The organism is Diaphorobacter limosus, from assembly GCF_033100095.1.
Classification (GTDB): Bacteria; Pseudomonadota; Gammaproteobacteria; order Burkholderiales; family Burkholderiaceae_C; genus Alicycliphilus; species Alicycliphilus limosus.
This window is the reverse complement of record NZ_CP136921.1, coordinates 3,901,765-3,958,019: the sequence shown is the minus strand read 5'-3', so window position 1 is coordinate 3,958,019 and position 56,255 is coordinate 3,901,765. Positions and strand designations below refer to the sequence as shown.

At 67.5% G+C, this 56,255-nt stretch carries 52 protein-coding genes (2 of these 52 only partly in view); 17 read left to right on the top strand and 35 right to left on the bottom strand.

Going from position 1 to position 56,255, the window contains the following annotated elements; genetic code table 11:
• From P4826_RS19050 to P4826_RS18960, 19 genes are all read right to left on the bottom strand, one after another.
• Positions 1 to 273: the 5' portion of a pyridoxine 5'-phosphate synthase gene (locus tag P4826_RS19050; RefSeq protein ID WP_317701909.1), read on the bottom strand. The gene continues 507 nt to the left of window position 1, outside the view; 273 of the gene's 780 nt are visible here — the first part of the coding sequence; the start codon lies at positions 271 to 273; the stop codon falls past the left edge of the window.
• Positions 270 to 1,055 (bottom strand): DNA repair protein RecO, encoded by a 786-nt coding sequence (gene recO / locus P4826_RS19045; RefSeq protein ID WP_317701908.1) that lies wholly within the window; start codon positions 1,053 to 1,055, stop codon positions 270 to 272. Before recO ends, P4826_RS19050 begins: the two co-directional genes overlap by 4 nt.
• A 103-nt stretch (positions 1,056 to 1,158) precedes the next feature.
• Complete coding sequence (gene era, locus P4826_RS19040; protein WP_317701907.1) at positions 1,159 to 2,190, bottom strand: GTPase Era; 1,032 nt, start codon at positions 2,188 to 2,190, stop codon at positions 1,159 to 1,161.
• The gene (rnc, locus tag P4826_RS19035) at positions 2,187 to 2,873 is read right to left on the bottom strand and encodes a ribonuclease III (protein ID WP_317701906.1); all 687 of its coding nucleotides are present in this window, start codon (positions 2,871 to 2,873) and stop codon (positions 2,187 to 2,189) included. The genes era and rnc overlap by 4 nt, the downstream gene beginning before the upstream one ends.
• Positions 2,873 to 3,238, bottom strand: a complete 366-nt coding sequence (locus P4826_RS19030) for a DUF4845 domain-containing protein (protein ID WP_317701905.1) — start codon at positions 3,236 to 3,238, stop codon at positions 2,873 to 2,875. Before P4826_RS19030 ends, rnc begins: the two co-directional genes overlap by 1 nt.
• A 27-nt stretch (positions 3,239 to 3,265) precedes the next feature.
• Positions 3,266 to 4,240, bottom strand: a complete 975-nt coding sequence (gene lepB, locus P4826_RS19025) for a signal peptidase I (protein WP_317701904.1) — start codon at positions 4,238 to 4,240, stop codon at positions 3,266 to 3,268.
• A 4-nt stretch (positions 4,241 to 4,244) separates the two neighbouring features.
• Entirely contained in the window at positions 4,245 to 6,053 is a 1,809-nt protein-coding gene (lepA, locus tag P4826_RS19020; protein WP_317701903.1) for a translation elongation factor 4, read from the bottom strand.
• 442 nt (positions 6,054 to 6,495) lie between these two features.
• On the bottom strand, positions 6,496 to 7,920 hold the full coding sequence (locus tag P4826_RS19015) for a DegQ family serine endoprotease (protein WP_425605273.1): 1,425 nt from the start codon (positions 7,918 to 7,920) through the stop codon (positions 6,496 to 6,498).
• Between the two features lie 128 nt (positions 7,921 to 8,048).
• Positions 8,049 to 8,684, bottom strand: a complete 636-nt coding sequence (locus P4826_RS19010; RefSeq protein WP_317701901.1) for a sigma-E factor negative regulatory protein — start codon at positions 8,682 to 8,684, stop codon at positions 8,049 to 8,051.
• A 39-nt stretch (positions 8,685 to 8,723) separates the two neighbouring features.
• A complete protein-coding gene (rpoE, locus tag P4826_RS19005; protein WP_317701900.1) occupies positions 8,724 to 9,359 on the bottom strand; it encodes an RNA polymerase sigma factor RpoE in 636 nt (211 codons plus the stop codon).
• Positions 9,356 to 9,880 carry a hypothetical protein gene (locus P4826_RS19000; protein ID WP_317701899.1) on the bottom strand — a complete coding sequence of 175 codons (525 nt, stop codon included), beginning with the start codon at positions 9,878 to 9,880 and terminating at the stop codon, positions 9,356 to 9,358. Before P4826_RS19000 ends, rpoE begins: the two co-directional genes overlap by 4 nt.
• A gap of 58 nt (positions 9,881 to 9,938) precedes the next feature.
• Positions 9,939 to 11,183, bottom strand: coding sequence for a beta-ketoacyl-ACP synthase II (fabF, locus tag P4826_RS18995; RefSeq protein ID WP_317701898.1), 1,245 nt, complete (start codon positions 11,181 to 11,183; stop codon positions 9,939 to 9,941).
• A gap of 58 nt (positions 11,184 to 11,241) precedes the next feature.
• Positions 11,242 to 11,481 (bottom strand): acyl carrier protein, encoded by a 240-nt coding sequence (acpP, locus tag P4826_RS18990; protein ID WP_003058049.1) that lies wholly within the window; start codon positions 11,479 to 11,481, stop codon positions 11,242 to 11,244.
• A gap of 104 nt (positions 11,482 to 11,585) precedes the next feature.
• Positions 11,586 to 12,326 carry a 3-oxoacyl-ACP reductase FabG gene (gene fabG / locus P4826_RS18985; RefSeq protein ID WP_317701897.1) on the bottom strand — a complete coding sequence of 247 codons (741 nt, stop codon included), beginning with the start codon at positions 12,324 to 12,326 and terminating at the stop codon, positions 11,586 to 11,588.
• Positions 12,323 to 13,276, bottom strand: coding sequence for an ACP S-malonyltransferase (gene fabD / locus P4826_RS18980; protein WP_317701896.1), 954 nt, complete (start codon positions 13,274 to 13,276; stop codon positions 12,323 to 12,325). The genes fabG and fabD overlap by 4 nt, the downstream gene beginning before the upstream one ends.
• A gap of 51 nt (positions 13,277 to 13,327) precedes the next feature.
• Positions 13,328 to 14,308 carry a beta-ketoacyl-ACP synthase III gene (locus tag P4826_RS18975; protein ID WP_317701895.1) on the bottom strand — a complete coding sequence of 327 codons (981 nt, stop codon included), beginning with the start codon at positions 14,306 to 14,308 and terminating at the stop codon, positions 13,328 to 13,330.
• 20 nt (positions 14,309 to 14,328) lie between these two features.
• On the bottom strand, positions 14,329 to 15,360 hold the full coding sequence (plsX, locus tag P4826_RS18970; protein ID WP_317701894.1) for a phosphate acyltransferase PlsX: 1,032 nt from the start codon (positions 15,358 to 15,360) through the stop codon (positions 14,329 to 14,331).
• A 111-nt stretch (positions 15,361 to 15,471) separates the two neighbouring features.
• Complete coding sequence (gene rpmF, locus P4826_RS18965; RefSeq protein WP_011794326.1) at positions 15,472 to 15,654, bottom strand: 50S ribosomal protein L32; 183 nt, start codon at positions 15,652 to 15,654, stop codon at positions 15,472 to 15,474.
• 131 nt (positions 15,655 to 15,785) lie between these two features.
• Positions 15,786 to 16,340: a YceD family protein gene (locus P4826_RS18960; protein ID WP_317701893.1), complete on the bottom strand. Its 555-nt coding sequence runs from the start codon at positions 16,338 to 16,340 to the stop codon at positions 15,786 to 15,788.
• A 26-nt stretch (positions 16,341 to 16,366) separates the two neighbouring features.
• Between P4826_RS18960 and P4826_RS18955 the strand changes: the two genes are divergently transcribed.
• Positions 16,367 to 16,966: a Maf family nucleotide pyrophosphatase gene (locus P4826_RS18955; RefSeq protein ID WP_317701892.1), complete on the top strand. Its 600-nt coding sequence runs from the start codon at positions 16,367 to 16,369 to the stop codon at positions 16,964 to 16,966.
• A complete protein-coding gene (locus P4826_RS18950; protein WP_317701891.1) occupies positions 16,963 to 17,745 on the top strand; it encodes an SAM-dependent methyltransferase in 783 nt (260 codons plus the stop codon). The genes P4826_RS18955 and P4826_RS18950 overlap by 4 nt, the downstream gene beginning before the upstream one ends.
• Positions 17,746 to 17,784: 39 nt before the next feature.
• Here the strand turns inward: P4826_RS18950 and P4826_RS18945 are convergent, their stop codons facing one another.
• The 6 genes from P4826_RS18945 to P4826_RS18920 all read right to left on the bottom strand — a co-directional run bounded on the left by P4826_RS18945 (position 17,785) and on the right by P4826_RS18920 (position 24,664).
• On the bottom strand, positions 17,785 to 18,720 hold the full coding sequence (locus tag P4826_RS18945) for an SWIM zinc finger family protein (protein ID WP_317701890.1): 936 nt from the start codon (positions 18,718 to 18,720) through the stop codon (positions 17,785 to 17,787).
• Between the two features lie 5 nt (positions 18,721 to 18,725).
• Positions 18,726 to 21,413, bottom strand: a complete 2,688-nt coding sequence (locus tag P4826_RS18940) for a DEAD/DEAH box helicase (protein WP_317701889.1) — start codon at positions 21,411 to 21,413, stop codon at positions 18,726 to 18,728.
• A gap of 175 nt (positions 21,414 to 21,588) precedes the next feature.
• Positions 21,589 to 22,629, bottom strand: coding sequence for a S49 family peptidase (locus P4826_RS18935; protein WP_317701888.1), 1,041 nt, complete (start codon positions 22,627 to 22,629; stop codon positions 21,589 to 21,591).
• 4 nt (positions 22,630 to 22,633) lie between these two features.
• On the bottom strand, positions 22,634 to 23,002 hold the full coding sequence (locus P4826_RS18930) for a Rieske (2Fe-2S) protein (RefSeq protein ID WP_317701887.1): 369 nt from the start codon (positions 23,000 to 23,002) through the stop codon (positions 22,634 to 22,636).
• Positions 23,002 to 23,670 carry an HAD family hydrolase gene (locus P4826_RS18925; protein WP_317701886.1) on the bottom strand — a complete coding sequence of 223 codons (669 nt, stop codon included), beginning with the start codon at positions 23,668 to 23,670 and terminating at the stop codon, positions 23,002 to 23,004. The genes P4826_RS18930 and P4826_RS18925 overlap by 1 nt, the downstream gene beginning before the upstream one ends.
• Positions 23,663 to 24,664: an RluA family pseudouridine synthase gene (locus P4826_RS18920; protein WP_317701885.1), complete on the bottom strand. Its 1,002-nt coding sequence runs from the start codon at positions 24,662 to 24,664 to the stop codon at positions 23,663 to 23,665. Before P4826_RS18920 ends, P4826_RS18925 begins: the two co-directional genes overlap by 8 nt.
• A 566-nt stretch (positions 24,665 to 25,230) precedes the next feature.
• On the opposite strand from P4826_RS18920, the gene P4826_RS18915 reads away from it, so the two are divergent.
• The 7 genes from P4826_RS18915 (at position 25,231) to P4826_RS18885 (ending at position 32,784) form a co-directional block, all read left to right on the top strand.
• Positions 25,231 to 28,284 (top strand): Rne/Rng family ribonuclease, encoded by a 3,054-nt coding sequence (locus P4826_RS18915; RefSeq protein ID WP_317701884.1) that lies wholly within the window; start codon positions 25,231 to 25,233, stop codon positions 28,282 to 28,284.
• Between the two features lie 146 nt (positions 28,285 to 28,430).
• Positions 28,431 to 29,207 (top strand): peroxide stress protein YaaA, encoded by a 777-nt coding sequence (gene yaaA, locus P4826_RS18910; protein WP_317701883.1) that lies wholly within the window; start codon positions 28,431 to 28,433, stop codon positions 29,205 to 29,207.
• Between the two features lie 15 nt (positions 29,208 to 29,222).
• Positions 29,223 to 30,077, top strand: a complete 855-nt coding sequence (locus tag P4826_RS18905; protein WP_317701882.1) for a 2OG-Fe(II) oxygenase — start codon at positions 29,223 to 29,225, stop codon at positions 30,075 to 30,077.
• A gap of 59 nt (positions 30,078 to 30,136) precedes the next feature.
• A complete protein-coding gene (gene queF, locus P4826_RS18900) occupies positions 30,137 to 30,982 on the top strand; it encodes an NADPH-dependent 7-cyano-7-deazaguanine reductase QueF (protein ID WP_317701881.1) in 846 nt (281 codons plus the stop codon).
• A gap of 55 nt (positions 30,983 to 31,037) precedes the next feature.
• On the top strand, positions 31,038 to 31,853 hold the full coding sequence (locus P4826_RS18895; RefSeq protein ID WP_317701880.1) for a DODA-type extradiol aromatic ring-opening family dioxygenase: 816 nt from the start codon (positions 31,038 to 31,040) through the stop codon (positions 31,851 to 31,853).
• Between the two features lie 212 nt (positions 31,854 to 32,065).
• Positions 32,066 to 32,281, top strand: a complete 216-nt coding sequence (locus P4826_RS18890; RefSeq protein ID WP_317701879.1) for an aldo/keto reductase — start codon at positions 32,066 to 32,068, stop codon at positions 32,279 to 32,281.
• Between the two features lie 5 nt (positions 32,282 to 32,286).
• Positions 32,287 to 32,784: a hypothetical protein gene (locus tag P4826_RS18885; protein ID WP_317701878.1), complete on the top strand. Its 498-nt coding sequence runs from the start codon at positions 32,287 to 32,289 to the stop codon at positions 32,782 to 32,784.
• 23 nt (positions 32,785 to 32,807) lie between these two features.
• On the opposite strand, the gene dinB is transcribed toward P4826_RS18885, so the two are convergent.
• The 3 genes from dinB to P4826_RS18870 form a co-directional block, all read right to left on the bottom strand.
• Positions 32,808 to 33,959, bottom strand: coding sequence for a DNA polymerase IV (gene dinB, locus P4826_RS18880; protein ID WP_317703802.1), 1,152 nt, complete (start codon positions 33,957 to 33,959; stop codon positions 32,808 to 32,810).
• A gap of 68 nt (positions 33,960 to 34,027) precedes the next feature.
• Positions 34,028 to 34,960, bottom strand: a complete 933-nt coding sequence (locus P4826_RS18875; protein ID WP_317701877.1) for a DMT family transporter — start codon at positions 34,958 to 34,960, stop codon at positions 34,028 to 34,030.
• A 132-nt stretch (positions 34,961 to 35,092) separates the two neighbouring features.
• Complete coding sequence (locus P4826_RS18870; RefSeq protein ID WP_317701876.1) at positions 35,093 to 35,833, bottom strand: GntR family transcriptional regulator; 741 nt, start codon at positions 35,831 to 35,833, stop codon at positions 35,093 to 35,095.
• 124 nt (positions 35,834 to 35,957) lie between these two features.
• Between P4826_RS18870 and pcaB the strand changes: the two genes are divergently transcribed.
• From pcaB to P4826_RS18855, 3 genes are all read left to right on the top strand, one after another.
• Positions 35,958 to 37,325 (top strand): 3-carboxy-cis,cis-muconate cycloisomerase, encoded by a 1,368-nt coding sequence (gene pcaB / locus P4826_RS18865; RefSeq protein ID WP_317701875.1) that lies wholly within the window; start codon positions 35,958 to 35,960, stop codon positions 37,323 to 37,325.
• Positions 37,326 to 37,351: 26 nt separating this feature from the next.
• Positions 37,352 to 38,329 (top strand): Bug family tripartite tricarboxylate transporter substrate binding protein, encoded by a 978-nt coding sequence (locus P4826_RS18860; RefSeq protein WP_317701874.1) that lies wholly within the window; start codon positions 37,352 to 37,354, stop codon positions 38,327 to 38,329.
• A 173-nt stretch (positions 38,330 to 38,502) separates the two neighbouring features.
• On the top strand, positions 38,503 to 40,026 hold the full coding sequence (locus tag P4826_RS18855) for a fumarate hydratase (protein WP_317701873.1): 1,524 nt from the start codon (positions 38,503 to 38,505) through the stop codon (positions 40,024 to 40,026).
• Between the two features lies 1 nt (position 40,027).
• Here the strand turns inward: P4826_RS18855 and P4826_RS18850 are convergent, their stop codons facing one another.
• Complete coding sequence (locus P4826_RS18850; RefSeq protein ID WP_317701872.1) at positions 40,028 to 41,191, bottom strand: alpha-hydroxy acid oxidase; 1,164 nt, start codon at positions 41,189 to 41,191, stop codon at positions 40,028 to 40,030.
• A gap of 113 nt (positions 41,192 to 41,304) precedes the next feature.
• Between P4826_RS18850 and P4826_RS18845 the strand changes: the two genes are divergently transcribed.
• Positions 41,305 to 42,009, top strand: a complete 705-nt coding sequence (locus P4826_RS18845) for a glutathione S-transferase family protein (protein ID WP_317701871.1) — start codon at positions 41,305 to 41,307, stop codon at positions 42,007 to 42,009.
• Positions 42,006 to 42,629 carry a glutathione S-transferase family protein gene (locus tag P4826_RS18840; RefSeq protein WP_317701870.1) on the top strand — a complete coding sequence of 208 codons (624 nt, stop codon included), beginning with the start codon at positions 42,006 to 42,008 and terminating at the stop codon, positions 42,627 to 42,629. The genes P4826_RS18845 and P4826_RS18840 overlap by 4 nt, the downstream gene beginning before the upstream one ends.
• Before the next feature lie 162 nt (positions 42,630 to 42,791).
• Here P4826_RS18840 and P4826_RS18835 read toward each other — a convergent pair whose 3' ends face one another.
• From P4826_RS18835 to P4826_RS18825, 3 genes are all read right to left on the bottom strand, one after another.
• Positions 42,792 to 43,253: a nucleoside deaminase gene (locus P4826_RS18835; protein WP_317701869.1), complete on the bottom strand. Its 462-nt coding sequence runs from the start codon at positions 43,251 to 43,253 to the stop codon at positions 42,792 to 42,794.
• A 47-nt stretch (positions 43,254 to 43,300) separates the two neighbouring features.
• Entirely contained in the window at positions 43,301 to 45,502 is a 2,202-nt protein-coding gene (gene pbpC, locus P4826_RS18830) for a penicillin-binding protein 1C (protein WP_317701868.1), read from the bottom strand.
• A gap of 100 nt (positions 45,503 to 45,602) precedes the next feature.
• Positions 45,603 to 45,950 carry a DUF3088 domain-containing protein gene (locus P4826_RS18825; protein ID WP_317701867.1) on the bottom strand — a complete coding sequence of 116 codons (348 nt, stop codon included), beginning with the start codon at positions 45,948 to 45,950 and terminating at the stop codon, positions 45,603 to 45,605.
• Between the two features lie 134 nt (positions 45,951 to 46,084).
• Between P4826_RS18825 and ftrA the strand changes: the two genes are divergently transcribed.
• Positions 46,085 to 47,050 (top strand): transcriptional regulator FtrA, encoded by a 966-nt coding sequence (ftrA, locus tag P4826_RS18820; protein ID WP_317701866.1) that lies wholly within the window; start codon positions 46,085 to 46,087, stop codon positions 47,048 to 47,050.
• 157 nt (positions 47,051 to 47,207) lie between these two features.
• On the opposite strand, the gene P4826_RS18815 is transcribed toward ftrA, so the two are convergent.
• Positions 47,208 to 48,305, bottom strand: a complete 1,098-nt coding sequence (locus P4826_RS18815) for a metallophosphoesterase (protein WP_317701865.1) — start codon at positions 48,303 to 48,305, stop codon at positions 47,208 to 47,210.
• 56 nt (positions 48,306 to 48,361) lie between these two features.
• Between P4826_RS18815 and P4826_RS18810 the strand changes: the two genes are divergently transcribed.
• Together P4826_RS18810 and P4826_RS18805 are read left to right on the top strand one after the other, a co-directional pair.
• Positions 48,362 to 49,072 (top strand): transcriptional regulator, encoded by a 711-nt coding sequence (locus tag P4826_RS18810; RefSeq protein ID WP_317701864.1) that lies wholly within the window; start codon positions 48,362 to 48,364, stop codon positions 49,070 to 49,072.
• Positions 49,056 to 49,466 carry a hypothetical protein gene (locus tag P4826_RS18805; RefSeq protein ID WP_317701863.1) on the top strand — a complete coding sequence of 137 codons (411 nt, stop codon included), beginning with the start codon at positions 49,056 to 49,058 and terminating at the stop codon, positions 49,464 to 49,466. The genes P4826_RS18810 and P4826_RS18805 overlap by 17 nt, the downstream gene beginning before the upstream one ends.
• A gap of 7 nt (positions 49,467 to 49,473) precedes the next feature.
• Here the strand turns inward: P4826_RS18805 and P4826_RS18800 are convergent, their stop codons facing one another.
• Together P4826_RS18800 and P4826_RS18795 are read right to left on the bottom strand one after the other, a co-directional pair.
• Positions 49,474 to 55,404 (bottom strand): alpha-2-macroglobulin family protein, encoded by a 5,931-nt coding sequence (locus P4826_RS18800; RefSeq protein ID WP_317701862.1) that lies wholly within the window; start codon positions 55,402 to 55,404, stop codon positions 49,474 to 49,476.
• Positions 55,405 to 55,423: 19 nt separating this feature from the next.
• On the bottom strand, positions 55,424 to 56,255 hold the 3' portion of the coding sequence (locus P4826_RS18795; RefSeq protein WP_317701861.1) for a Bug family tripartite tricarboxylate transporter substrate binding protein. 134 nt of this gene lie beyond the right edge of the window; the window shows 832 of its 966 coding nt (coding positions 135-966); the start codon falls outside the window, past its right edge; the stop codon is at positions 55,424 to 55,426.

The following is a 56,255-nucleotide window of genomic DNA, read 5'->3' as shown; positions in this document are numbered from 1 at the left end:
CCGGATGAATTCCATCAGGTTGTGCGTGGGGTTGCCCTCGATGTTGAACTCCGCCTCGGGCCACTGGCCGAGCAGCTCGGCCAGCTCGTACACGTCTTGCGCGCGGATATGACGCTCATCGGGCCGGGGGTGCACGGTGATGCCGTCGGCCCCCGCCTCCAGGCACAGCTGGGCGGCGCGCAGGACGCTGGGTATGCCCAGGTGGCGCGTGTTGCGCACCAGGGCGACCTTGTTGACATTGACCGAGAGGGCGGTGCGAGGGTGTGTGGTCATAGCGATTGCAAGTCCATCATGAGCTGGCGCGTGCGCAGCAAAGGGCTGCCGCAATGGTATTGCAGCAGCGCCCGCAATTGGGCCTTGAGCTCGGCCGCAGCGGCAAATCCACGGCCGGCAACAACGCGCAGCACGGCGCCATAGCTGGCCGCCCCATCCTCGTCCAGCGACCGCTGCAGCGCCTGCCACTGCGCGCCGGAGAGCGCCGCGCGGTCGTCCGGCGTGGCGGCGCGCAGGCCACCCTCGGCCAGCAGGGTGTAGCGCGATGCGTCGGCCAGCGGCGCCAGCGTGGCGGTCTCGGTGTCGAGCGCGGGCAGCAAGCCGATTTCGCGCAGCAGCAACAGCTCGAAGGCGCGCAGCACCGGCTCCAGCGCCTCGCCATGCTCGCCACTGCCCAGCACGCGCACCACGCCGGCGTACAGATCGAACAGCGGGGCATGGGTGTCCTCGCGCGCCAGCAGGCGCATCAGCAGCTCGTTCAGGTACAGGCCCGACAGCAGCGCATCGCCCACCGGCATGACATGGCCACCCACCCATTCCGCGCCCTTGAGCGCATGGATCTCGCCCTGCCCTACCTCGCCGCCCCAGGTCCAGCCCAGGCGCAGCGGCTGCAGCGGCAGCAGCACCGGGCGGAAGTTGGAGGTCGGCTTCTTCGCCCCCTTGGCGACCAGCGCCACGCGCCCATGGTGGCGCGTGAAGCATTCCAGGATCAGGCTGGACTCGCTCCAGTCATAGCTGTGCAGAATGAAGGCGGGCTCGTCGGCAATGCGGCGCGTGGCCATTTTTAGGGGGGGGTAAGTGGTGAGTGGTAAGTCGTGAGTGGTGAATGGGCGCGAGGCGAATCTGCCACTCACCACTCACCATTCACCACTTACTTCTCGCCAATCACTCATAGCCAAACGAGCGCACGCGGGCCTCGTCGTCGGCCCAGCCCGAGCGCACCTTGACCCAGACCTCCAGGAACACCTTGGCGTCCATGAGCTTTTCCAGCTCCTGGCGCGCCTCGGTGCTGATGCGCTTCAGGCGCTCGCCCTTCTCACCGATGATCATGGCCTTGTGGCTGTCGCGCTCGACCACGATGGTGGCCGCGATGCGCAGAAAGCGTTTGTGCTGCTTGCTCGCCTCTTCGTCGAACTTGTCGATGACCACGGTGGAGGTGTAGGGCAGCTCGTCGCCGGTGAAGCGAAACAGCTTTTCGCGCACCGTCTCGCTGGCCAGAAACTTCTCGCTGCGGTCGGTCAACTCGTCCTCGGCGTACCACCAGGCCTGCTCGGGCAGGTATTTTTCGCAGATGCCGTAGAGGCGCTCGATGTCGTCACGCTTCTTGGCCGACATGGGCACGAACTCGGCGAACGGGTGGCGCTCCTGCATGCTCTTGAGCCAGGGCGCGATGTCGGCGCGGCGGTGCACGGTGTCGAGCTTGTTGGCAATGAGCAGCGTGGGGATGCCGGGCTTGAACAGGCTCAAGACCTTGGCGTCGGCCAGGGTGAAGCTGCCGGCCTCGACGACGAACAGGATCAGATCCACGTCGCCGATCGCGCCGATCACGGTCTTGTTCAGCGATTTGTTCAGCGCCGTGCTGTGCCGGGTCTGAAAGCCGGGGGTATCGACAAACACGAACTGCGTGGCACCGCGCGTGCGTATGCCGGTGATGCGGTGGCGCGTGGTCTGCGCCTTGCGGCTGGTGATGCTGATCTTCTGGCCGACCAGGGCGTTCATCAGCGTCGACTTGCCCACGTTGGGCTTGCCGACGATGGCGATCAGGCCGCAGCGCTGACCGGCCGCGTCGGCTGGCGCGCCGGTGCCGGGGCGCGCGGCGGCCAGCATGGCCTCCAGGTCGTTCTGTTGGTTTTGGTCTATTTGGCCGCTGGCGCCCGACTCATGGGCGTCACCAGCTTCAGTATTCATAGCATTCATGCCTGTTTCACTTTCAGTTGGGCCAGCATGGCGCTGGCGGCGGCCTGCTCTGCCGCGCGGCGCGATGCGCCGCTGCCGCGCGCTGTCAGTTGCAGCTCGGCCACCAGGCACTCGACATGGAACACCTGGTTGTGCGCCGCGCCCGTGGTGTCTATCACCTGGTACTGCGGCAGCTTCATTTTGCGACCCTGCAGCCACTCCTGCAATGCGGTCTTGGCGTCCTTGGCGGCCTCCTGCAGGCGCGGGCTCAGCTCCACGCCCTCTAACAGGCGGTGCACCAGGGCCTCGGCCTGGTCGTAGCCCGCGTCCAGATAGACAGCGCCGATGATGGCCTCCAGCGCGTCGGCCAGGATGGACGGACGCAGCTTGCCGCCGGACTTGGACTCGCCCTCGCCCAGGCGCAGCACCTGGGGCAGCTGCAGGCGCATGGCAATGCGGTGGAGCGAGTCCTGCTTGACCAGCAGGGCACGCACGCGCGAGAGCTCACCCTCGGGCAGGCCCTGCATGCGCCTGAACAGCAGGCTGGAGACGGCCAGGTTCAGCACCGAGTCGCCAAGGAATTCCAGGCGTTCGTTGTGCTCTGAGGAGTAGCTGCGATGCGTGACGGCACGCTGCAGCAGCGAGGGGTCTGAGAACCGGTGCTGCAACCGATGCTGCAGCGCAGAGAGACTGTCGGCTGGCACTAATTCGTCGATTCTTGGAAGCGGTAGACCAGGTAGGCCGGCCCCGCCAGCGGGATCTCGCGCGAGTAGTTGAACGACACCACCACCTTGTCGTTGCGCTTGGTGATCTCCAGGTCCTTGCCGGAAATGGAATGGATGTCGTCAATCTGCGCCGCGCGGTCGAATGCGGCGCGGATCTCGGGCACCGTGTTGCCGTCGCGCGCGGCCTTGGCGGCCGCCTTCTTGATGTTGGCGTATTCGAGGAACACCGGCACCGACTGCCCGCCAATGGCAAATGCCGCCACGGCGATCAGGCCGACAAAGATCACGCCAATGAACGACAGCCCCCGTTGGCGCGCACGCGTTGCGCTGCGGTGCAAACCCATACCTGAATCTCCCTCTGTGTAGCTGGACTAGTTGAACGACCCGATGCGCTTGAGGTTGCCAAAATTCATCCACACGAAGAAGGCCTTGCCAACGATGTTCTCGTCGGGCACGAAGCCCCAGTAGCGCGAATCGAGCGAATTATCACGGTTGTCACCCATCAGGAAATAGTGGCCCTCGGGCACCTTGCAGGTGACGCCCTCCACGCTATATCGGCACTGATCGCGGAACTTGAAATTGCTCGCCCCCTGCACGAAGGCCGGGGCCTCGGGGCTGTTCAACAAACGGTGTTTGTGCGTGCCCAGTTGCTCCTCGAACTGGCGGAAGTAGCGCATGCTGTCCTGCTCGAAAAAGTCCGGCAGCGCCGTGGTCGGAACGGGTTGGCCGTTGACCGTGAGGCGCTTGTCCAGATACGCCACCTCGTCGCCGGGCAGGCCGACGACGCGCTTGATGTAGTCCATGCTCGGCTGGGGCGGGTAGCGGAACACCATCACATCGCCGCGCTGCACCGGATTGCCCTGCGTGATCTTGGTGTTGATCACCGGCAGGCGCAGGCCGTAGGTGAACTTGTTCACCAAAATCAGGTCGCCCACCAGCAGCGTGGGAATCATCGAGCCCGAGGGGATCTTGAAGGGCTCGAACAGGAAGGAGCGCAGCAGGAACACCACGGCAATCACCGGGAACAGGCCTGCCGTCCAATCCAGCCACCAGGGCTGCATGAGGATGCGGCCCTTGGCCTCGGCCACGTCGCCATCGACCTTCTTGATGCCCATGCGGTCAAGCTCGGCACGGCGCTGCGCCGCGGCATCCTCGATCGCCTGCGCCGCCTGGCGCCGCTGCGGCAGAAACACAATGCGTTCGGCCAGCCAGTAGGCGCCCGTGACCACGGTGGCCAGCAGCAGCAGCAGCGCGAAATTGCCCTCGATGGCGCCCATATACCAGGCGCCGATATAGCTCACAAACGCCGCGAGCACCGCGGCCGTGATGTATTGCATGGCTTGCACGCTGTCATTCCTCCACTTGCAGGATGGCCAGGAAGGCCTCCTGGGGCACTTCCACCGAGCCGATCTGCTTCATGCGCTTCTTGCCCGCCTTTTGCTTTTCCAGCAGCTTCCTCTTGCGCGTGATGTCGCCGCCATAGCACTTGGCGAGCACGTTCTTGCGCAGCGCCTTGATGGTCTCGCGCGCGATGATGTTGGCGCCGATCGCCGCCTGTATGGCCACATCGAACATCTGGCGGCTGATGATCTCGCGCATCTTCGCCGCCACGGCACGGCCGCGGTAGGCCGCCTGCGTGCGGTGCACGATGATGGACAGGGCATCGACCTTCTCGCCATTGAGCAGGATGTCCACCTTGACCACGTCCGAGGCGCGGTACTCCTTGAACTCGTAGTCCATCGACGCATAGCCACGCGACACCGACTTGAGCTTGTCGAAGAAGTCCAGCACGATCTCGCCCAGTGGCATCTCATAGGTCAGCATGACCTGGCGGCCGTGGTAGGCCATGTTCATCTGCACGCCGCGCTTCTGGTTGGCCAGCGTCATCACCGGCCCCACATAGTCCTGCGGCATGTACAGGTGCACCGTGACGATGGGCTCGCGCACCTCCTGGATACGGCCCTGCTCGGGCATCTTGGAGGGGTTTTCCACCTGGATCAGCTCGCCGTCGCCCTTGACCACTTCATACACCACGCTGGGTGCGGTGGTGATCAGGTCCTGGTCGAACTCGCGCTCCAGGCGCTCCTGCACGATCTCCATGTGCAACAGGCCCAGAAAGCCGCAGCGAAAACCAAAGCCCAGTGCCTGCGACACCTCAGGCTCGAAACGCAGCGAGGCATCGTTGAGCTGCAGCTTTTCCAGCGCATCGCGCAACTGGTCGTACTGGTTGGCCTCGGTGGGGTAGAGCCCGGCGAACACCTGGGGCTGGATCTCCTTGAAGCCGGGAAGTGCCTCGGTGGCGGGTCCGAGGTTGTTGGGCAGCTTTTTCTCCAGCGTGATGGTGTCACCCACCTTGGCAGCCTTCAGCTCCTTGATGCCGGCGATGATGAACCCGACCTCGCCCGCCTTGAGCGCATCGCGCTGCACGTTAGCGGGGGTGAAGACGCCAAGCTGGTTGGCCTCATAGGCGGCGCCGGTGGCCATCATCTTGAAGCGCTCGCCCTTCTTCAGTTCGCCATCGACGATACGCACCAGCATCACCACGCCCACGTAGCTGTCGAACCAGCTGTCGATGATCATGGCGCGCAGTGGCGCTTCGGGCTTGCCGCGCGGCGCCGGCACCTTGGCGACGATCTGCTCGAGCACATCGTCTATGCCCATGCCGGTCTTGGCCGAAATGGCTATTGCCTCACCCGCATCGATACCGATCACGTCCTCGATCTCGGCCTTGGCGTTGTCCGGGTCGGCCTGCGGCAGATCCATCTTGTTGAGCACGGGCAGGACTTCCACGCCCAGATCCAGCGCCGTGTAACAGTTGGCCACGGTCTGCGCCTCCACGCCCTGGGAGGCATCGACCACCAGCAGCGCCCCCTCGCAGGCCGACAGCGATCGGCTCACTTCGTAGGAAAAGTCCACATGGCCGGGCGTGTCGATCAGGTTCAGGTTGTAGACCTGTCCGTCGCGCGCCTTGTATGAGAGGGCAGCGGTCTGCGCCTTGATGGTGATGCCGCGCTCCTTCTCGATGTCCATCGAGTCGAGCACCTGGGCCTCCATCTCGCGCTCGGCAAGCCCGCCGCAGCGCTGGATGATGCGATCAGCAAGCGTGGACTTGCCGTGATCAATGTGCGCAATGATCGAAAAATTTCTGATGTGGTTCATCAACGGGATACGACAAATGATGGAATGGCAAGACCGTGGGCAAGAAAAAAGGGCGCGTCAGATAAGCGACGCGCCCTGAACCAACAATCTTTGGCAACTGCGATAGTTGGAGCCTCATTGTAGGCAAAAAGGCCCTTGGGGAAAGGCCGGCCAGCTAGCGGACAGGGTCGTTGCCATGCTGCAACGGAAACTTATCAACAGTTAATCCACAGATTGAGAGCGCCAGTTTTGGACAACATGTGCGCAAACTGTGGAGCACCTGTGATTGGCATCATGTGTTTTCACATGGTGACGCGGAGACCGCGAATATATATCGAACACCTCCGATTCAGGGCCGCCATTCTATCGAAATTCATGAATAGCACCTTCAGCCCCAGGGCACTGCCGGCGGCAAAAGCCCTACTGCAGGCTTCGGGATAGCGGCCGGGAAGCGCTCAATGGCTCAACGCGCGGGGCGGATCAGGCTGTACTGCGCCCATTCGCCACGACGCAGCAGCACGTTGATGGGCTTGCTCTTGTCCACCTTGGCCAGCGCGGCTTCGAAATCCTTCAGGCTGCGCACCTCGGTATTGGCCAGGGCCACGATGACATCGTCGGCGCGCAGGCCGGCACGTGCGGCGGCATCATCGGCCGAGACCACGCGCACGCCGCCCTTGATCTTCAGCTCCTTGGCCTGCGCCGGCGTCAGCTCCGCCACCACCAGGCCCAGCTGCTGTGCCGCCGTGGACGGCTTGGCCTTGCCCTCGGCATCGGCCGATTTGGCGGCTACCTTCTCATCGGGCTCGATCTCGGCAATGGTGATAGACAGATCCCGCATGGCGCCACGGCGGAACACGGTGATGCTGGCCTTGGTGCCCGGCTTGGTGTTGCCCACCAGGCGCGGCAGATCCGCCACCTTGTCCACGGCCTTGCCCTCATAGCGGGTAATGATGTCGCCCGCCTCGATGCCGGCCTTCTCTGCGGGCGAACCCACCTCCACGCCACGCACCAACGCCCCTTGTGGCTTGCCCAGGCCTATCGACTCGGCCACGTCCTTGGACACGGATTCGATCTGCACCCCGATGCGCCCACGGCTCACGCGGCCGCTGGTGCGCAGCTGTTCGCTCACGCGCATGGCCTCGTCCATCGGTATCGCGAACGAGATGCCCATGAAGCCGCCGGAGCGCGAATAGATCTGGCTGTTGATGCCGACGACCTCGCCGCGCATGTTGATCAACGGGCCACCGGAGTTGCCGGGGTTGATGGCCACATCGGTCTGGATGAAGGGCAGGTAGTCGCCCGTGTCACGCTGCTTGGCGCTGACGATGCCGGCCGTGACCGTGTTCTCCAGGCCAAAGGGCGAACCAATGGCCATGACCCACTCGCCGGCCTTCAGGCGACTCACGTCACCCACGCGCACGGCCGGCAGGCCGGTGGCGTCAATCTTCACCACCGCCACGTCGGTGCGTTTGTCGGCGCCGACGATCCTGGCCTTGAATTCGCGCTTGTCGGTCAGCGTCACCAGCACCTCATCGGCCCCCTCGACCACATGGGCGTTGGTCATCACATAGCCGTCGGGCGAGAGGATGAAGCCCGAACCCACGCCGCGCGGCTGCTCCTCGGGTTGCTGGCGTTGCGGCCCCTGCTGGCGTGGAATCTTGGGCATGGGAATGCCGAAGCGCTTGAAGAATTCCAGCATCTCCTCATCCATGCCATTCATCGACGGGCGGGCAGACACCTTCTCCGTGGTGCGGATGTTCACCACCGACGGCCCCACCTGTTCCACCAATTCGGTGAAGTCAGGCAAGCCGCGCAAGGGCGGCGCCGACTGGGCATGCACCGGCGCCGGGCTGACCAGCAGGCCGGCCGAGCCAACCACGGCAACCATCAGGGCCAAAGAACCGGACTTCAGCCGGCGTTTCCAATCCATGCTCGACATCATCGGCAGTTCCCTCCATATGCTTGTGTAGTGGCTGCGCCGCGCATCGCATTGCGCGCACAAAGAAACGGGCGGGTTCAACGCCTGGGCGCCTCAAAGGTGGCGTTGCGCAAGAACCCCGCCGGCATCTGCAACGCCGTGGTGTTGCCGTACTGCCTGTGCGCGGCCAGCAACTCGTCCAGGCGCGGGTCGCGGATCATCACCGGCGGCTGCTGCTCCCGGGGCTCCACAGCGGTAGCCACAAACGGCGGGGGCCAGTCTTCTGCGGCCGGCTGCTGGACTACCGCCAGCCGTGCCGCCTGGGGCGCTGCGCTACCGGACTGCCCCAGGTAGCCATTCCAGCCCACGGCGACCACCGCCGCAATCGACGCAAAACCGGCGGCAAGCTTCCAGCGGAACACCGAGGCATTGGCCGCCTCAGCTTGTCCCTGGGGGGCAGCGTGGGTCGCCACCGCGGCCGGGTTCACGCCATCGGGGCGAGGTTCCTGCGCCAGTTGCTCACGCAACCGGCCCACCAGCGCCGGATCGGCTGCATGCGTCACATGCGCCAGCGACGGGCTGCGCAGGGTGTCACCGATCAGGTGATACATGCGCCAGGTGGACTGGCCTTCTGCCGTGCCGGCATAGGCCACGGCACGGGCGAACTCCTCACCCTGCAACTCGCCGTCGGCCAGGGCCGACAGATGCTCACGCGTGATGTCCTTGTCGTTCATGGTGTCACCTGCCATTGCACGCAATCTGCGCCTCTTTCACTACCACCGTTTGCCGGTCTGCTTCTCCAGCAGCGGCTTGACCCTTGCCGATATGGCCTCACGGGCCCGGAAAATCCGCGAGCGCACGGTGCCTATGGGGCAGGACATGGCCACGGAAATTTCCTCGTAACTCAAACCCTCGATCTCCCGCAGTGTGACGGCCTGGCGCAAATCCTCGGGCAACGCCTCCATGGCGGCGTTGACCGCGGCTGCAACCTCCTGGGCGGCAAGCACGGTTTCGGGGGTTTCATCGCTGGTTAGTTCACGATCGAGCAGGGAAGTTTCATCGTCTTCATCCCCGCCCCCACGCAGGCTGCTTTCCGTGATCACCGGGTCGCGCTTGATGTCCAGCAGCGCCTTCTTGGCCGTGTTCACTGCAATGCGGTAAAGCCAGGTGTAGAACTGCGCCTCACCGCGGAACTGGTGCAGCGCACGATAGGCACGCAAAAAGGTTTCCTGCGTGATGTCCGGGATCAGATCCACGTCACGCACCATGCGCCCCACCAGACGCTCGATGCGGCGCTGGTACTTGATGACCAGCAACTCATAGGCACGCTGGTCGCCGGCAACCGTGCGCTCGACCAGCCGCAGATCGCTGTCGGCGGGCTCCTGGGATGCGGGCGAAGGTGCGGTCATGTCTGGGTGGGTGCTCCGTCGTTGCGCTGGCTTGGCATGCTGCCGGTTGTCTGGCCCAGATCTGGGGCCTGGGAGCGGGCCGGCGAATATACCGCACGCCGCAGCGCCAGCCATTGAACGGCGTCGCTGCGCCGCTCCAGCCACAGCCAGTTGCCCCGCCCTTGCAGCGCTCGCACCGAGAGCAGCATGCCCCATTGCAGATCCAGATGGACTTGCGGACTGCCTTGCACAGCCTGCGCCTGCCCGAGCCGGACGGAGTCAAGCACCCATTGGCCGCCATCCCACGTCAATTGACCCACCGGCATGCGCCACCACCAACGCCAGGCGACAGCGCAGCAAACGAGCCAAAGACCCAGGCCCGACGCGGCCTTGATCGCCAGGTCGGCCTGTGCCGTACCGAGCACCAGCCAGCCAAGCAAACTGGTCAGGCCGCAGCCGGCAACTGCCAGCAACAGCCAGCCAACCACCGCTGAACGGCCATGGGGATAGCGCACGGCGGGCGCATGCGATGGGGCCCGCATTGTCTAACCGCGTCCCTTCGGATCGTTCCTGGGCCAAGCAAGCGCTTGCCCACGGCAATCAGACGCGTTGGAATACCAGCGTGCCGTTGGTGCCGCCAAAGCCAAAGTTGTTCTTCACCGCGACATTCAGCTTCATGTCGCGCGCGGTGTTGGCGCAGTAATCCAGGTCGCACTCCGGATCCTGCTCAAAGATGTTGATCGTCGGCGGCACCTTCTGCTCGTGCAGCGCGAGCACGGTGAACACGCTCTCTATGCCGCCGGCACCACCGAGCAGATGGCCGGTCATCGACTTGGTGGAGCTCACCACCATCTTCCTGGCATGGTCGCCCAGCGCGGCCTTGATGGCATTGGTTTCGTTCAGATCGCCCAGCGGCGTGGATGTGCCATGGGCATTCAGGTAGTCCACCTGGTCGGCATTCAGGCCGGCATTGCGCAACGCCGCCTGCATGGCGCGGCGCGGGCCGTCCATGTTGGGTGCCGTCATGTGGCCGGCGTCGGCGCTCATGCCATAGCCGGTGACCTCGGCGTAGATGCGCGCGCCGCGTGCCTTGGCATGCTCGTATTCCTCGAGCACGAGCACGCCCGCGCCCTCGCCGAGCACGAAGCCGTCGCGGCCCTTGTCCCAGGGGCGGGACGCCGTCTGCGGATCGTCGTTGCGCGTGGACAGGGCGCGCATGGCAGCAAAACCGCCCACGCCCAGCGGAGACACGGTGGCCTCGGCGCCACCGGCCACGATCACGTCGGCATCGCCATACTCGATCTTGCGCGCCGCCTCGCCAATGCAGTGCAGGCCGGTCGTGCAGGCCGTCACCACGGAAAGATTGGGGCCCTTGAAGCCGAAACGCATGGACACATGGCCCGCCACCATGTTGATGATGGACGCCGGCACGAAGAACGGCGTGATGCGACGCGGGCCTCGATTGGTCAGCTCCGCGTGGGTGTTCTCGATCAGCGGCAGGCCACCTATCCCTGAGCCGATGATGCAGCCTATGCGCGTGGCCAGTTCTTCATCCAGTGCCTCTCCGGTAGGCAGGCCGGCGTCGCGCACCGCCTCCTGAGCCGCGGCAATGCCGAAATGGATGAAGCTGTCCATGGTGCGCGCATCCTTGGCGCTGATGTAGGACTCCAGGTCAAAACCCTTGACCTCGCCGGCAATCTTGCAGGCAAAGTTCGACGTGTCGAACTTGGTGATGAGGTCTATGCCGGACTTTCCGGCGAGGATATTGGCCCAGGAGTCCTGCACCGTGTTGCCCACGGGACTGACGCAACCCAGGCCGGTCACGACAACGCGACGACGGCTCATGCGTTAAACCTTTGCTGATCGAGTGCTGCGCCCCGCTGAACACCGGGGCCGCAGCGACTTAGGCCTTTTGGTGCGTGTTGGCGTAGTCGATGGCGTTTTGCACCGTGGTGATCTTTTCTGCGTCTTCGTCAGGGATTTCGATGCCGAATTCGTCTTCCAGTGCCATCACCAGTTCCACCGTGTCCAGCGAGTCGGCACCCAGATCAGCCACGAAGGCCTTTTCGTTGGTGACTTGAGACTCTTCCACGCCGAGTTGTTCGGCAATGATTTTTTTGACACGTGCTTCGATATCGCTCATAGTTTCCCTCGGGGGGTTGTGAATGAATCCGCGATTCTAGCCGCTTCGGGCAAAGACCCCTAGCTGGCTCGCCGCACGGACTATCCGGCGTTAATTTGGTTCAACTACATGTACATGCCGCCATTGACGTGCAATTCCTGCCCCGTCACATAGCCGGCACCGCTCGAAGCCAGATAGGCCACGGCATGTGCAATGTCGCTGGGCTGGCCCAGGTCACCCATGGCGATCTGAGCCTTGAGAGCCTTCTTCTGCTCTTCGGGCAGGTCGGCGGTCATGTCGGTGGCAATGAAGCCGGGGGCCACGCAGTTCACGGTGATGCCGCGGCTGCCCAGTTCGCGCGCCAGGGCGCGCGTCATGCCGGCCACGCCGGCCTTGGCCGCCGCGTAGTTGGCCTGGCCGGGGTTGCCCGAGGCGCCGACCACGCTGGTGATGCTGATGATGCGCCCGAAGCGCTGCTTCATCATCGGGCGGATGACCGCACGACTGACGCGGAACACCGCCTTGAGATTGGTGTCCAGCACGGCGTCCCAGTCCTCATCCTTCATGCGCATGGCCAGGGTGTCGCGCGTGATGCCGGCATTGTTCACCAGCACATGCAGGCCTCCATATTCCTTCACGATGGCATCCACCAGCGCATCCACGGCGGCACCGTCGGTCACGTTGAGCTTCACGCCCTTGCCGCCTTGGGGCCCCAGGGCCTGGCTGATGCGCGCCGCGCCATCGTCGGAGGTGGCCGTGCCGATCACGCGCAAGCCGCGTGCTGCCAGTTCAGTGGCAATGGCGGCGCCAATGCCGCGCGTGGCGCCGGTGACCAGCGCAATCTGGGGTTGGGTGGACTCGCTCATGCCAGCAATTCCTTGATTTCGGCCAGCGTGGCCGGGTCGTACAGAGGGGCGCCGACCAGCTCCGGGTCTATACGCTTGGTCATGCCGGCCAGCACCTTGCCAGGCCCGCATTCGATCACATGGGTGACGCCGCGCGCCTTCAGGGCCTGCACGCATTCGACCCAGCGCACAGGGCCGAAGGCCTGGCGGTACAGGGCATCGCGAATGGCATCAGGGTCCTGCTGCACGGCCACGTCCACGTTGTTCAGCACGGGAATCTGCGGCGCGGCCAGTTCCAGCGCGGCAAGCGCCACGCGCAGTTTTTCGGCTGCTGGCTTCATCAGGCTGGAGTGAAACGGCGCCGACACGGGCAACGGCAGGGCGCGCTTGGCGCCTGCCGCCTTGAGCAGCTCGCAGGCCTTGTCCACGCCGGCCTTGCTGCCGGCGATCACGGTCTGCGCCGGGTCGTTGAAGTTCACGGCCTCCACCACCTCGGGCGATCCGGCACCAAAGCCGGCCGTGGCCTCGGCGCAGCCAGCAATGACCTTGGCGGCATCCATGCCCAGAATGGCGGCCATGGCGCCCGCTCCCACGGGCACGGCCTCCTGCATGGCTGCGGCACGCAGGCGCACCAGGGGCGCGGCCTGCGACAGAGTCAACACGCCCGAAGCGACGAGCGCCGAATACTCACCCAACGAATGCCCGGCCACGAACGCAGGCAGCGCGCCGCCCTCGGCACGCCACACGCGCCAGGCGGCGACGCCGGCCACCAGCATCACCGGCTGGGTGTTGGTGGTCAGCGCCAGGGCCTCCTTGGGACCGGCGTGGATCAGCGCGCCGACATCCTCGCCCAATGCGTCGGAGGCCTCGCGCAGCGTCTCGGCCACCACAGGGTGCTCGCCCCAGGCGTCGAGCATGCCCACGGCCTGGGAGCCCTGGCCGGGAAAGACAAATGCAAAAGATTGAGCCATGGTTTATTCAGTAAAAAAGGCCTGTAACGCCCATAGAACAAGCGCAAACAGCTACATTTTAAGGAGTACCGCACCCCAGGTGAAACCACCGCCGACGCCCTCGAGCAGCACCGTCTGCCCCGGCTTGACCTGGCCCGCGCGCACGGCGTGATCCAGCGCCAGCGGGATCGAGGCCGCCGAGGTATTGCCATGCTCAGCCACCGTGACAACAACTTTGTCCATGGGCAGCTTCAACTTGCGCGCCGTGCTTTGCATGATGCGGATATTCGCCTGGTGCGGAATCAGCCAATCGATGTCGGCCTCCGTCAGGCCAGCCTTGTCCAGCGTGGCGCGGGCAGCCTTTTCAAGCACGCCCACGGCCAGCTTGAACACGGCCTGACCATCCATCTTGAGGAGCGGATCGCCCATTACCTCGCCGCCATAGACATTGCCGGGTACACACAGAATGCCCACATGGCTGCCGTCGGCGTGCAACTGGCTGGCCAGGATGCCCGGCTGGTCGGAAGCCTCCAGCACCACGGCGCCGGCGCCGTCGCCAAACAGCACGCAGGTGGTGCGGTCGTTGAAATCAAGGATGCGGCTGAACACCTCGGAGCCCACGACCAGCACGCGGTTGGCGGCACCGGACCGGATCATCGCGTCCGCCACCGTCAGCGCGTAGACAAAGCCGCTGCATACGGCCTGCACATCGAACACCGGGCAACCATTGGTAATGCCCAGCTTGTGCTGCAGGATGGCTGCGGTGGAGGGGAAAACCATGTCCGGCGTGGACGTGGCGACGATGATCAGATCGATGTCCTGCGCCTGGCGGCCGGCGGCCTCCAGTGCGCGCAGCGATGCCTGCAGCGCCAGGTCGCTGCTGCTCACGTCGCGTTCGGCGAAATGGCGCGCATGGATGCCCGTACGCTCCACGATCCATTCATCAGAGGTCTCTATGCCCTGCCCGGCCAGCTGGGCCACCAGGTCATCGTTGGTCACGCGGCGCGGCGGCAGATAGCTGCCGGTGCCGGCAATGCGGGAATAGCGTCTCATCAATAGGGGGCCGCCACCGTTCAGGATGCGCGCGGCTGGTCTGCCGTAGCCAGCAGGGGCGCCGCATGCGCAACCCGCGCACGGACGCGGTCTAGCAGGTTGTTGCGGGCCGCATCATACGCCCGGTTCAAAGCCTGCTCGAATGCCAGCACGTCGGCCGAGCCGTGGCTCTTGAACACCAGGCCGCGCAGGCCCAGCAAAGCGGCGCCGTTGTAACGGCGGTAATCCATGCGCCGCATCAGGGCGGACAGCACCGGATAGGCCACCGCCGCCGCCAGCTTGGTGAAGATATTGCGCTTGAACTCCTGCTTGAGCCCGCCAATGATCATCGCGGCCACGCCTTCGCTGGCCTTGAGCGCCACGTTGCCGACAAAGCCATCGCAGACCACAATGTCCACCGTGCCCTTGAAGATATCGTTGCCTTCGACGTTGCCGTGAAAGTTCAAATCACCGGCGCCGGCTGCCGAGCGCAGCAGCTCGCCCGCCCGCTTGATCTCCTCGCTGCCCTTGATGACTTCCTCACCGATATTGAGCAGGCCGACCAGCGGCTCCTCGCGTTCCTGCAGCACCGACACCAGGGCCGAGCCCATGACGGCGAACTGCAGCAAATGCTCGGCCGTGCAATCGACATTAGCGCCCAGATCCAGCACCGTGGTGGCGCCGCCCTGGGCATTGGGCATCTGCGTGGCAATGGCCGGGCGGTCAATGCCGTCCAGGGTCTTGAGCAGGTAGCGTGCAATGGCCATCAGCGCGCCGGTGTTGCCAGCCGACACCGCAGCCTGCGCCGCACCGTCCTTGACCTGCTGGATGGCCACGCGCATCGACGAATCCTTCTTGCGGCGCAGGGCCACCTCGACCGGATCATCCATGGCCACGACCTCCGAGGCCGCGACCACCGAGGCGCGCTCATGCGTGAACGCCTGCAGGCTTGCGGGTTGCCCGACCAGCAGCAGGCGCGCCTCGGGGTGTTTGTCCAGAAACTGGCGACACGCGACAAGCGTGACACCGGGGCCGTGGTCGCCCCCCATGCAATCAACAGCCAGAGTGGTCATCGGCGGAGAATCAATCCGTCAGGTGGTCTGAAAATCTTGGCGCGAGCCAAAATAACAAAGGCCCGCGCTACTTAAATTGTAGCAACGGGCCCGAGATTGCGCAGTCTGCTATCAGGCTTCAGACTTGTTCTTCAGCACCTGGCGACCACGATAGAAACCGTTGGGGCTGATGTGGTGACGCAGATGGGTTTCGCCGGTGGTGGGTTCCACGGCAATGCCGGGCACCGTCAGGGCGTTGTGCGAACGGTGCATGCCGCGCTTGGAAGGGGACTTCTTGTTTTGCTGAACAGCCATGATTGGCTCCTAGGGTCTTGCAGGGGTTGGTAAAAAACGCGATCAGCCCATTGAAGACACGAGGGGGTTTCGCGCGAAGCCTGCCATTATATGCCAAATGCGTTTGTACCCTGCCTTGCGCCAGACTGGAGTCACTCCGCTGGCGGCTTGTCCTTGTGCAAACCGGCCAGGGCCGCGAAGGGATTGGGCTTTTGCGCATTGGCCTGCTCGAAGTCCTCGTCGCTCGATGCCAGCTTCACCGCCGACGGGCATCGCTTGTGCCGCGGCACCACGGGCAAGACCATGATGAGTTCGTCTTCTATGAGTTCGTGCAGGTTGAACTCACGGCTCAGCACCAGCAGGTCTTCTTCACTCTCGCTGTCCAGAGCCTCGGCCGTGGCCTCGTCGGCCACGAAACGGAACTCGCGCTCCACTTCCAGCGGCACGTCCACCGGGTGCAGGCAGCGCTGGCAGATCAGGGGCAGGCTGGCGCTGGCCTTCAGGCGCAGCCAGACCTGGCCGTCCATGCCATGGGTGGTGCGCAACTCGCCGTCGGCCATCCAGTCCACGCGCAGGTCGGGATGCAGGCCCTTGCCCTCTTCGGCCAGGCGCTTGTACTTGAGCAGGGTGTCATGACCGGACAGGTGGCCGCCGGCCTTCGCAAAGGCCTTGACGTCCAGCCGGTCGGGAGAATGTTCCTTGGTCATGGCAGGCAGTGTAAGAGAATCGGAACATGCTGCAATCCCCTCCCCCGCCCTGCAACCTGGTATTGGGATCGACCTCGCGCTACCGGCGTGACCTGCTGGGCCGCCTGGGCCTGCCCTTCGAGGTGGCCGCCCCCGCGGTCGATGAAACCCCGCTGCCTGAAGAGTCACCGCACGCCCTGGCGCTGCGCCTGGCGTTGGCCAAGGCCAGGGCCGTTGCGGCACTGCGGCCCGAGGCCATCGTGATCGGCTCGGATCAGGTGGCCGACCTCGGCGGCCAGCCCCTGGGCAAGCCCGGCAACCACGAGCGCGCCACGGCCCAGTTGCGCCGCATGAGCGGCCAGACCGTGATCTTCCAGACCGCCGTGGCCGTGGTCTGCCAGGCCATGGGTTTCGAGCAGGTGGATCTGGCGCCGGTGCAGGTGCGCTTTCGCTCCTTGGACGACGCCGAGATCGAACGCTATCTGCGCGCCGAGCAGCCCTACGACTGCGCCGGCAGCGCCAAGAGCGAGGGCCTGGGCATCAGCCTGCTAGACGCCATAGACAGCGACGACCCCACGGCCCTGATCGGCCTGCCGCTGATACGCACCTGCCGCATGCTGCGCGCCGCCGGGCTGGTGCTGCCATGAGCGCGCCCAAGATCGGCACGCTGTACCTGGTACCCGCCCCGCTGGACTTTGGCTGCGACGCCGAAGTGGCGCTGACCGAGGTGCTGCCGGACGGCACGCTGCGCCAGGCGGCGCAGCTCACCCACTGGATCTGCGAGAACGCCAAGAGCTGCCGCGCCTACTTGAAGCGCATTGCCGACCTGCACCCGCTGGCCCTGCCCCTGCAGCAGCAGCAGATCACCGAGCTGCCGCGCGAGGTGCACAAGAAGGGCGACCATGGCGCCAAGGGGAGCGCCAGCTTTGATGCCAGGGCGCTGCTCGCCCCCCTGCTGGCGGGGCAGGACATGGGCCTGGCAAGCGAGGCCGGCATGCCCGCCGTGGCCGACCCGGGCAGCTCGGTGGTGCGCGCCGCGCACGAGCTGGGCGCGCGCGTGGTGCCGCTGGTGGGCCCGGTGTCGCTGCTCCTGGCGTTGGCGGCCAGCGGCCTGAACGGCCAAAACTTCGCCTTTGTCGGCTATCTGCCCCAGGACGCAGCCGAGCGCGCCCAGCGCCTGCGCCAGCTCGAAACCCTGGCGCTCAAGAGCGGACAGGCGCAACTGTTCATAGAGACGCCCTACCGCAACGCCGCGCTGTGGCAGGCGCTGCTGCAGCATCTACAGCCCGGAACGCGCCTGGCCACCGCCGCCGGCCTGACGCTGGCGCAGGCACAGGTGCAAAGCCGCAGCGTGGCGCAATGGCGCGCGCTGAACCCGGCGCCGCCCGACAAGCACGTACCGGTAGTGTTTGCCCTGGGGCAATGAGGTCTGGCCACCTGGCGGAACCGGTGCGGCCAGCCACTGCTACAAGGCGCTGACCTTCTTCGCCGCGGGCTTGCCGGTCGCGGCCTTCTTGGCTACAGCCTTCTTTGCGGCAGGCAGCGCAGCCTTCTTGGCAACAGCCTTCTTGGCTGCGGGCTTTTTCACGGCGGCCTTCCTGGCTGCTGGCGCCGCGGCCTTTTCCACCACGGCCTTTTTGGCGCGCTTGGCAGACATGGGCTTATCGGTTGTTGCCTCGGCCGGCGCATCCGCCACGGCCATATCCAAGCCAAACACATCGGCCAGCGTCGCGTCGGCCAGCATCCTGGCCTTGGCCGGCTTTTTCGCCCGGGCGGGGGACACGGCGGCCTGGGCCGTGAGCAGGTCGCCCGCGTCCACCTGGCGCAGCGTGAACAGCAGCTGCGGCTCTTCATCCAGACGCGTACCCACGCCATAGAGCGTGGCCGCCACATGCTTGCACATGCCTGCCCAGTCGGGACAGGAGCAAGCCATCTTGATCTGGCGCGGCGCCGGAAACATGCCCGTTTGCGGCTTGCACATGCGCTCCATCACCGCCTGCGACAGCTTGCCCTGCAGCAGCTCGACCAGCGTGGCAATGGAGCCCGTGCAGTCCTGCACCAGCGCCTGCCACTGCGCCTTGGGCAGTGCCGTGATGTCGATCACGATCTGGTACAGCTCTGAACCCGTGACCCTGGCCGTGATCTTGCCGGGCTGGATCTGCAGGTCCACCACCGAGCCATTGCGCACATAGGTGCGGCCGCGTGGCAGGCGGTTTTCAAAGTCGCTGTAGGCCTCCAGGTTGTCGCACCAGGCCTTGCCCCAGAAGGTCTTGGCGATGCTGCGCCCCTGCACCGTCACGGGGCTCCAGGCGTGCCCCGCCTTGGCGGCCTTTTTCGCCGCCTTGTCCGCCTGCGCCCGACGCGCGGCCACGCTGACATACGGTTTGTAGTCCCAGCCCATGATGGTTACACCCCTGCCGCATTGATGTCGAGTTTCACCAGATCCATGAGCGCGGCGTCGCTCATTTCGGTGAGGTTGATTTCGCCGCCGCCCTCCACCACATCCTGCACCAGCTGTTGCTTGGCCTGGATCAGCGCGTCGATGCGCTCTTCTATGGTGCCCCTGGTAATGAATTTGTGTACCAGCACGTTGCGGTGCTGGCCGATGCGGTAGGCGCGGTCGGTGGCCTGGTTCTCTACGGCCGGGTTCCACCAGCGGTCGAAGTGCACCACATGCGAGGCGGCGGTCAGATTCAGCCCGGAGCCGCCTGCCTTGATGGAGAGCACGAAGAACGGCAGCTGCTCGTCCTGCTGGAAGCGCTTGACGAGCTCGCGCCGCCGCGCCACGGGCGTGCCGCCATGCAGCACCAGGCCCTCGCGCCCAAACACGCCGCCCAGGAACGCCGCCAGCGGCGCCGTGGTTTCCTGGAACTGGGTGAACACCAGCATCTTCTCCTGCCGCGCGGCCACGGTCTCGGCGATCTCACGCAGGCGCGCAAACTTGCCACTGGCCTCGGGCGCCCAGGCGCCGTCGCCCAGCCATTGCGAGGGATGGTTGCAGATTTGCTTCAATCGCATCAAGAACGAGAGCACCAGGCCCTTGCGCTCCATGCCCTCGGACTTGTCCAGCGCCTGCTCCAGGGCCTTGACGGCCTGCTGGTAATGCGTGACCTGCACGGCGCTCAGGCTGCACCAGGCAGAGACCTCGGTCTTGTCGGGCAGGTCGGCAATGATCCGCTTGTCGCTCTTCAGGCGCCGCAGTATGTAGGGCGCCACCAGGCTGCGCAGCGGCGCGTACTGGCCGGTTTCGCCCAGGCGCTTGGCAAAGTGGGCAAACACGCGCTCGCTGCCCAGCAGGCCGGGATGGGTGAAGTCGAAGATGGACCACAGGTCAGACAGGCGGTTTTCCACCGGCGTGCCGGTGAGGGCGATGCGCGTGCCGGCCTGCAGTTTCTTGACCGCGCGGGTCTGCTGCGCCGCCGGGTTCTTGATGGCCTGCGCCTCGTCGATCACCGCCAGGCGCCAGCGCTGCGCGGCCAGGGCCGGGGTGCGTGACAGCTGGCCGTAGGTGGTAATGACCAGGTCGTGAGCCGCCAGCGCATCGGCATCGAGCGCCTGCAGCTCGGCGCGCGCCATGGCCGACGGATGGGCCAGCAGGCAGCGCAGGCTGGGGGCGAAGCGCTCGGCCTCCTGCTGCCAGTTGGCCAGCAGCGAGGCCGGCGCCACCAGCAGGCTGGGGCCGGCATGCGGCGCGGTCTTCTTCAGCACCAGCAAGAGCGCCAACACCTGTATGGTCTTGCCCAGGCCCATGTCGTCGGCCAGGCAGGCGCCCAGCCCCAAGCGCGTCAAAAAGTGCAGCCAGCGCAGGCCCTCCTGCTGATAGGGACGCAGCTGGGCATGCAGCAGCGGGCCGGGATCGATGGCGGCCAGGGCAGCAGGATCGCGCAGGCCGCGCAGCGCCTCGGCCAGCCAGGGGCCGGCGCTGATGGCGCTCCAGTCGGGGTCGGGTGCGTCCTGGCCAAGCGTGGCGCCCGAGAGCAGGCGCATGGCCTGCGCCAGCGGCATGCCGCCCTCGGCCTCCTGCTCCAGCTGGCGAAAGCGCTCCAGCAGGCCGGACAGGCGCCGCGCGTCCACCTGCACCCACTGGCCGCGTATCCACTGCAGGCCATCGGCGCTGCCCAGCAGTTTGCGCACCTCATCGGGCGTGAGCGGCTCGCCGTCCAGGCTCACGTCCATGCGGAAGTCGAGCATAGCGTCCAGACCCACGCCGCCCGCAATCTGGCTGCCCAGCGCGGCGCGCACCATGGGCCGCGCGGGGCGGCCGCTGCGCCACTGGGCCGGCATGCGCACCACGATGCCGGCGGCCTCCATGCGCGGCAGATCCTGCAGAAAGCGCAGCGCGTCCGCCACCTCCCAGCGCAGCGGGTGGTAGATCTCGCCGGCCTGCACCATCTCGGCGATCCATGCGCAGTCTGCGGCGGCGCACTGCACCGGCAGCAGCAGCGACAGCAGCTGCGCCTTCTGGCGCGTGCCGGAAAATTCTTTCAGCGCCTGCGCCAGCGGCACATGCTGGGCCTTGCCATGGGCCGACAGGCGCGTGGTGTAGGTGGCCAAAAAGGCAAACGGGGCCTCGGGATCCTTGCGGTTTTCCGCCAGGTTGAAGTGCACGCGGCCGACCAGGTTCCAGGCCGGGTACTGGGCCTTGAGGTATTCGCCCAGGGGCAGCCCGGCCGCCGCGCAGGCCGCGTGCAACGCTGCCTCGATCTCGCCCCACAGTGCCGCCAGGGCGTCCGCGCTCAGGTATTCGGCGCCGGTCATGGGCGGCGCGTTCAGCACCAGCGCCTGCAGGGCCGTCGCATCGGGCGCGGGCACGCGGGGCAGGTCCGGCGCATCGCCCTGCTGCGCGGTGCACAGGGCCGTGAAGTAGCGCGTGGCCAGATCCCGCCAATAGGCCCAGACCGGCGGCAGGGCCGCCGTGACGCAGGCGCCGCCCAGCTGCAGCAGACCTGGCCCCGCGCCCGCGGCAAATGCAGCGGCAATGGGCTCGTGCAAGCCCTCGGGCAGGGCCGCTGCGTCAGGATCGGGCAAGCATGACAGATGGCCCGCGGGAGACAGGGACAGGGTCAGCGCACGCATGGCGGTTGCGGTGTTCATGCACAAATGCGCGCGGCAGGCAAGTTATATATGATGAAAATCAATTAAAACCAGCACCCATCAAGCGCCAACAGCTATTGTTTTTATAGTTAGACAAACCCGCCCAGAGTGCAGCCGCTGCGGTACGACATGGCGCTCCAGCTCCAGGCCGGCATGCGGCGCTGTGTTCATGCACTCAACGCAGCGCCGGCGCCGACCGCATGCCGCGCAGGACGGTTTCGCCAAAGGTGGCGCCGAATTTACGCGCCAGGCGCTCGGCGACGTTGTCGCGGCGCGTGTAGTCGATCACGTCCTCGGCCTTGACGACCTCGCGCGCCACGTAGTCCAGGGTGCCGTACTGGTCGGCCAGGCCCATGTCCACGGCCTGCTGGCCGGTCCAGAACAGGCCGCTGAAGGTCTCGGGCGTGGCCTTCAGGCGCTCGCCCCGGCCCTCTTTCACGGCCTCGATGAACTGCTGGTGGATCTGATCGAGCATCTGCTGCGCATAGCCGCGCTGCGTGGCCGACTGCGGGCTGAAGGGGTCGAGAAAGCCCTTGTTCTCACCGGCGGTGAGCAGGCGGCGCTCGACGCCCAGCTTTTCCATGGTGCCGGTGAAGCCAAAGCCGTCCATCAGCACGCCTATGCTGCCGACGATGCTGGCCTTGTCCACGTAGATCTCGTCGGCCGCCGCGGCGATGTAGTAGGCGGCCGAGGCGCAGGTCTCCTCGACCACGGCGTACAGGGGCTTGTTGTGCTTGGCCTTCAGGCGGGTGATCTCGTCGTTGATCATGCCCGCCTGCACCGGGCTGCCGCCGGGCGAGTTGATGAGCAGCACCACGGCCTGCGAGCCCGGGTCCTCGAAGGCGCTCTTCATGGCGGCGACGACGAACTCGGCGCTGGCCTCGGCGCCGGCGGCGATCTCGCCCTTGACATCCACCACCGCGGTGTGCGGCGTGCTCTTGCTGGTGCTGGACAGGTCGCGCTGCCAGGCGGCCCAGATGATCAAGGTGATCAGCGCCAGCCAGCCAAAGCGCCAGAAGTTGCGCCAGCGCCTGGCGGCGCGCTGCTCGGCCAGGGTGCCCAGGACGAGTTTTTCGAGCAGCTCGCGCTCCCAGCCCGGTGTGCTGGAGACCGCCTTTTTTGCTTCTGTTTCAGTAGCTGTTCGCGCCCACAGGTCGGGCGGTTGGGGCTGATTTCCATCAAAACCGGTGGGCTCGGTGCGGGTGGGGTCGGTCATGGTGTCAGAACGCTACGGTTTGCAGATCGGGGGCAGTATGCCAGTACACCATGCCGCCCTCTTCGCTCAAGTCCACCTTGACCAGGGGCCGGCGTGCCGGGCCGCCCAGGCAGGCGCCGGTGTCGGGCGCAAACAACGCTCCGTGGGTGGAGCAGATCAGCCGGCAGCCACTGTCGTCGAAAAAATGGCCCTCCTTGAAATCCATTTCCATGGCCACATGGGTGCATTGGTTCAGATAGGCATGCACGCCACCCTGGTAGCGGATGGCAAAGGCGCGCAGGCTCTGGCCGCGATAGTGCACATCGAAGGCCACGGCGCGCCCGCCGTCCAGCAGATCGGCGCTGGCGCACAGGGGGATGCGCTCGGAGCTCATCAGGCGTGCTCCTGCAGCCAGCCGTGCAGCGCGGCGACCGATGGCACCACACACAGCGGGCCCAGGGCGGCGAACTCGGCCACGTCATGGGCGCCATAGCCCACGCCCACGCTGGCGCAGCCGGCGGCGCGGGCCATCTCCAGGTCATGCGTGGTGTCGCCAATCATGAGCAGGCGCCCGGGCGCCACGTCGAACTCGGCCATCAGCTCCTGCAGCATCAGCGGGTGCGGCTTGCCGGCCGTCTCGTCGGCCGTGCGCGAGCCGTCGAACATGCCGCGCAGCTGCACCAGCTGCAACGCCTGGTCCAGGCCGCGGCGGCTCTTGCCCGTGGCCACGGCCAGCAGGTGGCCGCGCGCACGCAGGGCATGCAGCATGGGCAGCACGCCGGCAAACAGGGTCACATCGTCCTGGCGTTTGAGGTAGTGGTAACGGTAGCGGTTGGCCAGCTGCGGATAGTGCTCGCGCGGCACGTCGGGCGCGGCATGCGCCAGCGCCGGCTCCAGCGCCATGCCAATCACCCAGGCGGCGGCCTCATCACTGGGCACGGCGCCGCCGACGTCGCGCACGGCGTCCTGAATGCTGCGCACGATGATGGCGGTGGAGTCGAACAGCGTGCCGTCCCAGTCGAAGGCGATCAGGTCGAAGCGGCGCGGGCGGTGTTCAGGCATGGTTGGGCTCGGTGGCAAGAAAGTCCGCCAGATCCGGCGGTAGCTCGGCACGCAGCTCCAGGCGCTCGCCGCTGCCCGGGTGGTCGAACTGCAGACGCCAGGCGTGCAGGAACATGCGTTTCAGGCCGTTCTTCTGCAAACGGCGGTTCAGGTCGAAGTCGCCGTACTTGTCGTCACCGGCGATAGGGTGGCCCTGGGACGCCAGGTGCACGCGGATCTGGTGCGTGCGCCCGGTCTTGATGGTCACCTCCAGCAGGCTCATGGCCGGCAGGCCGGCCATGGGGCGCGGCGCGAGTTGCTCGCGTACCTTGACCAGGGTGATGGAGCGCATGCCGTCCGGGTCGTCCTGGGTGGTCACGCGCACGCGGCGCTCGCCGCCCTCCTGCAGGTATTTGTGCAGCGGCTGGTCAATAACCTTGTGGTTCGCCGGCCAGCTGCCAGTCACCAGCGCCAGGTAGGTCTTGCCGGTCTCGCGCCCGCGGAACTGGTCCTGCAGATGCGTCAGCGCCGAGCGCTTCTTGGCCACCAGCAGGATGCCCGAGGTCTCGCGATCGAGCCGGTGCACCAGCTCCAGAAAGCGCGCCTGCGGCCTGGCCTGGCGCAGCTGCTCGATGACGCCAAAGGAAACGCCCGAGCCGCCATGCACGGCCACGCCGGCGGGCTTGTCCAGGGCGATCAGCTGCTCGTCCTCGAGCAGGATGGGGAATTCACGCGCGGGCGCCGGGCGCTCGGCCTTCTCGGCGATCTTCTCGGACACGCGCACCGGCGGCAGGCGCACCAGGTCGCCCTCGGCCACGCGCGCGTCGGCGCTGGTGCGGCCCTTGTTCAGGCGCACCTCGCCGCTGCGGATGATGCGGTAGACATGGGTCTTGGGCACGCCCTTGAGGTGGCGTATCAAAAAGTTGTCCAGGCGCTGGCCTGTGGACTCGGCATCGACCTCGACGATGCGGGCCGCGGGGGTCGGGCTGGGTTTGCCCTCTATAATCGGTTTCACCTGCGCGACGGATGTGTAAGCGGTTGATGTGTCTGGAGTTTAGTGGACACAGGCCCGGCTCGACGCGCGGTCTGGTGAATGCCCAGGCGCGTAGTGCGCGGTTTGTAGCGCCGCACGTGGCACCAGAGGCTGACGCATCGAATCACAGAAACACGGAAATACAAGCCGACACCGCCTCCACCAGAGCGCGGCGGTCGGCGGATCAAAGCGACATCATGTGGGTTGTACTGGCTTGGATTGTGTCCCTATGGCAGGTGCGCCAGCGCCTGCCGTTGGCACAAAAATCGCCCCCAACGCCCATCCGGAAAGCGCTAGCAGCTCTAAATTTGATAGCTGAACAGCCTGCAATCCGGCTCGCTCCCATCCACGCCCACCCTCCTCCACCGCTGCGCAGCTGACCCGCTGCGCGGCTGTGGTGCGACCCGGCCCCTTCCCTCGCTTCCGTTTCGATGCGCCAGTCCAGGCATTGACGCCCCTCTGCCGAGGGTGTTTGTCTGGATACGAGACGCGGGCAGCGCCGTGCACTGCCCGCACAAGAACAACGCATTGCATAAAGGACACGCATCATGAAACGGATGCTCATCAACGCCACGCAGCCCGAAGAACGCCGCCTGGCCATCGTCGACGGCCAGAAGCTGCTGGATTACGAGATCGAGGTCGAAGGGCGCGAGCAGCGCAAGGGCAACATCTACAAGGCGGTGGTCACGCGCGTCGAGCCGTCGCTGGAGGCCTGCTTCGTCGACTATGGCGAGGATCGCCACGGCTTTCTGCCCTTCAAGGAAATCTCGCGCCAGTATTTCGCCGAGGGCGTCTCGCCCTCTCAGGCGCGCATCAACGATGTGATCAAGGAAGGCCAGGAACTGCTGGTGCAGGTGGAGAAGGAAGAGCGCGGCAACAAGGGCGCGGCGCTGACCACCTTCATCAGCCTGGCCGGCCGCTACGTGGTGCTGATGCCCAACAACCCGCGCGGCGGCGGCGTGTCGCGCCGCATCGAGGGCGAGGACCGGGCCGAGCTCAAAGAGACCATGGACCAGCTCGAATACCCCAAGGGCATGTCCATCATCGCGCGCACCGCCGGCATTGGCCGCAGCGCCCCCGAGCTGCAATGGGACCTGAACTACCTGCTCAAGCTGTGGAGCGCCATCGACGGCGCGGCCAAGGCCGGCAAGGGCGCCTTCCTGATCTACCAGGAGTCGAGCCTGGTGATCCGCGCCATCCGCGACTACTTCAACGCCGACATCGGCGACATCCTGATCGACACCGACGACATCTACGAGCAGGCCCAGCAGTTCATGGCGCATGTCATGCCCGAGCAGGCCGCGCGCGTCAAGCGCTACCGCGATGATGCGCCGCTGTTCTCGCGCTTCCAGATCGAGCACCAGATCGAATCGGCCTACGCCCGCACGGTCACCCTGCCGTCTGGCGGTGCCATCGTCATCGACCACACCGAGGCGCTGGTCAGCGTGGACGTGAACTCGGCGCGCGCCATCAAGGGCGGCGACATCGAGGAGACCGCCACCCGCACCAACCTGGAGGCCGCCGACGAGGTGGCGCGCCAGATGCGCCTGCGCGACCTGGGCGGCCTGATCGTCATCGACTTCATCGACATGGAAGAGTCGAAGAACCGCCGCGAGGTCGAGAACCGCCTGCGCGACGCCCTGCGCCAGGATCGCGCGCGCGTGCAGTTCGGCACGATTTCCAAGTTCGGCCTGATGGAGATGAGCCGCCAGCGCCTGAAGCCCTCGCTGTCCGAGGGCGCCCATATCCGCTGCCCGCTGTGCGACGGCACCGGCCATGTGCGCGACACCGAGGGCTTTGCGCTGCAGATGCTGCGCATGATCCAGGAGGAGTCCATGAAGGACAACACCGCCGCCGTGCACTGCCAGGTGCCGGTGGAGGTGGCTAGCTTCCTGCTGAACGAAAAGCGCAACGAGATCGCCAAGATCGAGCTGCGCAAGCGCGTGGCCATCATGCTCATCCCGAACAAGAGCCTGGCCACGCCGCACTACAAGCTTGAGCGCCTGAAGCACGACGACCCGCGCCTGGACGGCCTGGAGGCCAGCTACCAGCTGGCCGATGTGCCCGAGGAGCAGACCGGCATCACGCGCCGCTCGCAAGAGCCGACCAACAAGCAGCAGCCGGTGATCAAGGGCGTGCTGCCCGACGCCCCCGCCCCGGTGGCCGAGCCGCGCCCCGAAGCTCCGGCACGCGGTCAGGGCCAGCAGCGCTCGGCCGCGGCGCCCACGCCCGCGCCGCAGCAGCCGCGCCCGGCACCGGCGCCGGCACCCGAGCAAGGCTTCTTCGCCTGGCTCAAGAGCCTGTTCGGCTTTGGCGCGACGCCCGCCCCCGTGGCCGCGCCCGTGGCGCCGCCGGCTGAAGCTGCCCCCCGCACCGAGGGCCGGCGCGACGGCCGCGGTGGCGAGCGCGGCAGCCGCCGCGGCGGCGAACGCAGCGGCAACCGTGACGGCAACCGTGACGGCAATCGCGAAGGCGCCGGCACCGAGGGCCGTGGCCGCCGTGGTGAGCGCCCGGCAGGCGAAGGCCGCGAGAATCGCGAGCCGCGTGAGAACCGTGAAGGCCGCAACGGCCGCGGCGAGCGCACCGAACGCACCGACCGCCCCGAGGGCGACAAGCCGCGCCAGCCGCGCGAGGGCCGCAACGGCCGCGAGCGCGGCGCGGCACCCTCTGCCAACGCCGAGCAAACCGCGGTGAGCACCCAGGCCACCGACACGCCCGAAACCACGGCCACGCCCGAACGCAGCGAGCGCCCCGCGCGCGGCAACGAACGCCGTGAGCGCGGCGAACCGCGCCGCGAGCGCGCGCCGCGCGGCAGCGACGCCGCCACCCCGGTGGCCGACTTTGCCGACACCGCTCCGCTGGACGCCCTGCCCGATCTGGATCTGACGGCCAACGAGGTCGGCACCGGCCAGGCCGAGGCGCCCGCCGCGGGCGAAGAGCGCCGCGAGCGCCGCTCGCGCGACCGCTATGGCCGCGACCGCCGCGACCGCGCCGAGCGCGCGCCGCGCAGCACTGACGGCACCGAGGCCGCGCCCGCCGCGCCGCTGATGGAGTTCGACCTCCCCGGCACACCGGCGCCGGCCGCCGCCGAAGCGGCCGAGCCCGCGGCCGAGCCCGCACGGCGCAGCTACTTTGCCGCACCGGCTGCCCCCGTGGTCGCGCCCAGCCCCGCCCCCGAGGCCGCTGCGCAAGCCGTGACAGAGCCGGCACTCGCCGAGCCAGCCCCGGCCCCCGTGGCCGCGGCCCCGGCCGTCGCCCCGGCACCCGTGGCGCCAGCACCCGCGCCGGCACCGGCACCCGCGCCGGCCGTCCAGGCCGCGGCAGAGCCGGCCAGCGGCATGCCACGCGTGCAGGCCTTCACGCTGCCCGTGCAAGCGCTGATGGATGTGGCCCAGTCCTCGGGTCTGCAGTGGATCAACTCCGACGCCGACAAGATTGCCGCCGTCCAGGCCGCCATCGCCGCCGAGCCCAAGCCGGTGCACATCCCGCGCGAGCGTCCGCCCGCCGTGGTGCTGGACGAAGGCCCGCTGGTGCTGGTGGAAACCCGCCGCGACCTGCGTGATCTGCAACTGCCGTTCGAGAAGGAAGGCGCCGCCGTCTAAAGTAAGGTCACGCCTGACAGCACCGGGGGCCTTGGCCCCCGGTGCTGTTTTATCACTATGAAAAATCTAGCTGTTTGCGCTTGCCAGTCAAGGGTTCAAGGCCAATTTGATGCAATTACGAACAGCTAGGCGCACCGGAGCCCCGCATGCTGTTTCTGCTCTCCCCCGCCAAGTCGCTGGACTACGACACGCCGCTGCCCGCCGGTCTGCCGCACACGCTGCCGGCCTTTGTGCCCCAGGCCGAGCAGCTGATCGCCGTACTGCGCGACAAGTCGCCGCAGGAGATTGCCTCGCTGATGTCCATCAGCGACCCGCTGGCGGCGCTGAATGTGGCGCGCTACGCCGCCTGGCGGCCGCGCTTCACGGCCGACAACGCGCGCCAGGCCGTGATGGCCTTCAACGGCGATGTGTACGAGGGCCTGCAGGCCCCCACCCTGTCGCCGGACGAGCTGAACTGGGCGCAGCAGCATCTGGCCATCCTCTCCGGCCTGTACGGCGTGCTGCGCCCGCTGGACTGGATGCAGCCCTACCGCCTGGAGATGGGCACGCGCCTGGCCACCAGCGCCGGCGCCAACCTCTACCAGTTCTGGGGCCGGCGCATCGCCGAGCACCTGAACCAGCGCCTGGCCCAGGACATCACGCCGGTGGTCGTCAACCTGGCCTCGCAGGAATATTTCAAGTCTGTCGATCTGAAAACGCTCAAGGCACGCGTCATCGAATGCGTGTTTGAAGACTACAAAAATGGGCAGTACAAGATCATCAGCTTCTACGCCAAGCGCGCGCGCGGCCTGATGGCGCGCTATGCCATACAGCAGCGCGTGACCACCCCGCACCAGCTCGAAGGTTTTGACCTGGAGGGCTATGCTTGGGCCCCCGGCGCCAGCACGCCCGAGCGCCTGGTCTTTCGCCGCCAAGCCACTTGAGGAGGAGCCCCCGCCATGAGCCTGTCCCAGACCATCACCCCCGAGCTGCGCCAGTGGATCATCGACCAGGCCAGCGCCGGCGTGGCCGCGCCCGCGCTGATCGAGGGCATGCGCGCCGCGGGCTGGAATGAGGACGTGGCCATCGCCGCGGTGGAGCTGGTACTGCGCGCGCATCTGGACAAGGTGGCGCTGGACAAGGGCCTGCCGCCGGCCGCCCCCGTGCCCGATCCGGCGCTTGCCGAATCGCCCCTGCACATCGACGTGGGCGACCGCCAGGTCGAGGTGCTGATGGCCATGGCGAATCCGCGTGTGGTGCTGTTTGGCAACCTGCTGTCGCCCGAGGAATGCCAGGCCATCATCGACGCCGCCGGCTCGCGCATGGCGCGCTCGCTCACCGTGCAGACCGCCACCGGCGGCCAGGAGGTGAACCAGGCGCGCACCAGCGACGGCATGTTCTTCGAGCGCGGCGAGAACGCCGTCGTCGCCCGGCTGGAGCAGCGCATTGCCCGCCTGGTCAACTGGCCCGTACAGAACGGCGAGGGCCTGCAAGTGCTGCACTACCGCCCCGGCGCCGAGTACAAGCCGCACTACGACTACTTCGACCCCCAGGAAGCCGGCACGCCCAGCATCCTGCAGCGCGGCGGCCAGCGCGTGGCCACGCTGGTGATCTACCTGAACAGCCCCGCCAAGGGCGGCGGCACCACCTTCCCCGACGTACCGCTGGAGATCGCCCCGCGCCAGGGCAACGCCGTGTTCTTCAGCTACGAGCGCCCCCACCCCAGCACCCGCACGCTGCACGGCGGCGCCCCCGTGACCGAGGGCGAGAAATGGATCGCCACCAAATGGCTGCGCGAGCGTGAGTTCAAGTAAAAACAGCCTGTAGCGCTTGATACACAAGCGCTCGCAGCTATCCAATCGATAGTAAACACATGAGTACGCCGGAACAATCCCAGCTCGGCAAGGCCAGCGCCTATGCCGACCAGTACGACGCAGCGCTGCTGTTCCCGATACCGCGCCAGCCCAAGCGCGCCGAGATCGGCATCGCCGGCGCCCCAAGCTTCTTCGGCGCCGACCTGTGGACGGCCTACGAGCTGTCCTGGCTCAACCTGCGCGGTAAGCCGCAGGTGGCCATTGCACACATCACCGTGCCCTGCGAGACGCCCAACATCGTCGAAAGCAAGTCCTTCAAACTGTACCTGAACAGCTTCAACAAAACGCGCTTTGCCAGCCTGGATGAGGTACGCGCGCGCATCCGCCAGGACGTGAGCGAGGCCGCCTGGCGCGGCGCCGCACATGCCGGCACCGTGGGCGTGCGCCTGGTCACGCCCGATCAGTTTGACGCGGAGCAGGTGCACGAGCTGGACGGCCTGCTGCTCGACCGCCTGGACATCGAGTGCACCCAGTACCAACCGGCGCCCGAGCTGCTCAAGGCCAACCACGACGAGGCACCGGTCACCGAAACCCTGGTCAGCCACCTGCTCAAGAGCAACTGCCTGGTCACCGGCCAGCCCGACTGGGGCAGCGTGCAGATCGCCTACAGCGGCGCGCAAATCGACCAGGAAGGGCTGCTGCAGTACATCGTCAGCTTTCGCAATCACAACGAGTTCCACGAGCAATGCGTGGAGCGTATCTTCATGGACATCTGGCAGCGCTGCCGCCCCATCAAGCTGGCCGTGTACGCCCGCTACACGCGCCGCGGCGGGCTGGACATCAACCCGCTGCGCACCAGCGCCCCGATGCCGCTGCCGGCCAACCGGCGCACGGCGCGGCAGTAGCATCAGGGACAAAGGCGCAGGTTCATGTCAAAGTTGCGATGAACCGGAGAACCCAATGAACACGCCTCCCCGCATGCCCACGCTGTATATCCCGCACGGCGCCGGCCCCTGCTTCTTCATGGACTGGAACCCGGCCGACGCCTGGGACAAGACCGCGGCCTACCTGCGCAGCATTGCCTCCAGCCTGCCAACGCGACCGCAGGCCATCGTGCTGGTCACGGCGCACTGGCTCGGAGCCCAGCCCTGCATGAGCTCTGCCGCCCGGCCGGGCATGCTGTTCGACTACTACGGCTTTCCGCCGCACACCTATGAGCTGAGCTACCCCGCGCCCGGCGCGCCGGCGCTGGCCGGGCGCGTCAGCGGCCTGCTGGCCGGCGCAGGCTTCGACCCCGTGCAGGACAGCGAGCGCGGCTACGACCACGGCAGCTTCATCCCTTTGCTGCTGGCCTTCCCCGATGCCGACATTCCGGTGCTGCAGCTGTCGCTGCTGCGCAGCCTGGATGCGGCCGAGCACCTGCGGATGGGCCGGGCGCTGCGCCCCCTGCGCGATGAGGGCGTGCTGATCATCGGCAGCGGCATGAGCTACCACAACATGCGCGGCTACGGCGACCCGCGCTCAGGCCCGGCGGCCGCCGAATTCGACCGCTGGCTCAGCGAGACCGTGGCCCTGCCCACCGCCGAGCGCGATGCACGCCTGGCCAACTGGGCCACGGCCAGCGGTCCGGCCGGGCGTCTGTCGCACCCGCCGCGCGCCGAGGAGCACCTGCTGCCGCTGCACGTGGCGGCCGGCGCCGCAGGGGAAGGGCGCGGCGCCAAGGTGTTTGGCGACCGCGTCATGGGGGTTGACATATCGGCCTTCCGTTTCGATTGAAACGCCCTCCGGACAAGCGCAACATGCTATCAATACCAGAGTTAATCCATGCACCTGGGCTCCCTGGATCGCGCCATCGATCACATCGGGCTCCGCCTCTCTTCCCTTGTCTTCGGCGGCAATGTGGTCGGCTGGACGGCCGACCTGGCGACCTCAAGGGCAGCGCCCGCAGCCACTGGGTCAAGGCCTGCCGCCGCCCGCGCGTCCTGCCCGTGCCGGCCGCGCTGGACGCCGTGGCCGTGCGCCACGGCATGCGGCCCGGCGAGGTGACCCTCGCCTTGGTGAGAGCGCGCCCCGCCGCCGTGGCGCCCATCACCGGCGCCACCGGCCTGGAGCCACTGGAGGGACTGATCCGCGCCACGCGGCTGCGCCTGAGCGCCAGGGACATGGCCACATTCGACGCCGCCGGTGCGGCCGAAGCGCCGTGAACGGCATGACCGGCCGCGATCTGGTAACGCTTCAAATTTTGGAGCATGTTGCGCTGATTCAGAGCTACCCAGGGGGCGATTCATCCATAGAACCGGCAAGCGTTGCGGCGCCCCTGGGCCGGGCCGTCCTGGCGGCCACGCTGCGCCACGACCCGCCCACGCCGCTGGAGCTGGAGCACGCCATCGAGCAGATCGAGGACGCGTTGATGCCACTGCGCGCGCAAGTCGCCGGGGCGCGGCTGGTGTTCGCCAACGCAGCCCTGCATGCGCTGGCGCGTGCCGGCGCTGGCGCGAACGGCTCCGCACCAGGCGCGGACATCACGCTGGACATGGTCGACGTCGAAACACTGTTCACCCGCCTGGCAGCCCGCGCCAACGGCCGGCCGGCGACGCAAGACTGCCTGCCCACCGACCCCGCCAGCAGCGCAGCGCTGCTCGTCGCGCGCGAAGTGCTGCACCACTGGGGCTTGGGCGCGCTCACGGTGCGCGACGCAGCGGCGTAGCCCCGGATCAGCGCGGCCGGTGCTCAGAACAGCGCCTCGCCCTCGCCCTGTGCCTGCCGCCCAACCTCGGACTGCGGCAGCAGCTTGCCCACGCGCACCCCCAGCAAACGCAGGCGCTTATCCAAGGGCACGCGTTTGAGGCACAGACCGGCCTCGCGGCGGATGACGGTGGCGTCCTGCGTCGGCAGGACGATGGTGTGGTCGCGCGTGGCAACACGGAAATCGTCGTAGCGCAGCTTGATGCCTATGGTGCGACCCGCGTAGCCCTTGCGCTGCAAGTCGGCCGCCACCTGCTGGCACAGCTCGGTGAAGATCTGGCCCAGCAGCGCCCTGTCCTGCACCGCATGCAGATCGCGGTCGAAGGTCGTCTCGCGACTCATGCTGACGGGCTCGCTCTCCAGCACCACGGGGCGATCGTCGCGACCCCAGGCGGCATCGTGCAGCCAGGCGCCGGTGGAGCGGCCAAAATGCGCCACCAGCCAGTCGCGCGGGCGCGCCGCCAGCTCGCCAATGGTGTGTATGCCGTACGACTGCAGCTTCTCGTCCGCCTTGGGGCCCACGCCGTTGATCTTGCGGCAGGCCAGCGGCCAGACCAGGGTCTGCAGGTCATCGGGTTGCACGATGGCGATGCCGTTGGGCTTGTTGAACTCGCTGGCCATCTTGGCGATGAGCTTGTTGGGTGCCACGCCCACCGAGCAGGTCAGGCCCGTGGCCTCGAAGATGCTCTTCTGGATCAGCCGCGCCAGCACCCGGCCCCCTTCGCGCTGGCCGCCTGGCACCTGCGTGAAGTCGATGTAGACCTCGTCCACGCCCCTGTCCTCCATCACCGGTGCGATGTCGGTGATGACCTGCTTGAAGCGCCGCGAGTAGCGCCGGTACTCGGCAAAATCCACCGGCAGCAGGATGGCCTGCGGGCAGGCACGCGCCGCCTTCATCAGCCCCATGGCCGAGCCCACGCCAAACTGGCGCGCGGCGTAGGTGGCGGTGGTGATGACGCCACGACCCACGTAGTCCGCAAGACGAGGGAAGGCCGCGACGGGAATGTCGGCCAGCCGCTCGCCGTACTGCGCGGCCAGGGCGTCGTCCTGCTGCCTGCGCCCGCCGCCAATGACCACCGGCAGGCCCGCAAGCTGCGGGTAGCGCAGCAACTCCACGGAGGCGTAGAACGCATCCATGTCCAGGTGGGCGATGCGGCGGGTCAGGCGGGGCAGGTCGGCGGCGGTCACGGCGAGGATTGTCGCCCTCAAAGCCCCTGCAGGCTGATCAGCACCAGCCCCACCAGCATCAGCGCCATGCCCAGCTTCTCGGGCCGCGTGAAGGACTCGCTGAGCAGGCGGCGCGAGACCAGGTAGCTGAACACCACCTCCACCATGCCCAGCGTGCGCACCTCGGCCGCGCCCTGCATGGCGTAGGCCGTGAACCAGGCCAGCGACGCGGCCGCGCCCATGCTGCCGGCCACGAGCGACAGCCGCCAGGCGGGCCACAGCGGCGCCAGGCCTTTTTCCGATCGCAGGGCCACCCAGGCACCCAGGCCCAGGCTCTGCAGCAGCTGGGCGATGACCACGCCCCAGGCGCCCGACAGCCAGGGCGTCTCGGCCCCCAGCGCCAGGGCGCCGCCGCGAAAGCCCACGCTGGCAATGGCAAAGCTGGCGCCGCAGCCCAGGCCATAGAGCGCCGGACGGCTGAGCCAGGCCGACAGCGACAACAGCTGCCCGCGCGGCGGCAGCGACAGCAGGAACACGCCTGTCGTCGCCACCACCATGGCCAGCAGCGCCAGCGGCCGGGGCAGCTCGTGCAGCAGCACCGTGGCGAACAGCGCCACCTGCAGCACCTCGGTCTTGGACAGGGTCACGGCCACGGCAAAGTTGCGCTCGGCCATGGCCAGCAGCAGAAAGGCCGTACCGGCGATCTGAAAGAAGGCGCCCAGCGCGATCCAGCCCAGGTAGGCGGCACTGAAATGCGGCAGGGCCGGCGGCTGGTCGGGCCAGCAGTACAGCAGCGCCAGCCACAGGCCGGCAAACGGCAGGCCGTAGAGAAACCGCACCAGCGTCGCGGGCAGCGTGCCCAGCTCGGCGGTCAACGTGCGCTGTGCGGTGTTGCGCGCGGTCTGGGCCAGGGTGGCGAACAGCACCACGGGGATCCAGAGCCAGGTGGGCGCATCAAGGGAAAGAGTCATGGGAGGGCTGCATGGCAGAGGCCCTCCAGCATAGCCAGCGCCCGGGTCACAGGGGTACAGCTATTGGAGAGGGATGCCTGTGCACATGGCGATGGCCGCGCAAGGACAACGGTGTCAAAGGACGATCAAGGGCTACCTGTCTTGCTCGCGGCTTCGGCTCATCTCCATTGAGAACGTAAAGCGGTTAGCGGGATGTATGGATCGGGACACTTCCAGCAGCTCTCCCGCCGTGTCGTAATAGCGTCGGGTGATACGCAAGGCGGGCGAGTCCACGTCCGTCTGCAGCTCGCGGGCTAATTGCGCCGGCATAAGCATCGCGTCCACCTCCTGGCGGATCCGGGCAATGGCCCGTCCATAACGCGCCTCGATCAAGGAACTGATCAGGATCTCGGGCGACTGGCGCACCAGCTCGTCGATGTCGCCGAAGGCCGCATCCACGTACACATCAGTCCAGCAAATGGGGCGCGCGCTGGGCGTGTCGTCCATGCGCAGGCTGGAGATATGCAGCCAGTGCGTGCCGCCGGGGCAATCAAGCTCCCTGGCCAGGGCCAGGTCGGCCACCAGCCATTCGGAGGAACGGATGACCCGCACATGCCGCGCTCCAAACTGCGCCAACTCGTCCACCGTGGCAATGGACTGCGTAAACCCCGTTACCGGCTTGGTGGACTCCACGCGCGTGCCCACGTTCTTGCGCCGGGAGATCAAACCCAGCTCCTGCAGTTCGTCCAGGGCCTTACGGACTGCGTAGCGACTCAAACCATGGGACTCACAGAGCTCGAACTCCGTGGGCAACAACGAGCCCACGGGATAGCGGCCTGCGGCGATGGCTTCTGCCAGCTCACTCACCAGGTCGGCAGGGGTGGTCTTGTTCATGGCGCGCGACATGGCATGAATTCAGGGTTAATACCAATCATAATTTGTTCGAACATATATACACTGCATTTGTTCGAACATATTTGAATGTCCGACATTATCAACATACTTTGGGCCTCCCACCATGTCCTTCGTCCCTGTCTCCAGCACCGTCATCGACTCCATTCTGTTTCGCGACGCATTTGGCACTCCCGCCATGCGTGAGGTGTTCTCCGACCGCCGACTGATCGCCCGCTACATCGAGGTGGAAGTGGCGCTGGCACGTGCCGAGGCGCGCTGCGGCGTGATTCCGTCTGAGGCGGCCGAGGCCATCGCCCGCGAGTCGCGCCTGGAGCGCATCGACTTCGATCACATGCGCCACGAAACCGACATTGTCGGCTACCCCATCCTGCCGCTGGTGCACCAGCTGGTGGCCATGTGCGGCGAGGCCGGGCGTTACGTGCACTGGGGCGCGACCACCCAGGACATCATGGACACGGCCAATGTGCTGCAGGTGCGCGATGCGCTGGATCTGGTGGAGGCCGATATCCGCACGCTGCGCGGCATCCTGGCCGACCTGGCGAAGAAGCACCGCAACACCCCCATGGCCGGCCGCACCCACCTGCAGCAGGCGCTGCCCGTGACTTTCGGCTACAAGGTCGCCATCTGGCTGGCGATGTTCGATCGCCATCAAGAGCGCCTGGCCCAGCTGCGCGAGCGCGTGTTGTGCGTGGAGCTTGCGGGCGCCGCGGGCACCCTGGCCTCGCTGGGCGACAAGGGCCTGCAGGTGCAGCAGGCGCTGGCCGAGGAACTCGGCCTGGCCGTGCCGGCCACCACCTGGCATGTAGCGCGCGACGGCTTTGCCGAGGCAGTCAACCTGCTGGCCCTGGTGACCGGCTCACTGGGCAAGATTGCGCTGGACATCATGATCATGGCCTCGACCGAGTTCGCCGAGGTCTACGAACCCTTCGTCAAGGGCCGGGGCGCCAGCAGCACCATGCCGCAAAAGCGCAACCCCATCTCCAGCGAGCTGATGCTGGCCGCCGCCAAGGGCGTGCGCCAGCATGCGGGCCTGATGGTGGACGCGATGATCCAGGACTTCGAGCGTGCCACAGGCCCGTGGCATGCCGAGTGGATCGCCATCCCCGAGAGTTTCATCCTTACCGCCGGCGCGCTGCACCAGGCCAAGTTTGCCCTGGGCGGGCTGATCGTGGACACCGATCAGATGCGCCGCAACCTGGGCCTGAGCCGCGGCCTGATCGTGGCCGAGGCGGTGATGATGGGCCTGGCCCCGGCCATGGGCCGCCAACAGGCGCATGACGTGGTCTATGACGCCTGCCGCAGCGTCAACGAAACGGGCGGCACCCTGGCCGAGGCCCTGGCCGCCCTGCCCGCCGTCACCGCGCATTTCGACCGCCAGGCCATCGACCGCCTGACCGATCCCGCCAACTACCTGGGCCTGGCCCCGGCAATGGTGGATCGTGCCATCGCCGCGTCGGCAAAGACCCATTGATTCCACACACCCTTCAGGAGACAAACATGAAATTTCTCAAGACCGCCGGCGCCGTTGCCCTGCTCGTCGCATCCCAGTTCACCCATGCCCAGGACTGGCCCACCAAGAGCCTGACCTGGATCGTTCCCTTCGCCGCCGGGGGGCCGACGGACGCCATGGCGCGCGACATTGCGGACAAGGTCAGCCGGCAGATCGGCCAGCCCATCATCATCGAAAACACGCCCGGCGCGGGCGGCACCATTGGCGCGGCCAAGGCCGCCAAGGCGCGTGCGGACGGCTACACCTTTCTGGTGGGCCACTTGGGCTACATGGGCGCGGGCCCGGCGCTGTACAAGAAGCTGAACTACGACCCGGTCAAGGACTTCGAGGCCGTGTTCCGCTTCCCCGACACGCCCCTGGTGATGCTGGTGGGAAAGAGCTCGCCCTACAAGAGCGCCGGCGATCTGATCGCCGCAGCCAAGGCGCAGCCGGGCAAGATCAACTTCAGCAATGCCGGCGTGGGCTCCACCTCGCACCTGATCGCCGCGCTGTTTGCCGCCAAGGCCGGAATCGACGTCACACAGGTGGCCTACAAGGGTGCCGCGCCGGCCATCAACGACCTGATCGGCGGCCAGGTGGATGCCATGTTCGACCAGACCAATACCGCCCTGCCCCAGGTGCAGGGTGGGCGCCTCAATGCCATTGCATTGACCTCGCTCACGGCCATGCCCCAGCAGTTTCCCAGCGTTGCCCCGTTGGCCGAAAAGGCCTTGCCCGGTTTCGAGGCGGCCACCTGGTACGGCCTGTACGCCCCCAAAAGCACGTCCAAGGATGTGGTGCAGAAAATGCATCAGGCCTATCTGAAAGCATTGACCGACAAGGCATGGACTACGCGCATGGTGGGGCAAGGCATACAACTGCTGCCCGAAGCGCAATACGCGCCAGATGTCTTTGCCAAGTACACCGCCGCCGAAGTGGAGCGCTGGCGCAAGGTGGTGAACGACGCCAAGATCCAGCTCGATTGATGTGAGACACCTCCCTGAGTCGCTTCGCGCCTTCCCCTTGCTCTCGCATTGCTGCGCAATGCGGGCAGGGGGACGCCACCAGCGCGGCTGGGCGGCCCTTGCGCGGTGGCCCGCGCCTGGGATGCGCCAGTTTCATGCGGCACGGGTCATGTGCAGCATTGAGGAGAACTGATATGACCCGCATCGCGCAGGAAGACCTGGTGGACAGCCTGGCACAGGCCTTCCAGTTCATCAGCCACCACCACCCGCCCGACTTCGTGCGCGCGCTGCGCCGGGCACTGGCCACCGAGACCCATGCGCCGGCGCGTGCCGCCATCGAGCAACTGCTGGTCAACAGCCGCCTCGCCGCCCTGGGGCGGCGGCCCGTATGCCAGGACACCGGCGTGGGCCAGGTGTTCCTGCGCGTGGGCTGTGGCGTGCAGTTTTTTCGGCGCGATGGTGCGCAGCCCTGGGGCCTGCAGGCGGTGGCCGACGAAGGCGTGCGCCGTGCCTACCGCGATCCGGTCAATCCGCTGCGCGCCACCATGGTGGACGATCCGCTGGGCCGGCGGCGCAACACGCGTGACAACACTCCCGCCGCCGTGCACTGCGAAATCGTCGAGGGTGAGGCGCTGGAGGTACTGGTCGTGGCCAAGGGCGGTGGTGGTGATGTGAAGGCGCGCTTTGCCACGCTGGAGCCCAGCGACAGCGTGGCCGACTGGGTCATCGCGCAGTTGCCGGGCATGGGCGCCGGCTGGTGCCCGCCCGGCACCCTGGGCATAGGCATAGGCGGCACGCCGGAGCAGGCCATGCTGCTGGCCAAGCTGTCGCTGTTCGATCCCATCGACATGGATCTGCTGCGCTCGCGCGGCGCCCAGGGCGTCGAGGAGGCCCTGCGGCTTGAGGTGTACCAGCGCGCCAACGCTCTGGGCATAGGTGCGCAGGGCCTGGGCGGAACGTCCACCGTGCTCGACGTGAAGCTGCGCACGGCGCCCTGCCATGCGGCCACGATTCCCGTGGCACTGATTCCCAATTGCGCCGCCACCCGCTATGTACGCTTCATGCTCGACGGCAACGGGCCGGCACGTATCGACGAGCCTCCACCCAGCCTTTGGGACGGCATCCCCGACCGGTTCGACTTGCCCGATGCCGAGCGTGTGAATCTGGATCATCTGAGCGCTGACACCGTACGCCAGTGGCGCATTGGCCAGACTCTGCTGCTGTCGGGGCGCGTGCTCACCGCCCGCGACGCGGCACACAAGCGCCTCGTGGATCTACTCGCTCGCGGCGCGGCACTGCCGGTGGACCTGCGCGGCAGGGTGGTCTATTACGTGGGCCCGGTGGACGCGGTGGGTGACGAAGCAGTGGGCCCCGCAGGGCCGACCACCGCCACGCGCATGGATCGCTTTGTCGAGCCCCTGATGGCGCAGGCCGGTTTGCTGGCCATGATCGGCAAGGCCGAGCGCGGATCTGCCGCCATCGCCGCCATTGCCCGCCACGGCGGTGCCTATCTCAGCGCCACGGGCGGCGCCGCCTATCTGTTGTCCAGGGCTATTCAATCCGCTCGCTTGCTGGCCTTCGAGGACTTGGGCATGGAAGCCATCTATGAGTTTGAGTTGGTGGACTTCCCAGTCACCGTGGCGGTGGACAGCCGGGGGCGAACCATTCATTCGTTTATACAAACGAGAGCAGCGTCACAACGCCAGGCCCCCCCATGAATCACGCCGTCGGGTAGGTGCCCGGCACCAGGATGGAGCGGTCCACGTTCTGCAGATTGGTATGGCCACAGAAGGCCATGCTCACGTCCAGCTCCTTGTGGATGATTTGCAGGGCCTTGGTCACGCCGGCCTCGCCAAAGGCGCCCAGGCCGTAGACCATGGCGCGGCCGATCATGGTGCCCTTCGCTCCAAGCGCCCAGGCGCGCAGCACGTCCTGGCCGCTACGGATGCCGCCGTCCATCCACACCTCCAGCTTGTCGCCCACGGCTTCCACAATCGCCGGCAGCGCGGCGATGGACGAGGGCGCGCCGTCGAGCTGGCGACCGCCGTGGTTGCTGACGACGATGGCGTCGGCGCCGTTATTGGCGGCCAGCAGCGCGTCTTCCACCTCCATGATGCCTTTCAGGATCAGCTTGCCGCCCCACTGCTGCTTGACCCAGCGCACGTCCTCCCAGGACAGGCGCGGGTCGAACTGCTCATTCGTCCAGGCGGCCAGCGAGTTCATGTCCGACACGCCCTTCACATGCCCCACCAGGTTGCGGAAGGTGTGGCGGCGCGTGCCGGCCATGCCAAGGCACCAGCGCGGCTTGGTCATCAGGTTGATGATGTTCTTGAGGGTGGGGCGCGGCGGCGCGCTCAATCCGTTCTTGATGTCCTTGTGACGCTGGCCTATCACCTGCAGGTCGAGCGTGAGCACCAGGGCGCTGCACTTGGCGTCTTTGGCGCGCTGGATCATGCGCGCCATGGCGTCGCGGTCGCGCATCATGTAGAGCTGGAACCAGAACGGCGCGCTGGTGTGCTCGGCAATGTCCTCGATCGAGCAGATGCTCATGGTTGACAGGGTGAACGGTATGCCGAACTTCTCGGCCGCGCGCGCGGCGTGGATCTCGCCGTCGGCGTGCTGCATGCCGGTCAGGCCCACGGGGGCGATGCACACCGGCATGCTGGTCTGCTGGCCGACCATGGTGGTGGCGGTGCTGCGCCCTTCCATGTTGACGGCCACGCGCTGGCGGAACTGGATGGCGTGGAAGTCGCTTTCGTTGGCGCGGTAAGTGCCCTCGGTCCACGAGCCGGAGTCGGCGTAGTCGTAGAACATGCGCGGCACGCGGCATTCTGCGACCTGGCGCAGGTCTTCGATGCAGGTCATTTTGGAAAGATCGGCCATGGCAGGAGGGGGTAACAACAACAAGCGCGCATCGTAGCCCTGGCGGCCCCGGCCATGGTTGAAGGCTTTTGCCCCGGCTGTGAAAATTTTGCAGCCGCACTACCATGGCCCCCATGATCACCCTCTACACCGCCGCCACGCCCAACGGGCACAAGGTCTCGATCGCGCTGGAAGAACTGGGCCTGCCCTACCGCCTGCAGGTGCTGGATTTATCCGCCGGCGAGCAAAAGCGCCCAGAGTTTCTGGCCATCAACCCCAACGGCCGCATCCCGGCCATCGTCGACCACGATGCCGGCGACTTTGCCGTGTTCGAGTCCGGCGCCATCCTGGTCTACCTGGCCGAGAAGACCGGCCGCCTCATGCCTCAGGACGCGCCGGGCCGCTCGCGCGTGCTGCAGTGGCTGATGTTCCAGATGGGCGGCGTCGGCCCCATGATGGGTCAGGCGAATGTGTTCTACCGCTACTTCCCCGAGAAGATACAGCCGGCCATAGACCGCTACCAGGCCGAGGGCCGGCGCCTGTTCGAGGTGCTCGACGGCTACCTGGCGCAGCACGAATGGCTGGCCGGCGACTACTCGATTGCCGACATCGCCAACTGGGCCTGGGTGCGCACGCACCGCTGGTCGGGCATCTCCATCGACAGACTTGATCATCTGCGCCGCTGGCGCGATGCCATCCGCGCACGCCCTGCCGTGCAGCGCGGCCTGCTGCAGCCGCCGGCCAAGATGGACCTGGAGCGCGACGGCGAGGCCGGCGCCCAGGCCTTTGCCGAGCAGGCGCGCGGCATGGTCATCACCGGACAACAGGACAAGCCATGAAGCTCTACACCGCCCACCGCGCGCCCAATCCGCGTCGCGTGCTGATGTTCATCCACGAGAAGGCCATCACCGGCATCGAGCTGGTGCCCGTCGACCTGAACGCCGGCGAGCACAAGGGCGCCGCCTACCGTGCGCTCAACCCAGTGGCCACCGTGCCGACGCTGGAGCTGCCCGACGGCCGGTGCTTAAGCGAAACGCGCGCCATCTGCAGCTACCTGGAGGGCCTGCAGCCCGAACCCAACCTGATGGGCCGCGACTTTGCCGAGCGCGCCTTCATCGAAATGCACGACCGGCGCGTGGAGTGGTACTGGCTGCTACCGATTGCCAACTGCGTGCGCCACACCCACCCCGGCCTGGCAACGCTGGAGCGCCCGCAGTTCGCCGACTTTGGCCGGTCGCAGGGCGAGAAGGTGCGCGAGCGCGCGCGCTGGCTCGACGAGCAGCTGGCAGAGCATCCCTGGATGGCCGGCGAGCGCTTCACAATTGCCGACATCACCGCCTTTTGCGCGCTGGAATTTGCCCGCGGGTTGATGAAGTTCGACGCCGGCGCCGAGGGCTTTGCCCGGCTGCAGGCCTGGCGCGAGCGCATGGCCGAACGCGAGAGCGCCAGGGTGTTTTAGTGTCCTGAGTTGAAGGTTCGTTGAATAACAAATCGACCGATATCGGCACCAGGCAAGGCGCAAACCGCAGCCATAGCCGTAGCTATGGCGAGGATTTGCAACGCCGCATGGCGTCGATAGTCGGGTGATTTGTTCATCGAATTTCCAATTCAGGACACTCATTCACGCCTGGGGCCAGGGCGTGTCGCCATACAGTTGGGCGGCGCTGATACCGGTGTCCAGCCGCGACAGCGGCAGGGGAGGCGGCACCAACGGCAGGCGCAAGCAGCGGTACCAGCCCTCGTTGGACAGCCCGTAGGGCGTGGCGTCCTGGTTGTCGAAAGCGTAGAACACCTGCCCGCAGCCGGCCATCAGCAGCGCCGCCAGACACATCGGGCAGGGGTGGCCGCTGGCGTACAGGGTGCAGCCCGCCAGGCTGGGGCTGGCCTGGCGCCGGGTGCCGGCGCGCAGTGCCTGCATCTCGGCATGGGCACTGGGATCATGGGTGTGCACGATGTCATTGATGCCGGTGGCGATCACCTCGCCATCGCGCGCCAGCACGGCGCCAAACGGCCGCCCACCACGCTGGCGGTTGGCATGGGCCAGATCGACCGCCAGGCGTAGCAACTCGGTATGGGATGGCATGGAATACCTCCGATGGATTGGGTGGCGCAGGGCAAATTGTGCCGCGCTCACGGCATGGCGCCGCCCGCCCCGCCCGGCCGCCCTGGGCCGGGCTTGACACCCGCGCCGCGCACCTCGATCTGCACGCTGTCCTGCATCTGGCCTTGCGCGTCCAGCAGCTCCACGCGGTGGCGGCCCGGCCAGGGCAGCCAGGCCAGTGCAGCGCCCTGCCCCACCGGCCTGCCGTCTATGCGCCAGCGCAGCGCAGTGCCGCCCTGGGCCTGCAGTTGCAGGCGCTGGTGCGCGGGCGGTATGTCGGGGTCCAGCGCGATGATGCTGCCCGGCGCCGGGGCGATGATGCGCGCCGGCGTACCAAAATTCATATGTTTTTTGCCGCTAGCGCTTGCTATATAAGCGTCAGAAGCTTCTATATCAATAGCAAATACCGCCTGCTGCGTGCCACGCACAAACCACTCCTCGCGCGGGCTCTCCAGCCGGTCCGCGCCGCCGTCAAAGCGCACCGGCTGGCGCAGCACGCCCGCCGGTGGCCGCGGCGCGTGGCTGGGCGCGGCGCGATGCAGCCAGGCCATGACATCGGCCCAGATGGGTGCGGCGCCGCTGCTGCCGCTGACATCGTGCATGGGGCTGCCTCCGGCATTGCCCACCCACACGCCGACGGTGTAGCGCTGCGACCAGCCCATGGCCCAGTTGTCGCGCATGTCCTTGCTGGTGCCGGTCTTCACCGCACTCCAGAAGCGCGTGTTCAGCACGCTGTCGCTGCCGAAGGTGGGCACGCGGGCGTTGGCGTCGGCCAGGATGTCGCCCACGATGAAGGCCGCACCGGCATCCAGCGCTTGGGTGAAGGCCGCCCGCGCGCCGGGCGCATAGGCCACCGGGCTGACGCGCCCGCCGTTGGCCAGCGCCCGGTAGGCGTTGGTCAGCTCCAGCAGCCGCACCTCGCCGCTGCCCAGCGCCAGGCTGTAGCCGTAGTAGCCGCCGGACTCGCGCAGCGCCAGGCCCAGGCGGCGCAGCTGCGCAAAGAAGGCATCGGGCGACACCATGACCAGGGTGCGCACCGCCGGCACGTTGAGCGAAGACCCCAGCGCCTGGCGCACCGACACCCAGCCCTTGAACTGCCGGTCGTAGTTCTGCGGGATGTACAGGCCGCCGGCGGTGGCGATCTGCGCGGGCGAGTCGTGCAGCAGCGAGGCTGCGGTCAGGCGCTTCTCGGCAATCGCCTGCGCGTACAAAAAGGGTTTCAGCGTGGAGCCCGGCTGGCGCAGGGCGAGCACGCCATCGACCTCGGCCGCCTGGCTCAAGGGGCCAGAGGAGCCGACCCAGGCCAGCACCTCGCCGCTGGCGTTGTCCAGCACCACCAGGGCGGCGTCCTGCACGTTGCGCCCGGCGAGCTCGCGCAGGTGGCGCTGCAGCGTCTGCTGCGCCATGCGCTGCAGCGGCGCGCTCAGGCTGCTGCGCTGGCCAGCGCCATGGCCGCCGCGCAGCCACTGGCGCGCAAAGTGCGGGGCGATGCCGGCGCTGGCGTCATAGGCACGGCGCTGCAAGGCGGCGGTGGTAAACAGGTCTACCGCCTCGCAATCGGCCTGGCCTTGCTGCATGTCGCGCAGCACGCCGCAGGCGCGCCGCGCCACCAGGGCCGGCCTGGCGTTGGGCGCACGCACCAGGGCTGCGGCGACGGCTGATTCGCGCTCGTCCAGGCCATGGGCGGCCTTGCCGAACAGGGTGCGCGCCAGCGCATCGATGCCGACCAGCTCACCGCGAAACGGCACCAGGTTCAGGTAGGCCTCCAGGATCTGGTCCTTGCGCCAGCGCCGCTCCAACAGCTGCGCGGCCACGGCCTGGCCCATCTTCTGCGTGACCGTGCGCCCGCCCGGGCCCTGGCGCCAGTCACCGTCCAGCAGGCCGGCCAGCTGCATGGTGAGGGTGCTGGCGCCGCGCGTGCGCTCATGCCACAGGTTGGCCCAGGCGGCGGCCGACACCGCCGCCCAGTCCACCCCGCTGTGCTCGTAAAAGCGCCTGTCCTCACTCAGCACCAGGGCGCGCTGCAGCGCGGGCGAGACATCGGTCAGCCCCAGCCACTGGCCACGGCGCACCGTGACGTCGGTGCGCAGGCGCTGGATCACCTCGCCCTCGCGCGAGAGCACCAAGGTTTCGGATGAGCGGAAGTCCGCGCGCACCTCGTCAAAGCTGGGCAGGGCCAGCGCCGGCCCGGCCGCCAGCGCCAACCCCGCCGCCCAGGCGCCAGGGCGCATGCAGCGCAGGACGCATCGAACTACGGACGGAACAAACAGGGACAGGGACGCTGGCATGGGCGCCGCAGCTTATCACCCAAGCCTGCGGCCGGGCGGCCCTTCAGCCGGCGTGCGCCACGCCGTACTGCGCCGACAGATAGCGGCGGATCTGGTCTGGGGCATCAATGAAGCGAACCCCGTTGTGCGTGCGCGTCTCCACGCCGGCATCGGAGACCACCCGCCCGTGGCCCAGCACCAGCACGGGGGCGGACTGGTTGTCCGCGCCAATCAGCGCGACGATGGCCGCGCGCGGACACGGCGCGCCGATGTAGTGCACATCGACCTCATTGCGCAGCTGCGGGAAAAAGCTCAGCAGCCCCTCCACGGCCACCGAGTCGCCACAGTAGAACGGGCCTTCGGACTCCTTGAAGAAGCCGGGCTGGAGGAGAAAGAGCTGGTCTTTTGGCATGGGGTTCCTTGCATCAATGGTTCAGTGGGGTGGACGGTGCAGGCACTTGAGCTACATCGTGGTTGCCATGGTAGGAATCACGCGCCGCACAGACGAGTGGCATGAATGGCAACTTACGTCACAATCGTGCCAATATGGATACGCCCCACACCGCCCCGGGATTGGTCGCCGTCGTCGTCTACAACGGCCTGAGCCTGTTCGAGTACGGCTGCGCGGTCGAGGTCTTTGGCCTGCCGCGGCCCGAGCTGGGCGATCGCTGGTACCGCTTTGCCGCCTGCGCGGCAGAGCCCGGCGTGCTGCGCGGCGCGGGCGGCATACAGATCCAGCCCGACCAGGGCCTGGAACTGCTGGCGCAAGCGCGCACCATCATCGTCCCCGGCTGGCGCGGCATCGATGCGCCCGTGCCCGAGCCCCTGTCCCAGGCGCTGCGCCAGGCCCACGCCCGCGGCGCACGCGTCCTGTCCATCTGCACCGGCGCCTTCGTGCTGGCGGCGGCGGGCCTGCTCGACGGCAGGCGCGCCACCACGCATTGGCGCCATGCGCAAACGCTGGCCGCCCGCTACCCGGGGGTGCAGGTACAGGCCGACGTGCTGTACGTGGACGCGGGCGACATCCTCACCTCGGCCGGCAGTGCCGCCGGCATAGATCTGTGCCTGCACCTGATCCGCCGCGACCTGGGAGCGCGCATGGCCAACCAGGTGGCAAGGCGCCTGGTGATGCCACCGCACCGCGAGGGCGGCCAGGCGCAGTACATCGAGGAGCCCGTGCCCCGGCGCAGCAACGCATCACTGGCCCCGCTGCTCGACGCGATGCGCGCCAGCCTGGGCCAGGACTGGCCCATCGCCAAGATGGCGGCCCACAGCGCCACCAGCGCGCGCAGCTTCCAGCGCCACTTTGTCGGCGCCATGGGCATGCCGCCGGGCGAATGGCTGCTGGCGCAGCGCCTGGCCGCCGCCAGAACCATGCTGGAGGAAACCGATGCCAGCGTGGACGAGATTGCGCTGCAGGTCGGCTTTGGCGACGCGGCCACGCTGCGCGGCCATTTCCGCAACCGGCTCGGCACCAGTCCCGGCGGCTACCGCAAGCGCTTCAGGGCATAGGCGCCCGCAGCCCCCCATCGGCGTGACATTGCAGAGGGAGCCTGGCCCAATGCACAGGCCCATGGACTGCAATGCCACGGTACGTTAGGCGCCGGCCCTGCGTCGTCACCCAGAGCCGGCTACCTGCACACCACTGTAGGCCGCCGCCGTGACAGCTTTATGACGGCCTGGCCGCGGCCTGCGCCTTGCCCGGCGCGCCAAAACCCTCGGTGGCCAGTTGCACGCCATCGTCGAACACCAGGGTGCGTTCGGGCCAGCGCAGCGCCGCCAGCTTGAAGCGGCGCGCCGGGTCTTCGCCGTTGCGACGCGCGGCCCAGCGCGCGCCCACCGAGTAGTCCACGCAGAACACATTGCCACGGGCGCCCAGCCAGGCCAGCGGCCCGGTATGGCCAAACAGGTTCTCCGCCTGCGGCCCATGGGCCGCCGCATCGCCCGCCAGCGGGCGGCGCCAGTAATGGCCGACGACGACGGCCGGGGCCTCGGTGTATTCGCTCCACCAGGCGACGCGCTGCACGAAGCGCCATTTGCCGCCGGCATAGAAGGGCGTGCGGCACTCGCGCTCCACCCCCGTGGTCAGCACCTTAAGCGGGTTGACCATGGCCTTGCCCAGCTCGCGCTCGCTGTGCGCCGGCAGAAAGGGCGGGCGCTGCGCGCCATCCTCCAGGCTGTGCGGCCAGCGCTGGCGCTCGGTCTGCATGCGCTGCAGCACCTGGCTGCTGCGCGCCTGCTCGGCCGCCTGGTCCTCATAGCGGTCGTAGGCATGGCGTACATCGCCCACCGGCAGCGAGCGCGCCATGGCGATCTGCGGGGATAACCAAGCGGCGTGCACCACGCGCAGGTCCTCGCGCTCCAGCGCGATGGGCATTTGGTTGAGTTGCTGCAGCAGGGTCGCCGCATCGGCCTTGGACAGACGCGCAAACGGCGCGTACTTGGGCTCGTCGGACGCCAGCCGGCTGTCAAAGAACCAGCCCGAGCCATCCTTGGCGTCCTCGCGCAGCAGGTTGATCTCGTGGTTGCCCAGCACCGCCAGCGCCGTTCCCGCCGCGATCATGGACAACACCAGGCGCAGCACCGCCGGGCTATCGGGGCCGCGGTCGCAAAAATCGCCCACGAACACCAGACGCCGGCCCTGGGGGTGGTGGCCCTGTTCGTCGTAGCCCAGGTGGGTGAGCAATTGCCTCAAGGCGGCGATCTCGCCGTGGATGTCACCGACGATGTCGAGAGAACCGGAGGGGAGGCTTTGTACAAGGCTCATGTGAGGCACAGGGAATGGAACAAACCGAAGCGATGCGCAGCCGATGAAAATCGCTGTTGTACCTGCTTCTTGTCACGGCCACCGATTGTCGGGGTTATAGGCGGGCTCTCATCATCATAAACCCCGAATTGGGCATAATAAACCCCAATATGGGTTTAGTTATCGATATCCCCCCCAGCCTCGCCGACGCCCTGTTCCCCAAGGTACGCCAACGGGTACTCGCCATCCTGTTCGGCACGCCAGATCGCAGCTTCTATGCCAACGAGGTAATTGCGTTGGCACAGTCGGGCACGGGGGCGGTGCAACGCGAATTGGCGGATTTGTCGGGCGCCGGCCTGCTCACCGTGCGCAAGCAAGGCAACCAGAAGCACTACCAGGCAAATGCCGATTCGCCCGTGTTTGCCGAGTTGCGTGCCCTGGTGCTCAAGACCATGGGCCTGGCCGATGTGCTGCGCGCCGCGCTGGCGCCGTTGGCTGGGCAGGTGAAGGCCGCATTCATTTACGGATCGGTGGCGCGCCAGCAGGACACGGCCCGCAGTGATGTGGACTTGCTCGTCATCAGCGATACCCTGGGGTATGGCGAGTTGTTTGGCGCGTTGGAAGATGCTGCACGAACGCTGGGGCGGCCCGTCAATCCAACGCTGTACACGCTTGCAGACTGGGCCAGGCGCGTGCGCGGCGACAATGCATTCATCACCCGCGTAGGGCAGCAGCCCAAGATATGGCTGGTCGGAAGCGAGGAGCAACTGAATGCACCCGGCACTTGAAAACCTGAGCGGGCCCGGCAAGCCCCTGAAGGCCGAAGCGCCAGACGCGCAGGAAACGGCGGGCCTGCTGCGCGTGGGCCTGGCCAGGCTGCGCGATGCGCAGATTCCCGCATTGGCGCTGGAAAGCCGGTTTGACCTGGCCTACAACGCCGCACATGCTCTGTGCCTGGCGGCACTGCGGCGCATGGGCTACCGGCCGGCGAACCGCTACATCGTGTTCCAGGTACTGCCGCACACCCTGGGTTTGGGGCCCGAGGTGTGGCGCGTTCTCGACAAATGCCACAACACGCGCAACCTGGGCGAATACGAAGGTGCCCTGGACGTGGACGAACGGCTGGTGGCCGACCTGATCACCGCCGCGCAAGCCGTCTCCAAGGCCATCCAGAAAGCGTGAATCCCTCTCACCGCCCCAGCACCTTGACCCGCCCATTCGGCGCCTCGCCAAACATCTCGGGCGCGTACAGCGCCTCGACGCGGCTCGCCGGCAGGGCAAAGTCGCCCACGTTGTTCAGGCGCAGGGTGTATTGCATGGTGACCGTGCCCTTGGGCAGGTATTCGTAGTAGGCGCGCAAGGACTCGAAGCTGCGCTCCTCGAACGCCGGCCAGCCGGGGCCCTGGCGCTTTTCGTCCTGGGTGGCGATCTCGGAGTCGCGCCCCAGGCCGCTGCCGAGGATGGTGGCGCCGGCGGGGATCGGGTCGGTGATGGCGACCCAGCTCATGTCGGCGCTTGCCGTGACCTCCAGCGTCACGCGCAGCACATCGCCGCGCGAATAGATTCCCGCAGGCCGAGTCTTGTCGGCCTGCTCCACGGGCGTGACGGTTCTCTTGATGGCAAAACCCGCGCTGAAGGGCGCCTTGCGCTCCACCGCCGCCACGGACTGCAGGGTGAGCCAGGGCTTGCCCGTGCCCTGGTGCGTGACGGTCAGGCTTTCTGCGCCCTTGCCCCAGGGCAGGAACATGGCGTTGTTCTTCAGCCCGCCGGGCGCGGCGGGTGCGCCAAACCAGGTGGTCTGATGGGCGGCGCCACCGCTGTCGGCCGCCGTGATGCGTGCCACCTTGCCCCAATCCACGCTGGCGGTATTGCCGCCCAGGCTGGCGCGGGTGCTGCCAGCCACGGGCGTGGCCTCCAGGCTGGCGCTGAATTTCTCCAGCGCCAGGCCGCCCCACAGGTTGGCCGTGGTGGTATGCCAGGCGCCGCCCTGCTGGCGCGCGATGAAGCCGCTGGCAAGACGGCCCAGATCATCCTTCCACGCTGGATCGTCCAGCACGGTGAGCAGCAGGCGCGCGCCGTTCACGTCGCCGCCCTGCATCAGCCACCACCAGGTGTCACCCTGTTCGGTGCTGAAGCTGAGCCTGCTGCCCTGGTAGGACAGGCGCGCGCGCAGGATCTGCATGGCGTCCCGCAGGCGCTCCGCGCGTTGGGGTACGCCGTCCATGCGCTTGAGGATGTTGATCCAGTCGATGAGCGCGTGCGTGGGCCACTGGTTGGGCGCGATGGTGATGCTGGTCAGCATGCGCGGCTGGGCCTTGGCGTAGCGCGACAGGGCCTCGATGGCGGCGAGCTTGCGCATGTCCAGGTCTTTGCGCGGGCTCCAGAAGTCGCGCTCTATGCGGCCCTCGACGAAGGCGATCAGGCCGCGTTCCATGGCTTCGCGCAGCTCGGGCGGCAGGGCGAATTCGGGGCGCAGGCCGGCGGCCTCGTGGCTGCTGGCCAGCAGGTAGGCGGTGAGCGTGTCGCTGCCGCGGTCGGCAGCGCCATCACGCGGCGGAAAGTAATACGCCAGGCCGTCGCCATCCAGATAGCTGGGCAGCTGCGCCAGCACGGTCTTCCACAAGCCGGCGTCGGCCAGGCCCATGGCCTTGCTGGCCTTTTGCTCCAGGCAGCTGAACGGGTAGTTGGCCCACCAGTCGCGCATGCCTGGCAGGCCATCGGCCAGCTTCGGTGTCAACGACAGCTTCAGGCCGCCGCGCCCGGCGATGGCGTCCGCGGGCGGGGTCACTTCCACCTGGTAGCCGCCATCCACCTGCACCAGCCGGGCCTGCTGCACGGCCAGCGGCACGGCGGCTATCAGCCGCTGGCTGGCCTTGAGGGCATCGCGCGCGCCGCCCAGCGTGTCGCGCGCCTCTATCTCCCACAGGATTGCCTGGGCGCGCATTTGCCCCAGTTGCTCGGGCGCGGTGACGTTCCAGGCCAGTTCGCGCGCTTCACCCGGGGGGATGGCCACGGTCTGCCTGTCCAGGCTAAGCAGCGTGGCGCGTGGCGCCACCTCCACCCGCATGGCGCGGGCTGTGGTGTTGCGCAGCGTGATCTGGGCGCGAAATGCGTCGCCGCCCCGCACCAGCGGCGGCAGGCCGCTGATGATCTGCAGATCCTGTGCGCTGCGGATGCTGGCGCTGCCGGTGCCGAACAGCCCCGTGCCGGCATCGGCCACAGCCACGATCTTGAACGTGGTCAGCGCGTCATTCAGCGGCACCGTTACCTTTGCCTGGCCCCGGGCATCGAGCTTGATGGCCGGTTGCCACAAGAGCAGCGTATCGAGCAGTTCGCGCGTGGGCGCGCGCCCACCGCCGCCGCCCGCGGGAACGGCCTTCTTGCCATAGTGGCGCCGGCCGATGATCTCCATCTGCGCCGTGGACGTGGCCACGCCCCAAGCGCGGCGCTGCAGCATGGCCTCCAGCAGGTTCCAGCTGGTGTTGGGCATGAGCTCCAGCAGCGCCTGGTCCACGGCGGCCAGCGCCACCTCTGCACCCGCAGCCGGCTTGCCATTGGGCAGCGTGCCTTGAATAGTCACCTGGGCCTTGCCGCGCACCGGGTAACTGTCCTTGTCGGCCTTGACCTTGACGTCGATACGGTGCGCCTCGTGGCCCACGCGCAGCTCGGCCACACCCAGGCGATAGGCGGGCCTGGACAGATCCACCATGGCCGTGGGCGCGGCGTACTCGCGGCCCTCGTACCAGAAGGCGCTCCACCAAGCGCGCGGCGCCTTGTAGCCCCAGGTGAACAGGCTGTACCAGGGCACCTCGTGCAGACGCCCGCGCAGCGCCAGCACGCTCACATAGACGTTGGGCGCCCAGCCCTCCTCTATCTTCAGCTGCAGCGTCGGGTCCTGGCCCGACAGCTGCACCACGCGGGTCTCGATCACGCCCTCGCGCTCCACGCTGACCAGGGCCGTGGCCTGGCGAAACGGCATGCGCAGCTGCAATCGCGCGGTCTCGCCCGGCTGGTAGCTTTTCTTCTCGGGCAGCAGGTCGATGCGGTCGTGGTCCTCGCCGCCGAACCACAGCTCGCCGCGGCGCGTGACCCAGACGGAGGACGCGGCCTGCGCCTCGTTGCCGTCCTTGTCGCGCGCGGTGACGACCAGTTCCACCTCGCCGGCCTCTTCCAGCCGGGCGTCGCACAGCAGCAGGCCGCGCGCGTCGCTCTTGCCGGTGCACAGCGTGCCCAGGTCCTTGGTCTCGACACGGTTGTCGTAGCTGTAGAAGCCCCCCACCATGCGCTTTCTGCTGCTGGTGGTGCTGCGCGCAATGGCCTGCACGGCCAGTGGCACGCCCGCTTGCGCCTTGCCATCGAGCGACAGGGCCAGCGCCTGCAGGCGCACTTTGGAGCCGCTGGACACCCAGCCCTCGGTCTTGACGCCGGCCACCACGGCGGCGGGCCACAGCGTGCTGGTGCTGCGCAGGGTCTGCAGCTCGCCATTGGGGTCGGCGTAGCTGGCCTCCAGCACCAGATCCTGGGCCTGCGCCTGGCGCGCAATGTCGTCAATGTCGAGACGGCCGGTGCCGTTTGCGTCCAGCATCAAAGGCCGCTTGTCGGCCACCACGCGCTGGTTCTGGCTGGCGGCGGGCTCTTCCTCATCGCTGTTGTTCACCGCATCACGCTTGCGCGGCGGGGCAAAGCTGAAGGCTTCGAAATCGGCAAACTGCAGCGGCTTGGGCGCCACCATGGCCGACACGCGCACCGGCAGGCGTGCCGCCGGCCCGCCGGAGACATAGCTCACCTGCACGTCCACCGGCACGCTGCGCGCGCGCACCAGGGGCTTGCCGGCCACGGGCGTCACGCGCCCCTCGAACACCGGCAGGCGGAATTCCTCCACGCGAAAGCTGCCCGACTGCTGGCCGCCGCCCTCTTCGCTGGCGCGCAGCTCCACCTGGTACTGGCCCAGCCGGGCGGCCGCTGGCACGGCAAATTCACTCTCGGCCGACAGCCCGCCGGTGGCCGTGTTGCGCCACTTGAGCGGCTGCTGGTACTGCTGGCCGCTGCCCACATGGGTGATGACCAGGGTGCCAGGCCGCTGCCTGGGCAGGGCAAAGCCGGCGCCGGTCTGCGTGCGCAGCACATGCTTCATCGACAGGGTTTCGCCCGCGCGCAGCAAGGTGCGGTCGAAGATGGTGTGCGCCACCTCGTCGGGGCGCGGCGCGCTGCTGGTGGGCAGGTTGAAGCGCCAGGGCTCTATGCCGCGCTGCCAGTCGCTCCAGGTAAAGGCCATGTCGTCCCCGGCGCGCGCCGAGACAAAGTAAGCGTTGCGCCATTCGCCCTCGCCACCGCAGGCCGGCGGCTCGCTCGCCAGGCCGGCGATCCGCGCCACGCCATCGGCGCCGGTGCTGGCGCTGGCCAGCTCACGCCCGTCGCAGCTCGATACGCGCACGCGCGCGCCGGCCACGGGCTGGCCCTTGTCCAGCGTGGTCACCCAGGCCACGGCGTTCTCGCGCCCGAGCTTGAAATGCACGCCCAGGTTGGTCACCAGTGCGCTGGTGCGCACCACCATGCTGCGCGGGCTGCCATGGCGCCCATCCAGCAGCGACTGGCCCAGCAGCGGCGAGGCGATCTCCACCACCGAAAACCCCGGCGGCAGCGGTATGCCCACCACCTCGAAGGGGCGCGGGTCGCCCTTGGTCGGCTGGGGAATGTCCAGCGTCCGCACGCCCGCCTGGCCGGCCAGCAGGGACAGCATGCGCGCCTGCACCTGGTCGCCATCCTGCTCGTCCAGCACCTTGGGCAGCGGGCCCTTCACGTCACGCTGCGCCTGCTTGCGATCCACGTAATGGTCGTCGTAGCGCTGCAGCTTGCGCAGCCAGGCAATGATGTCGGCGTCGCTATCCGCGCGCAGCGTGCTTACCTTGCCCCCCTGCCCCGCGCCGGGCTGCAGGGTCTTGGCGTCCAGTTGCGCCTCTATGTTGCGCAGCGTGACCGGCAGCAGCGCCGGGCCGTCCGGGCCCTCGGCGTAGCGCTCGACCACGCCAAAGGGCGCGGCGGCAAACTTGGCCAGCGGCGGCATGGGGCCGGTCGCCACCTTGAGCGGAAAACTGGCGACATTGCCCAGGCGGCGGCCCGATGCGTCCTGAAAGTCTCCGGGCAGCTCCAGCGTGAATCGGGTCTGCGCGGTCAGCGGCGCGGCAAAGGCCACGGCATCGACCAGCGCATCGCCCTCCTGCGCGCCGTCCATGGTGGGCATCAGGGTCTGGCCGCCGCCCTTCAGGCGTATGCCCTGGGCCTGCTTGCGCGTCACGGGCGCGTTGAATGCCAGGCGCAGCGGGCGTATCGGCAGACAGTCGGACTGGGCGTTCTCGCGCTCGCAGGCGAATTCGGCCGTGAAGGGCTGGCGCACCTGGTAGGCAAAGCGCTTTTCCACCGCATTGGCCACGCCGCTGGGCGTGGCCACGCCGCGCCCGTAGACCAGCTGCATCTTGCTGCCGGCCGTGAGCCGGCGCCCGCAGGTCAGCGTCGCGTAGCGGAGCGGCTCCTTGGCTGCCGCCTTGTCCAGATGCAGCGCGCGCAGCAGCTCGGTGCGCTGCGCGCCCTCGACCAGGCGCACCGGCACACGCTCGCCCACGCCATCGGCCAAGCACCACATATGCTCTTGCAGGCTAGCGACGCTGGCCGGGCCATTGAGCTGCAGCACAAAGAACTGCTCCTCGTCAATCGCCTCATGGGTGCCGGGCCGTATGCTTTGCACAAACGGGCCACCACTATTAAATTGATAGCTTTTAGCGCTTGACAGTAGGGCGCCAGAGGCCGATTTGAACCCTGGTTTTGCACTGACCGTGCAGCGCACGCCGGGCGGCAAGTCCTGCGCAAACTCATAGACCCACTCGCGCTCGCCGCTCCAGCGGCCCTGGCCCCGAGCAGCATCGGGGTCGCTGCAGGCCAGCGTGAACGGCGCCGGCGCCCGCGGGTCGCCCAGGCGCACGGCCGGCGCGTCGAACTTGGCGACCACCTGGCGCACCTGCGCGACCTCGCCCTGGGGCGAGAGGCTGGTCACGGTGAGGGCCTGGGCCGCAGCCGTGGCCAGAAGAAGCAGAGCCGCCATCGCCCCGCGCACGCCGCCATTCATGCCGGGATCCTTTGCCAACTCACTGCGGCCTGAAGCCGCTGTCCAAGATGATGCGCCGCCACACCGCCGTGTAGGCGCGTTCGCGCGTCGTCAGCTGCTCGGGCGTCATGGCGCCCACGGTGAGGCCCATGGCCGTGAGCTGATCGCGCACCTCGGGGATGGCGACCACCTGGGCCAGGGCGTCGGAAAAACGCTGGATGAAGGCCTGCGGCGTGCCCGCGGGCGCATAGAAGCCGTAGTACGGTGTGTCCTCAAAACCCTTGAGGCCCAGCTCGGCGAAGGTGGGCACGTCGGGCAGGGCCGCCTGGCGCCTGGCGCCCAGCACGGCCAGCACGCGCAGCTTGCCGGCGCGGTGGTTCTCGATGAAGTCCTGCACCGAGCCGATGCCGGCCGGTATCTGGTTGCCCAGCATGTCGGCAATCATGGGCGCGCTGCCGCGGTAGGGCACGGCCGTCAGGTCGATCTGGTAGCGCTGGCCCAGCAGCCGGACCAAAAACTCGGGCGTGGAGGCCGGCGCCGGTATGCCCACGGCGCTCTTGCCAGCCCTGTCCCGCTGCACCCACTGCACGAATTCGCCAAAGCTGGCCGCCGGCGTTGCGGCTGGCACGGCCAGGCAGTTGACGAAGGTGGCAAAGCCGCCCACGGCGACAAAGTCCCGCGCGGGCTCGAAGCCCGGGTTCTTCACCACCTGCGGCAGGATGGAGATGGTGTGATCGTGCGTGAGGAACACCGTGCCGCCGTCGGCCGGCGCAGCCTTGAGTACCTGGGCCGCGATCTGCCCGCCCGCGCCGGGGCGGTTGTCCACCACCACGGGCTGGCCCAGTACGTCCTTGAGCTTGTCGGCCAGCAGG

Coding starts and splice junctions, on each gene's coding strand:
- ftrA (WP_317701866.1), top strand. CDS start 46,085: ATGGATACGCCCCACACCGCCCCGGGATTGGTCGCCGTCGTCGTCTAC.
- P4826_RS18805 (WP_317701863.1), top strand. CDS start 49,056: ATGCACCCGGCACTTGAAAACCTGAGCGGGCCCGGCAAGCCCCTGAAG.
- P4826_RS19000 (WP_317701899.1), bottom strand. CDS start 9,880: ATGCGGGCCCCATCGCATGCGCCCGCCGTGCGCTATCCCCATGGCCGT.
- P4826_RS18905 (WP_317701882.1), top strand. CDS start 29,223: ATGAGCCTGTCCCAGACCATCACCCCCGAGCTGCGCCAGTGGATCATC.
- acpP (WP_003058049.1), bottom strand. CDS start 11,481: ATGAGCGATATCGAAGCACGTGTCAAAAAAATCATTGCCGAACAACTC.
- era (WP_317701907.1), bottom strand. CDS start 2,190: ATGAATGCTATGAATACTGAAGCTGGTGACGCCCATGAGTCGGGCGCC.
- P4826_RS18815 (WP_317701865.1), bottom strand. CDS start 48,305: ATGAGCCTTGTACAAAGCCTCCCCTCCGGTTCTCTCGACATCGTCGGT.
- P4826_RS18825 (WP_317701867.1), bottom strand. CDS start 45,950: ATGCCAAAAGACCAGCTCTTTCTCCTCCAGCCCGGCTTCTTCAAGGAG.
- P4826_RS18940 (WP_317701889.1), bottom strand. CDS start 21,413: ATGAACACCGCAACCGCCATGCGTGCGCTGACCCTGTCCCTGTCTCCC.
- yaaA (WP_317701883.1), top strand. CDS start 28,431: ATGCTGTTTCTGCTCTCCCCCGCCAAGTCGCTGGACTACGACACGCCG.
- P4826_RS18850 (WP_317701872.1), bottom strand. CDS start 41,191: ATGGCCGATCTTTCCAAAATGACCTGCATCGAAGACCTGCGCCAGGTC.
- rpoE (WP_317701900.1), bottom strand. CDS start 9,359: ATGACCGCACCTTCGCCCGCATCCCAGGAGCCCGCCGACAGCGATCTG.
- P4826_RS19015 (WP_425605273.1), bottom strand. CDS start 7,920: ATGGTTGCCGTGGTTGGCTCGGCCGGCCTGCTGGTCAGCCCGGCGCCG.
- rpmF (WP_011794326.1), bottom strand. CDS start 15,654: ATGGCTGTTCAGCAAAACAAGAAGTCCCCTTCCAAGCGCGGCATGCAC.
- P4826_RS18925 (WP_317701886.1), bottom strand. CDS start 23,670: ATGCCTGAACACCGCCCGCGCCGCTTCGACCTGATCGCCTTCGACTGG.
- P4826_RS18835 (WP_317701869.1), bottom strand. CDS start 43,253: ATGCCATCCCATACCGAGTTGCTACGCCTGGCGGTCGATCTGGCCCAT.
- queF (WP_317701881.1), top strand. CDS start 30,137: ATGAGTACGCCGGAACAATCCCAGCTCGGCAAGGCCAGCGCCTATGCC.
- P4826_RS18860 (WP_317701874.1), top strand. CDS start 37,352: ATGAAATTTCTCAAGACCGCCGGCGCCGTTGCCCTGCTCGTCGCATCC.
- P4826_RS18885 (WP_317701878.1), top strand. CDS start 32,287: ATGACCGGCCGCGATCTGGTAACGCTTCAAATTTTGGAGCATGTTGCG.
- pcaB (WP_317701875.1), top strand. CDS start 35,958: ATGTCCTTCGTCCCTGTCTCCAGCACCGTCATCGACTCCATTCTGTTT.
- P4826_RS18875 (WP_317701877.1), bottom strand. CDS start 34,960: ATGACTCTTTCCCTTGATGCGCCCACCTGGCTCTGGATCCCCGTGGTG.
- P4826_RS18945 (WP_317701890.1), bottom strand. CDS start 18,720: ATGGGCTGGGACTACAAACCGTATGTCAGCGTGGCCGCGCGTCGGGCG.
- P4826_RS18955 (WP_317701892.1), top strand. CDS start 16,367: ATGCTGCAATCCCCTCCCCCGCCCTGCAACCTGGTATTGGGATCGACC.
- P4826_RS18870 (WP_317701876.1), bottom strand. CDS start 35,833: ATGAACAAGACCACCCCTGCCGACCTGGTGAGTGAGCTGGCAGAAGCC.
- P4826_RS18930 (WP_317701887.1), bottom strand. CDS start 23,002: ATGAGCTCCGAGCGCATCCCCCTGTGCGCCAGCGCCGATCTGCTGGAC.
- P4826_RS18895 (WP_317701880.1), top strand. CDS start 31,038: ATGAACACGCCTCCCCGCATGCCCACGCTGTATATCCCGCACGGCGCC.
- P4826_RS18950 (WP_317701891.1), top strand. CDS start 16,963: ATGAGCGCGCCCAAGATCGGCACGCTGTACCTGGTACCCGCCCCGCTG.
- P4826_RS18855 (WP_317701873.1), top strand. CDS start 38,503: ATGACCCGCATCGCGCAGGAAGACCTGGTGGACAGCCTGGCACAGGCC.
- dinB (WP_317703802.1), bottom strand. CDS start 33,959: ATGGATGCGTTCTACGCCTCCGTGGAGTTGCTGCGCTACCCGCAGCTT.
- pbpC (WP_317701868.1), bottom strand. CDS start 45,502: ATGCGCCCTGGCGCCTGGGCGGCGGGGTTGGCGCTGGCGGCCGGGCCG.
- recO (WP_317701908.1), bottom strand. CDS start 1,055: ATGGCCACGCGCCGCATTGCCGACGAGCCCGCCTTCATTCTGCACAGC.
- P4826_RS18935 (WP_317701888.1), bottom strand. CDS start 22,629: ATGACCGACCCCACCCGCACCGAGCCCACCGGTTTTGATGGAAATCAG.
- P4826_RS18840 (WP_317701870.1), top strand. CDS start 42,006: ATGAAGCTCTACACCGCCCACCGCGCGCCCAATCCGCGTCGCGTGCTG.
- fabF (WP_317701898.1), bottom strand. CDS start 11,183: ATGAGCCGTCGTCGCGTTGTCGTGACCGGCCTGGGTTGCGTCAGTCCC.
- lepA (WP_317701903.1), bottom strand. CDS start 6,053: ATGAACCACATCAGAAATTTTTCGATCATTGCGCACATTGATCACGGC.
- P4826_RS18800 (WP_317701862.1), bottom strand. CDS start 55,404: ATGAATGGCGGCGTGCGCGGGGCGATGGCGGCTCTGCTTCTTCTGGCC.
- plsX (WP_317701894.1), bottom strand. CDS start 15,360: ATGACCACTCTGGCTGTTGATTGCATGGGGGGCGACCACGGCCCCGGT.
- fabG (WP_317701897.1), bottom strand. CDS start 12,326: ATGAGCGAGTCCACCCAACCCCAGATTGCGCTGGTCACCGGCGCCACG.
- P4826_RS18960 (WP_317701893.1), bottom strand. CDS start 16,340: ATGACCAAGGAACATTCTCCCGACCGGCTGGACGTCAAGGCCTTTGCG.
- P4826_RS19030 (WP_317701905.1), bottom strand. CDS start 3,238: ATGGGTTTGCACCGCAGCGCAACGCGTGCGCGCCAACGGGGGCTGTCG.
- fabD (WP_317701896.1), bottom strand. CDS start 13,276: ATGGCTCAATCTTTTGCATTTGTCTTTCCCGGCCAGGGCTCCCAGGCC.
- P4826_RS19010 (WP_317701901.1), bottom strand. CDS start 8,684: ATGAACGACAAGGACATCACGCGTGAGCATCTGTCGGCCCTGGCCGAC.
- P4826_RS18975 (WP_317701895.1), bottom strand. CDS start 14,308: ATGAGACGCTATTCCCGCATTGCCGGCACCGGCAGCTATCTGCCGCCG.
- P4826_RS18915 (WP_317701884.1), top strand. CDS start 25,231: ATGAAACGGATGCTCATCAACGCCACGCAGCCCGAAGAACGCCGCCTG.
- P4826_RS18845 (WP_317701871.1), top strand. CDS start 41,305: ATGATCACCCTCTACACCGCCGCCACGCCCAACGGGCACAAGGTCTCG.